We start from the raw sequence: 57,671 nt of genomic DNA on the forward strand, positions 1-57,671 counted from the left end.
AACACACCGTGGCCCAGGTGCTGATAGAGGAAACCGGCAAATACGGTCATCACCGCAATACTGCCGCCCATCGCCACCGCTGAATAGACTGCCTGAAGACGAATAACGTCCCCACCCTCTCGCGCCGCGATATAGCGCATCGCCGCCAGATGGCAGACGGTGAAGGTTCCGCAGTGCAGAATTTGCGCCACAATCAGCCACGGCAGCTCCGTCGTCCAGCCCATAATGCCCCAGCGCGCTACGCCGCAAACGGCGGAAAGCAGCAGCAGGTCACGCGCCCCGAAACGACGGAACAGTTTTTGGCTCAGCGCGAAGATAATGACCTCCGCTACCACGCCGAGCGACCACAGGTAGCCTACCGCAGAAGCCGAGTAGCCCGCCCCCTGCCAGTAGATGGCGCTGAAGCCGTAATAGGCCGCATGCGCCCCCTGAAGCAGACAGACGCAGGCCAGGAAACGCCAGCTTTGCGCCACCAGCGAGCGCCAGGCGGGCCAGCCAGCGCTCTCCTGATGGCGGCTTTCGCCCTGCGGCATCACCGACGGACGCAGCAACATACCGAGCAGCATCGAGGCGATGCCGAGCGTTAACAGGGCCAGAATGGCGCGATAGTCATAGAGGCTGACCAGTTTCCCGACCAGCGCAGAGCCAATCACGAAGGCAATCGATCCCCACAGGCGCACGCGTCCATAGTCCATGGTGATCTGCTTTTGCCAGGTGTTCGCCAGGGCATCCGTCAGCGGCACCAGCGGGGAGAAGAACAGATTAAAGCCAACCATCACCACCATCAGCCAGGCAAACTGGTGGCTGACCCAGAAGCAGGCCGCAAAGACCAGCGTCAGCAGGGCCAGAATTCGCACCGCTTTAATCAACAGAGAGGGATCGCTGACGCGGGGCGCTATCAGCAGGCTACCCAGGAAACGTGCCACCAGCCCCGTGCCCAGCAGGATGCCGATGGTCTCAGGCGTCAGACCAATTCCCTTGAGCCAGACGCTCCAGAAAGGCAAAAAAATACCGTAACTAAAGAAATAGGTGAAATAGCTGAGCGCCAGCCAGCGCGTGGAATGCAAGACCATGAATCCCTCCCGAAATGGAGGCGATAGTCTGGCGTTAATCCCTGACTTTAGCAAGTCGTTAGCGCGCTATAAATTAACTAAAAATTAACATCATCACCAGCCGTACAGCGTATGGCGAGAGCGGTAAAACTGTATTACGTTTATAAGACATCGCCTGAAGAGGTCGTTTGCCATGAACAGCTTACGTTATTTCGATTTCGGATCCTCTCGTTCTCTCCTGCTTTTAATTGCCCGCATTGCTATCGTGGTCCTGTTTATTATTTTCGGTTATCCCAAGCTGACGGGGTTTAGCGGCACCGTTCAGTACATGACGTCGCTCGGCGCCCCCATGCCCATGCTGGCCGCGATTATTGCGGTGGTAATGGAAATCCCCGCCGCGATTCTGATCGTTCTGGGCTTTTTTACCCGCCCCCTCGCGGTGATCTTTGTCTTCTATACGCTGGGAACGGCGGTGATTGGACACCACTACTGGGATATGACGGGCGATGCGGTCCTGCCAAATATGATTAACTTCTATAAAAATGTGAGTATCGCTGGCGCCTTTATTTTGCTGGCGATAACCGGGCCGGGGGCCATCTCCCTCGACCGACGTTAGCCCATAAAAAAAGGCCGCATGAGCGGCCTTTTTCAGTTCTGAAACGCAGAGAATTATGCGTACACCGGGAAGCGTGCGCAGATGTCCAGAACTTTACCTTTAACGCGCTCGATAACCGCGTCGTCATTGATGTTGTCCAGAACGTCACACATCCAGCCCGCCAGCTCTTTCACTTCCGCTTCTTTAAAGCCACGGCGAGTTACGGCCGGAGAACCGATACGGATACCGGAAGTCACGAACGGGCTCTTCGGATCGTTTGGCACGCTGTTTTTGTTCACGGTGATGTTGGCGCGGCCGAGGGCTGCGTCAGCTTCTTTACCGGTCAGGTTCTTATCGACCAAATCCAGCAGGAACAGGTGGTTTTCAGTCCCACCGGACACCACTTTGTAACCACGATTCAGGAACACTTCCACCATCGCTTTGGCGTTTTTAGCAACCTGCTGCTGGTAAACCTTGAACTCTGGCTCCATCGCTTCTTTCAGCGCGACGGCTTTCGCGGCGATAACGTGCATCAGCGGGCCGCCCTGGGCGCTTGGGAACACGGCGGAGTTCAGCTTTTTGTACAGCTCTTCGTCACCGCCTTTCGCCAGGATCAGGCCACCGCGTGGACCCGCCAGGGTTTTGTGGGTGGTGGTGGTCACAACGTGCGCATGTGGAACCGGGTTCGGGTAAACGCCAGCGGCAATCAGACCGGCAACGTGCGCCATGTCGACGAACAGGTACGCGCCGATGCTGTCAGCGATTTCACGCATTTTTGCCCAGTCAACGATGCCGGAGTAAGCAGAGAAGCCACCGATGATCATCTTCGGCTTGTGCTCTTTGGCCTGCTTCGCCATGTCTTCGTAGTCAATTTTACCGGACTCATCAATACCGTAAGGGATGATGTTGTACAGTTTGCCAGAGAAGTTAACCGGAGAGCCGTGAGTCAGGTGGCCGCCCTGCGCCAGGTTCATACCCAGAACGGTATCGCCCGGCTGCAACAGCGCGGTGTAAACAGCGAAGTTAGCCTGAGAGCCAGAGTGCGGCTGGACGTTCGCGTAGTCAGCGCCAAAGAGTTCTTTCGCACGGTCAATCGCCAGCTGCTCAACGATATCAACGTATTCGCAACCGCCGTAGTAGCGCTTGCCCGGATAACCTTCAGCATATTTGTTGGTCAGCTGAGAACCCTGCGCCTGCATCACGCGCGGGCTGGTGTAGTTTTCGGAGGCGATCAGTTCGATGTGCTCTTCCTGACGTACTTTTTCCTGCTCCATAGCCTGCCACAGTTCGGCATCATAATCGGCAATGTTCATTTCACGCTTTAACATCCGCATCTCCTGACTCAGCTAACAAGTAAATTTTTGGCCTGAAAAGGCAGTCCTGTTGGACGACGGGCAACAGTATAACTGAATAGTTCTTCGATAACAGGTCTTGACAAACGATTTTACGCAAACGTTTACCTCCACGCCACGCAAGGGTTTGAGCAATAAAGCTCTCGCCATTTTCAACGGATTTCTTTTCAGCTTTGTGATGCATATTTTTCACGATGCAAAGAACCATTTACATTGCAGGGGTATTTTTATAAGATGCATATAAAATACATCATTAAAGCAACATCAGAAGGAAGCTGCTATGCTCGACGCCCAAACCATCGCTACCGTGAAGGCCACAATCCCCCTGCTGGTTGAAACGGGTCCTAAACTGACCGCTCATTTCTACGATCGCATGTTCGCGCATAACCCGGAGCTCAAAGAGATTTTCAACATGAGCAACCAGCGTAACGGCGATCAGCGCGAAGCGCTGTTTAACGCTATTGCCGCCTATGCCAGCAACATCGAAAACCTGCCGGCTCTGCTGCCTGCGGTGGAAAAAATCGCCCAGAAGCACACCAGCTTCCAGATCAAACCTGAGCAGTACAACATCGTGGGCAGTCACCTGCTGGCAACCCTGGACGAAATGTTCAGCCCGGGCCAGGAAGTGCTGGATGCCTGGGGTAAGGCATACGGCGTGCTGGCAAACGTGTTCATCAACCGTGAAGCGCAGATCTACAGCGAAAACGCCAGCAAGAATGGCGGCTGGGAAGGCACGCGTGCTTTCCGCATCGTTGAGAAAACCCCGCGCAGCGCACTGATCACCAGCTTTGAGTTTGAGCCGGTAGACGGCCAGCCAGTTGCCGATTACCAGCCGGGGCAGTATCTGGGCGTCTGGCTGAAGCCTGAAGGCTTCCCGCACCAGGAGATTCGCCAGTACTCCCTGACCCGCAAGCCAGACGGCAAAGGCTATCGCATTGCGGTTAAACGTGAGGAAGGCGGTCAGGTATCCAGCTGGCTGCATAACGTCGCCAGCGTGGGTGATATCGTTCATCTGGCCGCGCCAGCGGGTGATTTCTTTATGGCGGTGGAAACGGGTACCCCGGTGACGCTGATTTCCGCAGGTGTTGGTCAAACGCCAATGCTGGCGATGCTGGATACGCTGGCAAAATCAAACCACAGCGCGCAGGTTAACTGGTTCCACGCGGCCGAAAACGGTGATGTGCACGCCTTTGCAGATGAAGTGAAAGCGCTCGGAGCGGGTCTGCCACACTTTACCGCGCATACCTGGTATCGTTTACCCACGGAAGCTGACCGCGCAGCGGCACGTTTTGACAGCGAAGGCCTGATGAATTTAGGGCAGCACGAAGGGGCGTTTAGCGCACCGGGGATGCAGTTCTACGTGTGTGGGCCGGTAGCGTTTATGCAGTATGCCGCGAAGCAGCTGGTAGACCTGGGCGTGAACAAAGACAACATTCATTACGAATGTTTCGGCCCGCATAAAGTGCTGTAATCGCCCGGCGGCGCTGCGCTTGCACGGACCTGCGAAGGGTTCTGTAGGCCGGGTAAGCGCAGCGCCACCCGGCAAGAACGTTAAATCGCCGCGTCGTCTTCTTCGCCGGTACGGATACGGATCACGCGCGCCACGTCAAAGACGAAGATTTTCCCGTCGCCAATTTTACCGGTCTGCGCCGTGCGGATGATGGTATCCACACAGGTCTCGACGATATCATCGCTCACCACGATCTCGATTTTCACTTTCGGCAGAAAGTCCACCATGTACTCTGCGCCACGGTATAGCTCGGTGTGGCCCTTCTGACGACCAAAACCTTTCACTTCAGTTACGGTCATTCCGGTGATGCCTACTTCTGCCAGCGCTTCACGTACATCATCCAGTTTGAAAGGTTTAATAATCGCATCAATTTTTTTCATGGTGGGTCCTTAAACTCTTGCCAGTAAGCAGCCTCGTAATCGGTTGCTCACAGTATCATATTCAGGCGAATTTTGCGGTATTACTCTTTAAAATCGTTCGCTTCCAGCTCGTGGCGTGAGAGCAATTTATAGAACTCGGTACGGTTACGCCCGGCCATGCGCGCCGCGTGGGTCACGTTGCCTTTGGTGATTTGCAGCAGCTTGCGCAGATAGTTCAGCTCGAACTGATTTCGCGCTTCCGCAAACGTCGGTAAGGCCGTGTTTTCCCCCTCGAGCGCCTGCTCCACCAGCGCATCGCTGATCACCGGCGATGACGTCAGCGCCACGCACTGCTCAATCACGTTCACCAGCTGGCGTACGTTACCCGGCCAGCTTGCGGTCATCAGGCGTTTCATCGCATCGGTGGAGAACGCGCGCACAAACGGTTTGTGGCGGTCAGCGGCCTGGCGCAAAAGGTGATTTGCCAGCAGCGGGATATCTTCCGCACGCTCGGCCAGCGCCGGGATTTTCAGGTTGACGACATTCAGTCGATAGTAGAGATCTTCGCGGAACTCGTTGCGCGCCATCACCTTGGGTAAATCACGGTGGGTGGCGGAAATAATACGCACGTTGATATCGATATCGCGGTTGCTGCCGAGCGGACGCACTTTCCGCTCCTGCAACACGCGCAGCAATTTGACCTGCAGCGGCGCGGGCATATCGCCAATTTCATCAAGGAACAGCGTGCCCCCCTCAGCCGCCTGGAACAGCCCTTCACGGCTGCTCACCGCGCCGGTAAAGGCGCCGCGGGCATGGCCGAAGAGCTCTGATTCGAGCAGCTGTTCCGGCAACGCGCCACAGTTAATGGCAATAAAAGCATTTTTACTGCGTGGGCTGGCGTTGTGGATCGCCTGGGCGAGGATCTCTTTCCCGGTCCCGCTCTGGCCGTTGATCAGCACGCTAACGTCGGATTGCGCCACCATCCGCGCCTGTTCCAGCAGGCGCAGCATCACAGGGCTACGCGTCACGATGGATTCACGCCAGGCGTCGTCGCCGGATGGCGCTGCGTGCTCAAGGGCGCTGTCGATCGCTTTATAGAGGGCGTCTTTATCCACCGGTTTGGTGAGGAAGCTGAATACCCCCTGCTGCGTCGCGGCCACCGCATCAGGAATAGATCCGTGAGCGGTGAGGATAATCACCGGCATCCCGGGCTGCTGCTTCTGGATCTCCGTGAACAATTGCAGGCCATCCATTTCATCCATGCGCAAATCGCTGATCACCAGATCGATTTTCTCACGGCTGAGCACTTTCAGCCCCTCCTGCCCACTTTCAGCGGTGACCACGCTGTAGCCTTCGCTGACCAGACGCATCCCCAGCAGCTTTAACAGCCCGGGATCGTCATCCACCAGTAACAGATGGGCAGGTTTACGGCTTGTCATGGCTTCACATCCTCTTGTTTCGGCGTCTCACTGTCTGGCGTCGTGGCAGAGTTGCCTTTCGACCCATCGGGCAGATAGCTGCCTGCCGGCTTACGCGTCGAGAGCTGTCTTTCGATATCGGTCAGATTTTCGAGCTTGCGGGTGGTGGTTTCCAGCTGCTCGCGCAGCGACTCCTGCTGCTGGCGAAGCGCATCAAGCTCGCTGTCGCTTGACTGCTGCAATTTGCTGTAGCGGAAACGCTCTTCAGACAGCTGTAATTGCAGGGTTTGTCCGTCCCGCCAGAGCTGATAGACCGGGCGCACCTGCGGGGGAATATTGATCACGTAAGTATCCAGCCGCGTCACGTTGGCACGGCGTTCGACAGGCGTGATTCTGGCATCCGCCATCACGATCCCGCGTTTAAATGCGTCCTGCCAGGTATCGTCCACCAGCATCGCCGCCTGGGCACGGGCCTCGGCGGGCGCCAGCCGCTGGGCGCAGTCTATTCCGCGCAGCCAGAACAGCGGATTGGATTCAACATCACGCCCCGACAGGCTCCAGATATCATCGCAACGTGTCGAAAGGAAATCAGCCAGCTGTTTTTGCGGCCATTTATCTTCCTGTTTGTGGCTAATTGCACTTTTCGGTGCATGGGTTACACAGCCTGCCAGCAGTAAGCAGGGCAGGCTGAGGCGCACATTTTTGCTGGAAAACACCGCGCGCAGTGCGCGGTAAAAGACGTGTGACATACTCACCAGGTTGTTATTCATTTCATTGATTTTTCCGGCTCAAGAGGCAGTTCGATACGAAAACAGACATCGGCGCGTTCATCACTCACGATGTTAAGCTCACCCTGCATGCGTCGTATGCAGTCGCGGGCAATACTCAGCCCCAGACCACTTCCTTTTACCGCACCTTTTCGCTGATGACTCCCCTGGAAGAAGGGTTCAAAGATCATCGTTTTTTCATCATCCGGAATCGGGCTTCCGGTATTCGCTACGTCAATAAATACCCGCGAACCGTTGTTATTGCTTCTGATATAAATGGTACCGGATTCAGTACCATAGTGCACCGCATTGGAATAAAGATTATCCAGTACGCTCATTAACAGCATCGGTTCTGCAAGACAGGCTGGCGCGTTGAGTTCCACCTGGGTATGCATCATTTTAGCTCTTGCTGGCAGGCTATGGGCGGAGATCACCATGTCCACCAGCGGTTCAATCTCAACGCTTTCAAGCACCACAGCACCATCCGCCAGCTTGCGGTTATAGTCCAGCAGTTGTTCAATAAGCTTTTGTAAATTGCGGCTGCTGGCATCCAGAATCGCCACGATCTCTTTTTGCTCAGGGGTTAACGGCCCCGCCACTTCGTCGGCCAGCAGTTCCGTACCTTCACGCATGCTGGCCAGCGGCGTTTTGAGTTCGTGTGAGATATGGCGCAGGAACTGGTGGCGCTGCGATTCCAGCCACGCCAGGCGCTCTGAAAGCCAGATGATGCGTTGACCGACCGAGCGCAGCTCGCGCGGGCCTTTAAAAACGACCGTATCCCCGAGAGATTTACCCTCCCCCAGGCGGTTAATCATCCGCTGGATCCCCTTCACGGGGCCGATGATCATGCGGGTAAAGAGCAGCACCAGCCCCAGGCTGACGAGGAACAGCACCAGCGCCTGCCAGCCGAAGAACTGGCCGCGCTCGGCAATCTCCTGCTGGAGCTGCTGACCACGGGAAAAGATAACCGTACGGGTGGACTGAACCATCTCCGTATTGGCGTTCGCGAAGGCTTCAAGTCGGGCGGCGGCGGCGGCATCAGGACCGCTGTTTTTGCACTGGAGCTGCGCCAGATCGTTCAGATCCTGACGCAGCGCCTGATAGAGTTTGTCATCTGGCAGCACCCCGGCGTGGGCGTCCAGCATTTCGCTGTAGCGTTTACGCTGGTTCTGATAGACCCTCTCCAGCGTGCGATCGTCAAGCACGCAGTACTGGCGATAGCTACGCTCCATCTCAAGCGCGGCGTTGGTCATCGCCTCGCTACGGCGAGCATCAATAAGCGTGGTGCGGTTAGTCAGGGCCGCCTGTGCACTTAACGCGTTCAGGCTTTGCCAGGCCTGCCAGGCCAGAACCAGCAAAGGTAGCAGGATCAGCAGGAAGGCCATCATAACGAGCTGTCGCAGGGAGCGAGGGAAAGCGGGCCAGCGTTTCAACACATTACTCTCTTCATCCGGGTTTGAGGAGAGCGTAACTGAGTCTGCCCTTCAGATACAACAAAGCCGGGTAAAAACCCGGCTTTGTCATGGAATAAGGCGGTGCCTAACTCGACGTTTCGCCCTGGCCTGATAAAGCATTGCAATAATCAGTAGTTGGACGGCAGGCACCTTTTTGTGCGTCATTCGAAGTTTATGTAGCACGTCCCGAAGGGGCTGACATAAGAAGGTGAATGAGCCACTGGTTACTATTATGCAACACGCGTGCCAGATTGCAAAAATTAATGCTATCCTTATGATTAGTAATATTTTTATTATCAAAACGTATTGATTGTTACGTGAATGATTTCCAGGCTAAGTGTCGCTATTAAGCAACACCTTAACGGGAACCTGTCCTGCCGCATATAAATCAACAGGTTAAATGTCTCCTTTTGGAGACACTCAGACCAGAGAGTTGTCGCGATTTTGCGACAGAGACAAAAAAGCCCGGTGGCGCTCGCGCTTACCGGGCCTACAGTCAGGGCGTTGAAACTTAACCTAGTTGTTTACGTGCGTTGCGGAAAATGCGCATCCACGGGCTGTCCTCGCCCCAGTTTTCCGGGTGCCAGGAGTTGCTCACGGTACGGAAGACACGCTCCGGGTGCGGCATCATAATCGTCACCCGACCGCTTTCGCTGGTGACCGCGGTAATGCCATTTGCCGAACCGTTCGGGTTAGCCGGATAGGTTTCGGTGACCTTGCCAAAGTTATCAACAAAGCGCAGCGCCACTAGTCCTTTGCTTTCAAGCTGAGCCAGGTGCGCCGCATCACGGACTTCAACCTGACCTTCACCGTGCGAAACCGCGATTGGCATCTGCGAACCGACCATCCCCTGCAACAGCAGGGACGGGCTTTGGGTTACTTCTACCAGGCTGAAGCGCGCTTCAAAGCGGTCAGACTGGTTACGCACAAAGCGCGGCCAGGCTTCGCTGCCCGGGATCAGCTCGCGCAGGTTAGACATCATCTGGCAGCCGTTACACACCCCCAGCGCCAGCGTCTGCGGACGATGGAAGAAGGTTTCAAACTCGTCACGTACGCGGCTGTTGAACAGGATGGACTTCGCCCAGCCTTCGCCCGCGCCCAGCACGTCACCGTAGGAGAACCCCCCGCAGGCTACCAGTGCCTGGAAATCATCCAGCCCGGTACGCCCTGCCAGCAGGTCGCTCATGTGGACGTCGATGGCGTCAAAGCCCGCCCGGTGGAAGGCCGCTGCCATCTCAACGTGGGAGTTAACGCCCTGTTCGCGCAGCACGGCCACTTTAGGACGCGCACCGGTCGCAATGTACGGCGCGGCAATGTCTTCGTTGATGTCGAAGGTGAGCTTCACGTTCAGGCCAGGATCGTTGTCGTTCGCCTTCGCGTTATGCTCCTGATCGGCACATTCCGGGTTGTCACGCAGGCGCTGCATCTGCCAGGTGGTTTCCGCCCACCACATACGCAACGTGGTGCGGCTTTCGCTGAACACCGGGTGGCCGTCGGCTTCAATCACGAAACGGTCGCCCTGCACCGCTTTACCGAGATAGTGCACGCAGTCTGCCAGACCGTGCTGCGCCAGAATCGCTTCCACCGCGTCGCGATCTGCGGCGCGTACCTGAATGACGGCACCCAGCTCTTCGTTAAACAGCACCGCCAGGCGGTCTTCACCAAGCGTTGCAATGTTTGCTTCAACGCCGCAGTGGCCGGTGAAGGCCATCTCTGCCAGCGTCACCAGCAGGCCGCCATCGGAACGATCATGGTAGGCAAGCAGCTTACGCTGCGCCACCAGCGCCTGAATTGCGTCGTAGAAGCCTTTCAACTGTGCGACGTCCCGCACGTCGGCTGGCTTTTCGCCGAGCTGGCGGTAAACCTGTGCCAGCGCGGTGGCACCCAGCGCGTTATGGCCTTTGCCGAGGTCAATCAGCAGCAGGGCGTTATCTTCAGTGGAAAGCTGCGGCGTAACGGTATGACGCACGTCTTCCACGCGCGCAAACGCGGTGATCACCAGCGACAGAGGCGAAGTCATCTCGCGCTGCTCGCTGCCTTCCTGCCAGCGGGTTTTCATCGACATGGAGTCTTTACCCACCGGAATGGTCAGGCCGAGCGCAGGACACAGCTCTTCACCCACCGCTTTTACCGCTTCGTACAGGCCCGCGTCTTCGCCAGGGTGACCGGCAGCGGCCATCCAGTTCGCGGAAAGTTTGATGCGTTTGATGTCGCCAATCTGCGTCGCGGCGATATTGGTCAGCGCTTCACCGACCGCCAGACGGGCAGAAGCGGCGAAGTCCAGCAGAGCCACCGGGGTGCGTTCACCCAGCGCCATCGCTTCGCCGTAGTAGCTGTCGAGGCTCGCGGTGGTCACGGCGCAGTTAGCGACCGGGATCTGCCACGGGCCGACCATCTGATCGCGTGACACCATACCGGTCACGGTACGGTCGCCGATGGTGACCAGGAAGGTTTTCTCCGCCACCGCAGGCAGGTGCAGCACGCGGTTAACCGCTTCCGCCACAATAATGCCCTGACGATCCAGCGCTTTACCCGCCGCTTTGCGGGTTGTAACGTCGCGGGTCATCTTCGGCGTTTTGCCGAGAAGCACGTCGAGCGGCAGATCGATCGGCTGGTTGTCGAAATGGGTATCACTGAGAGTCAGGTGCTGCTCTTCGGTCGCTTCACCGATGACGGCATACGGCGCGCGCTCGCGGCGGCACAGCTCGTCAAACAGCGGCAGCTGATCGGCAGCAACCGCCAGCACGTAGCGCTCCTGGGATTCGTTACACCAGATTTCCAGCGGGCTCATGCCTGGCTCATCGCTCAGGATATCGCGCAGGTTGAAGCGCCCGCCGCGACCGCCGTCGCTCACCAGTTCCGGCATGGCGTTAGAGAGTCCACCCGCGCCCACGTCGTGGATGAACAGAATCGGGTTGGCATCGCCGAGCTGCCAGCAGCGGTCGATCACTTCCTGACAGCGGCGCTCCATTTCCGGGTTGTCGCGCTGCACGGACGCGAAGTCGAGATCCGCATCAGACTGGCCGGAAGCCATAGACGAGGCTGCACCACCGCCCAGACCAATGTTCATGGCCGGGCCGCCGAGCACGATCAGCTTCGCGCCCACGACGATCTCACCTTTTTGCACGTGATCGGCGCGAATGTTGCCGATCCCGCCCGCCAGCATAATTGGTTTGTGGTAGCCGCGCAGCTCTTCGCCGTTGTGGCTGTCCACTTTCTCTTCGTAGGTACGGAAGTAACCGTTCAGCGCCGGACGACCAAATTCATTGTTGAACGCCGCGCCGCCCAGCGGGCCTTCGGTCATGATATCCAGCGCGGTCACAATGCGCTCTGGCTTGCCGAAATCTTCTTCCCACGGCTGTTCAAAGCCCGGGATACGCAGGTTGGAAACGGAGAAACCGACCAGACCCGCTTTTGGTTTCGCGCCGCGACCGGTCGCACCTTCGTCACGGATTTCACCGCCGGAGCCGGTCGCCGCACCCGGCCACGGAGAGATGGCCGTCGGGTGGTTGTGGGTTTCCACTTTCATCAGGATATGCGCAGGCTCCTGGTGGAAGTCATAGCGCCCTGCTTCGCGGTCGGCGAAGAAGCGGCCCACCTCGGAACCTTCCATCACCGCGGCGTTGTCTTTATAGGCAGACAGCACGTGGTCAGGGGTTTGCTCCATGGTGTTTTTGATCATTTTGAACAGCGACTTCGGCTGCTGTTCGCCGTCGATAATCCAGTCGGCGTTGAAAATTTTGTGGCGGCAGTGCTCGGAGTTGGCCTGCGCGAACATATACAGTTCGATGTCGTTCGGGTTGCGATTCAGCTTAACGAATGCATCCTGAAGGTAGTCGATTTCATCTTCTGCGAGCGCCAGACCAAGACGCAGGTTTGCGTCGATCAACGCCTGACGCCCCTGCCCCAGCAGATCCACGCTCTGTACCGGCGCAGGCTGATGGTGGGAGAACAGTTTCTGCGCATCATCCAGAGAGTCAAACACGCTCTCCATCATGCGGTCGTGCAGCTCCGCTGTGACGGCCTGCCACTGCGCGTCGCTCAGGGTTGACGCTTTCACATAGTACGCCACGCCGCGCTCCAGACGGTTAATCTGGCTCAGGCCGCAGTTGTGAGCGATGTCGGTGGCTTTGGAAGACCAGGGGGAGATGGTGCCAGGACGTGGCGTGGCGAGGATTAATTTGCCGGTCGGCGTATGGCTGCTCAGGCTTGGGCCATATTTAAGCAGACGTTCCAGTTGTACGCGCTCCTCTGCATTCAGGGGGGCATTCAGGTCAGCAAAATGGACATACTCAGCGTAAATATTGCTTACCGGAAGGTCGGCCGCCTGAAAACGTGCCAGCAGTTTATTAATACGGAAGGCAGACAGTGCAGGCGAACCACGCAGAATTTCCATCATAAGTCTCTCGTCTTCGAAGCGCCGGGGCGCTTACAGTGTGCGCAAGGGGGGAAAACGGGCGTCATTATAGAGAATCCTGAGCGCTGACGAAACCGTTTGCGTCGAAATAAAATCATCCTTTTTGTTTAACAATAGATGTGACCTGTCTCTCTAATTGGTTGCCAACTGGCGCTACTTTGCGCAAAATGCCGCTCAATCAATGGCAAACTCTACTCTTAACATGACTACAGCACACTGAGGCAACCGGCGTCGCAGAGAATTAACTAATTGAAAAAATTAAAGATTAATTATCTGCTCATCGGCATTGTTACGTTGCTGCTGGCAGTGGCCCTCTGGCCGTCTATCCCCTGGTTCGGCAAAGCCGAAAACCGTATCGCCGCCATTCAGGAGCGGGGGGAGTTGCGCGTCAGTACCCTCTCCTCTCCGCTTATATACGACGATATCAACGGTAAAACCATTGGTCTTGATTACGAACTGGCACAGCTGTTTGCGGACTATCTGGGCGTGAAGCTGAAAGTCACCGTGCGGCAGAACATCAACCAGCTGTTTGATGATTTAGACCATGACCGTGCCGATATTCTCGCCGCAGGTCTGGTGTACAACAGCGAACGCAGCAAAAATTATCAGCCGGGCCCGACCTATTACTCTGTGTCGCAGCAGGTGGTTTATCGTGTGGGTAGCTTGCGCCCGCGCTCACTGGCCGACATTACCGACCAGCAATTGACCATTGCGCCGGGCCATGTGGTGATTGACGATCTGCGGGCGTTGAAAGAGAAAAAATACCCGAACCTCAGCTGGACGGTCGATCCTAAACTCGGCACTACCGAATTGCTGGAGCAGGTAAAAGATAAAAAGCTGGCCTATACCATTGCTGATTCGGTGGCGATCAGCCTTTTCCAGCGCGTTCATCCTGAAATCGCCGTGGCGCTGGATGTGACCGATGAACAGCCGGTAACCTGGTTTACCCAGTTAGACGACGATCAAACCGTCTCTGCGGCTATGCTCGATTTCTTTAATTCCATCAATGAAGACGGCACCCTGGCGCGTCTGGAAGAGAAATATCTCGGTCACGGTGACGATTTTGATTACGTTGACACCCGCACCTTCCTGCGCGCGGTGGATAGCGTGCTGCCGGACCTGCAACCGCTGTTCGAGAAGTACGCTCAGGAGATTGACTGGAAGTTACTGGCGGCAATTTCCTACCAGGAATCGCACTGGGATGCTCAGGCCACCTCCCCCACGGGCGTTCGCGGGTTGATGATGCTGACCAAAAATACCGCGCAGAGCCTCGGCATTAGCGATCGAACCGATGCGGAACAGAGCATCAGCGGCGGCGCGCAATATTTACAGGATATGATGGCGAAAGTGCCGGAGACGGTTCCTGAAGGGGAGCGGATCTGGTTTGCGCTGGCCGCCTATAACATGGGTTATGCCCATATGCTCGACGCGCGGACGCTGACGGCAAAAACCAAAGGTAACCCGGACAGCTGGTCAGATGTAAAACAGCGCCTGCCGCTGCTTAGCCAGAAACAGTGGTACCAGAAGCTGACGTACGGCTATGCGCGCGGGCATGAAGCGTATGCCTACGTGGAAAATATTCGTAAGTATCAGATAAGCCTGGTGGGATATCTGCTGGAGAAAGAAAAAGAGGCGGCCGAGGCGCAACAGCTGGCTGAAAGCTATCCGGTGGTCGCACCGGACGAGCTTAATCACCCTGCGGTTTCAATTCTGCCTTTTGTTGCTTTTTCTGCTGCCGACGCATTCGAAAAAAGTCACTTAACAGACCCGAACATTCTGGTGCAAGTACCCCGCCGATAGTTTTCACCTGGTGGTTCATCCCCGGATGCCCAAGCACGTCCATCAGTGAACCAGCAGCGCCCGTTTTTTCATCCCGCGCACCAAACACCAGCGTACCGATTCGGCTGTGCACCATCGCCCCGGAGCACATCACGCACGGTTCAAGGGTGACGTACAGGGTGGTATCAAGCAGACGATAGTTTTGCAGCACCAGTCCGCCCTGACGCAGCGCCATAATTTCAGCATGCGCGGTAGGATCGTGACGGCCAATCGGACGGTTCCACCCTTCACCAATTACCTGATTGTTATGGACCAGCACCGCGCCCACGGGAACTTCGCCCTCTTCCCAGGCGCGCTGAGCCAGCGCCAGCGCGTGGCGCATCCAGTATTCATGATTGTGTTCAGGGTTGGACAAGGGCTGATACTCCAGTCGAAAAGCGGGCGGCATTATACACAGCCGGTACAGATAAGACTATTCGAGTTGCTGAAGTTCGCCCAGAGGGGTGACGCGCCAGCGGTGCTGGCAAAAATAGAGAAGCGGGTTGTCCTGCTTGCTGTCGCTGTAGCCGCTGTACAGACGCAGCGGCGTACCGATGCGTTTCTCCAGCTGCACCACTTTTTCATGTCCGAGGCAGCGCAGGGTAAGCACCCAGCCGCCGTAGCCGCGCGCGATCTGCGTGGCGATAAGGTTTACGCGCGGCAGCCAGGGCGTATCAAAATAGACCTGCTCTACCAGCGTCTGCGGGGAGCCGGTAATCAGCCAGATATCAGCATCGTTGGCGTCGAGATAGCTGGTCAGGCGCGCCTGGACCACGGGAAACGCGGCGACGTGCCCGCGAAACCAGTGGGCAAAATCCTGTTCAAGCTGCTTAAGACGCGCTTCGCTATGACCAAACGTGCATCCCCAGAGCAGCAGGCTCATCGGCCAGCGCGCTGAACGGCCTTTCACCAGTAGCGCGATGCCAATAACGGGTAACAGGGGCAATACCAGCAACGCGTTAAGGGGCTGGCGCCGCAGCAGATAGCGCATAAAGGTGCCGAACATATCCTGCTGATGCAGCGTTCCATCCAGATCAAAAAAGACAACGCGACGCTCGTGATTTGCCAAACCTTACTCCTCTGGGTCGTTGAATCCTAATAGCCAGGTAAACAGGAACCCGGCGATCACCGCTACCAGATAGCCTAACAGATAGAGCATCACTTTTCCGGTCACGATGGTTAATGCCAGCGGTAAACCGGAAATCCCGAAGGTGATAACGGTCGCCACTTTCCAGTAGCTAATCAACGCCCCGCCCACCGCGCCACCGAGACAGGCGGCCAGGAACGGCTTGCCCAGCGGCAGCGTAACGCCGAAAATCAGCGGCTCGCCGATACCGAGCAACCCGACCGGCAACGCCCCTTTAATGACCTTTTTCAGACGTGCGTTGCGGGTTTTCATCAGCACCGCGATGGCCGCGCCGACCTGCCCAACGCCCGCCATCGACAGGATCGGCAGCAGGGCGTTATAGCCGTGCGCCTGTACCAGTTCGACGTGAATCGGCACTAGCCCCTGATGCAGACCGGTCAGCACTAACGGCAGGAAGGTTCCGGACAGCACAGCCCCCACCAATAACCCACCGCGATCGATAGCCAGAGATGCGCCGTGGGCGATGGCTTCAGAGATGGCGCCGCCTAACGGTTGCAGCGCCACAATCGCCACGCTCCCGGTAATCAATGTGGTCAGCAGCGGGTTGAGGATCAGCTCAATCGAGCCTGGCAGCACCGCGCGCAGCTTTTTCTCGATCCAGCACATCAGAATGACCACCAGCAGCACGGCAATCACCCCGCCGCGGCCAGGCTGAAGCGCCTCGCCAAACAGCGTAATCTGCGCCAGTTGCGGGCTGGAGAGGATACCCGCCATAACGCCGCCCATCGCCAGCGAGCCGCCAAACACTTTGGCCGTGTTCACCCCCACCAGAATGTTCATGATGGCAAACACCGCGCTGCCGAAAATCGCCAGAATACCCAGCAGGTTCGGATACTGCGTGGCAAAATCCCCGACAATATCCGGACGCTTAAGAATATTGATAATCCCGGTGATCAGCCCCGACGCGATAAACGCCGGGATCAGCGGAATAAAGACGTTAGCCAGTTGGCGCAGCGCATCGCTCATAGGGGCTTTGTATTTGGCTTTCGCCTGCGCTTTGGTGCGTTCCGCATCGTCAAAGGCGGGAGCCGTTTCACCGACCGTCATCAGGGCGCGCATGGCATCAACCACCTGCGCCGCTTTGCCCGGACCGACAATCAACTGGTGCTGTTGCCCCTGCTTAACGTACCCGCTCACGCCGGGAAGCTGCTTAAGGCGCGTCAAATCAAGCTGTTCGTCGTTATGCACCTCGACGCGAACACGCGTCATACAGTTCTCAAGACGCTGAATATTTTTTTCCCCACCGATCCCGAGCAGGATGTCGCTGGCGAGCGCTGCTGTTTTGTCCATACACGCCTCTTATTGGTGTTCTAATGCCGCCCGTAAAAACCCGTGATGGGCTTCGAGTCTGGCTCTGGCCGCGGCTGCATCCAGCCCGGTTAATATCATCAGAATGGCGGGTTTTACATCGTGATCGGTCTGCTGAAGCACCTTTTCCGCCTCTTCACGACTGGCGCCTGTCGCTTCCATCACCATGCGACACGCTCTGTCCACCAGCTTGATGTTAGTGGCCTGCATATCCACCATCAGGTTTTGGTAGACCTTGCCAAATTTCACCATCGCGCCGGTGGAAATCATATTGAGCACCAGCTTCTGCGCGGTACCCGACTTCAGCCGTGTGGAACCGGTGAGCGCTTCCGGCCCGACGACCGGAGAGATGGCAATGGCGGCCACCTTCGCAATCGGCGAGCCCGGGTTACAGGAGATGGCCACTGTGGTGCACCCGGTCTGTCTGGCATATTCCAGTCCACCAATGACGTACGGCGTACGACCAGAAGCCGCCAGGCCGACCACCAGATCCTGCGCGGTCAGGTTCAGCGCCCTGAGATCATCTTCACCAAGCTGTTTATTGTCTTCTGCCCCTTCTACCGCTTTCAGCAGCGCGCCGGGGCCACCGGCAATCAGGCCAACGACCAGCCCGTGCGGAACGCCAAAAGTCGGCGGACATTCTGAGGCATCCAGCACACCGAGGCGCCCGCTGGTTCCCGCTCCCATATAAATAATGCGTCCTCCTGCTTTGAGAGCGTCGGCAGCGGCGTCTACGGCTTTTGCTACCTCAGGCAATGTCTCTTTGACTGCCAGCGCGACGAGGGTATCCTGTTGATTAAAGCGGTTTACCAGCTCCAGCGTGGACAGTGCATCAAGATCCATGGTTTGCGGGTTACGCGTTTCAGAAACAAGAGAGCCAAGATTCATGTTATTTACCTCTGGAATTTTTAATTCATAATAAACGCACTATAATGGAATATAAAATTCATTCAGGCGAGCAAAATTCGTATTTGCGCGGGTAATCACATTTTCGCCAGGAGACCGTATGAACTGTTTAATTCGTATTCGTCAGCGCTACGCAGGGTTTGCCCAGAGTGATAAAAAGCTGGCGGATTTTTTACTTTCTCAGCCCGATCGCGCGCGACACCTCAGCTCCCAGCAGCTGGCAGGCGAAGCCGGAGTGAGTCAGTCGAGCGTGGTGAAATTCGCCCAGAAAATAGGCTATAAGGGCTTTCCGGCGCTAAAGCTGGCGATCAGTGAAGCACTGGTGAGCAACCCGAATCCGCAGTCAATGCCGGTGCATAACCAGATCCGTGGCGACGATCCGATGCGTCTGGTGGGCGAAAAGCTGATCAAGGAGAACGTGGCGGCAATGCATGCCACGCTGGATGTGAACACGGAAGAGAAGCTGCTGGAAAGCGTAGCCATGCTTCGCGACGCGCGGCGCATTGTGTTGACCGGGATCGGCGCCTCCGGACTGGTTGCGCGTAACTTTGGCTGGAAGCTGACAAAAATCGGCTATAACGCCATCGTTGAACAGGATATGCACGCGCTGCTGGCGACCGTGCAGGCCATGGATCCTGACGATTTACTGCTGGCCATCTCCTATTCCGGCGAGCGACGTGAAATTAATATGGCCACTGACGAAGCCCTGCGCGTAGGGGGAAAAATTCTGGCGATTACCGGATTTAGCCCGAATGCGCTCCAGCAACGGGCAACCCGCTGCCTGTATACCATTGCCGAGGAACAGGCCACTCGCAGCGCGGCGATTTCGTCGACGAGTGCGCAGATGATGCTGACGGACCTGCTGTTTATGGCGCTGGTTCAGCAGGATCTGGAGCGTGCGCCAGAACGTATTCGGCACAGCGAAGAGCTGGTAAAAAAACTGGTTTGAACAACGAATGAGCGTATAATGCCCGCCCTGTTTGTGATGTTTCTGAGAATTTCCTGATGGCGCTGTTAATCACCAAAAAATGCATCAACTGCGATATGTGCGAACCCGAATGCCCGAACCAGGCGATTTCGATGGGCGACAGCATTTATGAGATTAACAGCGACCGCTGCACCGAATGCATCGGCCACTATGAAACGCCGACCTGCCAGAAGGTGTGTCCAATTCCCAATACGATCTTAAAAGATCCGGCACACGTCGAGAACGAAGAACAGTTGTGGGATAAGTTTGTCCTGATGCACCATGCGGACAAAATTTAACTCTCAATAATCACCGTCGCACAGGCATAGTGGCGTTCATCTGCAAGCGTTACGTGCATGTGCGCCACGCCCAGCTTTTCCGCCAGCTTAAGCGCCTCGCCCCATAAACGCAGACGTGGCTTACCCAGCTCATCGTTAAACACTTCAAACTGGTTAAACGCCAGGCCGTTACGAATGCCCGTGCCGAACGCTTTCGCCGCCGCCTCTTTTACCGCGAAGCGCTTTGCCAGAAAGCGCACCGGCTGTTGATGCGCCTCCCAGATAGCCCATTCGTTATCGCTCAGCACGCGTCTTGCGAGGCGATCGCCGCTGCGGGCGATCACCGCTTCAATGCGGGCTATTTCGACGATGTCGGTGCCTAAGCCCAGAATAGCCATTACTGACGCGCTTCCAGCATCAGGCGCTTCATCTCGGACACCGCCTCTTTCAGGCCACTCATCACCGCACGACCAATAATGGCGTGGCCAATGTTCAGCTCATGCATTTCCGGCAGGGCAGCAATGGCTTTTACGTTGTGATAGGTCAGGCCGTGACCGGCGTTCACCTTCAGTCCCAGGCTCGCGGCGTAGGTTGCCGCTTTGGCGATTCGCTCCAGCTCTTTCGCCTGCGCTGCGTCGTTTTCGGCATCGGCATAGCAGCCGGTGTGAATTTCAATATACGGCGCACCCACGTCGGCAGCGGCTTTAATCTGGGTGAAATCAGCGTCGATAAATAAAGATACCAGGATACCGGCATCCGCCAGGCGTTTGCAGGCATCGCGCATTTTGTCGAGCTGCCCGGCCACATCGAGACCGCCTTCGGTGGTCACTTCCTGACGCTTTTCCGGCACCAGGCAGCAGAAATGCGGTTTGGTCTCGCAGGCAATCGCCAGCATCTCTTCTGTCACCGCCATCTCGAGGTTCATGCGGGTATCCAGCGTCTGACGCAAGATGCGCACGTCGCGGTCAGTGATGTGGCGACGATCTTCACGCAGGTGGACGGTAATGCCGTCGGCGCCAGCCTGCTCAGCGATAAATGCCGCCTGAACCGGATCGGGATACGCGGTACCGCGTGCATTACGTAACGTGGCGATGTGATCGATATTGACGCCTAACAGTAATTCAGCCATGACAATCCTCGGTATTTTTGGTCATTTACCTTCTCCCTCTCCCTCCGGGAGAGGGCTGGGGTGAGGGGTAAAACATTAGCGTTTCGGCATAAACTGCCTGAATAATTCGCGGCTCTTTAAAGGTTTGCCCCCAAGATACGGCTTGAGCGCGATTCGGGTAAAGCGTTTTGCCGCACGCAGGGTGTCGGCGTCCGGGAACTCGCGTTCATACAGTGCTCTGAGCTGGCGCCCGGTAAAAGTGCTGTTATCGACGACGACACTGGCAATAAAGCCCTTTTCCTCACGATAGCGGTAGGTCATGGTGTCTTCTACCTCGTCTCCGCTTCCCGCACAGTGCAGAAAATCAACGCCGTAACCAAGGTGCCCGAGCAGCGCCAGTTCGAAACGACGCAGCACAGGCTCAGGGGTGCCGGTTGCGCCAGCAAGTGCCTGAATACAGTGCAGGTAATCAAAGAAAAGTTCAGAGAAGCGGGTCTCATGTTCAAGAACCCGTGAAATGAGTTCGTTGACATACAAACCGCTGTAGAGCGTGATACCAGAAAGAGGAAGCGCCAGGGAGACGGCTTCAGCACTGCGCAGGGTTTTGACTTCCCCTCGCCCGCCAAAGCGGACCAGCAGCGGGGTGAAAGGCTGCAAGGCACCTTTCAGATTAGAACGTCTGGAACGTGCGCCTTTGGCAACAAGGCGCACGCGACCGGACTCTTCCGTGAAGACGTCCAGCATCAGGCTGGTTTCGCTCCAGGGACGACTATGCAGGACAAAGGCGCGCTGCCATCCATCCATATGCTCGTCGTCTTAGGTTACTGATCTTCGCCGTAACCGAGGCTGCGCAGCGCACGCTCATCATCGGCCCAGCCAGATTTCACTTTCACCCACAGTTCCAGGTGAACCGGTGCTTCAAACATGTCCATCATGTCTTTACGGGCTTCGATTCCGATAGTTTTGATCTTGGCACCTTTATTGCCGATCACCATCTTCTTCTGCCCTTCTCGCTCAACGAGGATCAGACCGTTAATATCGTAGCCGCCACGCTCGTTGCTCTGGAAACGCTCGATCTCCACCGTCACAGAGTACGGCAGTTCAGCGCCCAGGAAACGCATCAGCTTCTCACGGATGATTTCAGACGCCATAAAACGCTGAGAGCGATCGGTGATGTAGTCTTCCGGGAAGTGATGAGTCGCTTCCGGCAGATGTTTACGCACGATGCCCGCGATGGTATCGACGTTCAGACCCGTTTCCGCAGACAGCGGGACGATGTCCAGGAAGTTCATCTGGCTGCCCAGCCATTGCAGATGCGGCAGCAGATCGGCTTTTTCCTGCACGTTGTCCACTTTATTGACCGCGAGGATCACCGGCGTTTTGCCGTCACGCAGCTTGTTCAGGACCATTTCGTCGTCCGGCGTCCAGCGGGTGCCTTCCACAACGAAAATCACCAGCTCTACGTCGCCAATGGAGCTGCTCGCCGCCTTGTTCATCAGACGGTTGATGGCACGCTTCTCTTCCATGTGCAGGCCCGGGGTATCGACGTAGATCGCCTGATAAGCGCCTTCAGTATGGATACCGACGATGCGGTGACGCGTGGTCTGCGCCTTACGCGAGGTAATGGAAATCTTCTGTCCAAGCAGATTATTCAACAGGGTGGATTTACCAACGTTCGGACGTCCGACGATGGCAATAAATCCGCAATACGTTTTTTCTTCGCTCATTCCAGCTCCAGCATTTTTAACGCCTGTTCGGCGGCAGCCTGTTCAGCCTTACGACGGCTTGAACCCGTGCCGACCACCGGTTCACTCAGGCCACTGACCTGGCAATGGATGGTAAATTCCTGATCGTGCGCTTCGCCACGTACCTGCACCACCAGATAGGATGGCAGCGGGAGGTGACGACCCTGCAAATATTCTTGCAGACGCGTTTTCGGATCTTTTTGTTTATCGCCCGGGCTGATTTCGTCCAGACGGGTCTGATACCAGTTCAGGATCATCTTTTCTACGGTCTGGATATCGCTGTCCAGGAACACGCCACCGATTAAAGCCTCGACCGTATCGGCAAGAATGGATTCACGTCGGAACCCACCACTTTTCAGCTCACCCGGCCCCAGACGCAGACACTCACCCAGCTCAAACTCGCGTGCGATTTCAGCGAGGGTGTTGCCGCGCACCAGCGTGGCGCGCATGCGGCTCATATCACCTTCGTCCACACGCGGAAAACGATGATAAAGCGCATTTGCAATCACGAAACTTAAAATAGAGTCGCCCAAAAACTCGAGACGCTCATTATGTTTGCTGCTGGCACTGCGATGGGTTAATGCCTGTTGCAACAACTCCTGATGATGAAAAGTGTAGCCCAGCTTCCGTTGAAGCCGATTAATTACGATGGGGTTCATGCGATACCAATAAATGAATGCGTCAAAAATGCAGCACACGAAACCGACCTGAGAAAACCAACGCGGTTTCGTGTGCCGTGGCACCCTTGCAGGGCCAACCTTAAACTTCGGGGGAATATTCTATACGCAACGACAGGGGATGTCGTTAGTTCAAAGAGATTTATCGCTGAAATAATTCACGTAGCGGTGAATAAAAGCCGCTACGTGTTATTTTTGACGAAAATTAATGAATTCCGCCAATACGATTCAGGCGAACGCCGGTCGGCCACTCGCCTTCCTGCTTCTCGAAACTCATCCAGATAGCGGTTGCTTTACCGACCAGATTCGCTTCCGGCACAAAGCCCCAGTAACGGCTGTCCGCAGAGTTATCGCGGTTGTCACCCATCATGAAGTAGTGTCCCGGCGGCACAATCCAGGTCGCCAGCTGCTGGCCTGGCTGCTGGTAGTACATTGCTAGCTGGTCCTGTGCGATTGGCACGGTCAGAATGCGGTGAGTGACATCGCCCAGCGTCTCTTTGCGTTCAACCAGACGAATACCGTTCTCTTTGGTTTCACCTTTTGGCACCTGGAAGAATCCGCTGGTCGCTTCACCGCCATTACGGCGGGCGAAGGTCTGCACAAAATCACTTGGCTCAACGTTGGAGTAAGTGACTGGCAGCGCATTTTCACATGCAGTTCCAGAGCTACAGCCTGGCTGAATCCTCACTTCCTTCGCTATCGGATCGTAGGTTACTTTATCGCCCGGCAGACCTACCGCGCGTTTAATATAATCCAGCCGTGGATCTTCCGGATATTTAAACACCACGATGTCGCCACGTTTCGGATGACCCGTTTCGATCAGCGTTTTCTGGTAGATCGGATCTTTGATGCCATAGGCAAACTTCTCAACCAGAATGAAATCACCGATCAGCAGCGTTGGCATCATCGATCCTGACGGGATCTGGAACGGTTCATAGATAAATGAACGCACCACCAGCACAATCGCCAGCACCGGGAAGACCGATGCCCCTGTTTCCAGCCAGCCCGGTTTTGGGCCGACTTTTTTCAGGGTTTTCGCGTCCAGCGTATCGCCCGTGGCTGCCTGCGCGGCAGCCTGACGTTCACGGCGTTTTGGGGCGAAGATAAACTTATCCAGGCACCATAACAGACCTGTTACCAGGGTAGCGATGACCAGGATCAGGGCAAACATGTTCGCCATGCCAACTCCTTAAGGTTATTTACCGTTTCCGTCTTTACCAACATGAAGGATGGCAAGGAATGCTTCCTGCGGCAGCTCAACGTTACCGACCTGCTTCATACGCTTCTTACCTTCTTTCTGCTTCTGCAACAGCTTTTTCTTACGGCTGACGTCGCCGCCGTAGCACTTAGCCAGAACGTTTTTACGCAGCTGCTTCACGGTTGAACGGGCAATGATGTGGTTACCAATGGCCGCCTGAATCGCAATGTCAAACTGCTGACGCGGGATCAGCTCTTTCATCTTCTCAACCAGCTCACGACCACGGTACGGTGCGTTATCGTTGTGGGTGATCAGCGCCAGGGCATCAACTCGCTCGCCGTTGATCAGCACGTCCACGCGAACCATGTTCGAGGCCTGGAAGCGTTTGAAGTTGTAGTCCAGTGACGCATAGCCACGGGAGGTAGACTTCAGACGGTCGAAGAAGTCGAGCACCACTTCCGCCATCGGAATTTCATAGGTCAGCGCCACCTGGTTACCGTGGTACACCATGTTGGTCTGCACGCCACGCTTCTCAATACACAGGGTGATCACGTTGCCGAGGAACTCCTGCGGCAGCAGCATGTGACACTCTGCGATAGGCTCGCGCAGTTCCTGAATATTATTCAGCGGCGGGAGCTTGGAAGGGCTGTCGACGTAGATGACCTCTTTCGACGTGGTTTCTACTTCGTAGACAACCGTCGGGGCGGTGGTGATCAGATCCAGATCGTATTCACGCTCCAGACGTTCCTGAATGATCTCCATGTGCAGCAGACCGAGGAAGCCACAGCGGAAGCCGAAGCCCAGCGCCGTTGAGCTTTCTGGCTCATAGAACAGGGAAGCATCGTTGAGGCTCAGCTTTCCGAGCGCATCGCGGAAGTTTTCGTAATCGTCGGAGCTGACCGGGAACAGACCCGCATAAACCTGCGGTTTCACCTTTTTGAAGCCTGGCAGCGCTTTATCTGCCGGGTTACGTGCGCCGGTCAGGGTATCGCCCACTGGCGCGCCGAGGATGTCTTTAATTGCACAGACCAGCCAACCCACTTCGCCGCATTTCAGTTCGGTACGGTCAACCTGTTTTGGCGTGAAGATGCCGAGGCGGTCAGCGTTGTAGACCTGCCCGGTGCTCATGACCTTGATTTTGTCGCCTTTACGCATGGTGCCGTTTTTAATACGCACCAGCGAGACAACGCCCAGGTAGTTATCAAACCAGGAGTCGATGATCAGCGCCTGGAGCGGCGCATCCGGGTCACCTTCCGGCGGCGGAATGTCACGCACCAGACGTTCCAGTACATCCGGAACACCTACGCCGGTTTTTGCCGAGCAGCGCACTGCATCGGTCGCATCGATACCGACGATGTCTTCAATTTCTTCCGCTACGCGCTCAGGATCGGCGGCTGGCAGGTCGATTTTATTCAGAACCGGCACCACTTCGAGATCCATTTCCATGGCGGTATAGCAGTTTGCCAGCGTCTGGGCCTCTACGCCCTGCCCGGCATCCACCACCAGCAGCGCGCCTTCGCAGGCCGCCAGCGAGCGTGACACTTCATAAGAGAAGTCAACGTGCCCTGGGGTGTCGATAAAGTTCAGCTGGTAGGTTTCACCATCGGAAGCCTTATAGTCGAGCGTCACGCTCTGGGCTTTAATGGTAATACCGCGTTCGCGTTCCAGGTCCATGGAGTCCAGAACCTGGGCTGCCATTTCACGATCAGACAGGCCACCGCAAATCTGGATAATACGGTCAGACAGCGTCGACTTACCGTGGTCAATGTGAGCAATGATCGAAAAGTTACGTATGTTCTTCATATAGTTAAATAATTATGCCTTACGAATTCCTGGAGGCCGCTGTTCTTAGCCTGACGTTTTTCAGTGCGAAAACGCAGCATTCTACACTACAACCTCGTCTGCTGGAAATGCACTTAGAGTCAGGTATAGCGCGAAGAGACGGCGTTTACTTTATTGCGATGTAAATAATAATAAAGCCCGGCAGATCACCGGGCCTCAGAAGAGAGCGTCTCAACACGAAGTTGGTCGGGTGCCAGTGCAACGCTGAGAATGACGGGCTGCCAGGCTTCCCGGGCGGTAAGCCTTGGGGAAACGCCTTTAGCAAGCCAGAACCCGCCCACACCGCCCAAGGCGGCACCGCACATGGCGGCCAAATCTGTGCCGAACAGCATCTGGAAAACCCCGCCCATCACGAAAAGTCCGGCGAGCGGAGAAAGGTAAACCAGTATGGCGGAAGTGAGCAGGCTGCCTTCAGCGATGCCGAGCTCCACTTTTTGCCCTGCCACCAGCGGCTGATCGCTCGACACAGCAATAGTGTGCGACGTTTGCGGCCCCAGCTTATTCAATACGCGGCTGCCGCAACCGGCTCGCGAAGCGCAGCTGCTGCATGATGCTTTAACGTCACAGCTGACAAGCGCTACGCCATCCTGCCAGGATACGACCGTCGCCCACTCTTTAATCATTGCGCAGCCCTGAATTTAATGCTGTCTGAAATACGTTTTGCTGTTGGCGGCGGTAATTCACCAACAATGGTAATTTCCGCATTATCGCGTACCGTCGTGCTAACCGTCCGGCGACCGGTACGGAGCATCTGTTCGGAACTGTTCGCCGTAGCGCGATTGATATTCACCGAGAAGCTAAATAGCCCATCGGAATAGAGGCGCGACTCAACCGGTGTTTCGATAGTCGGCAGCTGGCGACGGCTGCTGGATACTTCGCTGAATCCTTGCGGGATCCAGGAAGGTACCCAGTTGAAATTGACAGAATCGCCGGCAGGTACGGAAAGCAAAGGCGGCAGGCTGGCTTTGGCCAGATTCTGCATACTGTTGCCAACCTGACCGTTCACGTCGAAGGAGATCACGCGGAACTGCTCCAGCGTTTCACCGTCGCGATCGAGAAGATCAACGCGCATCGGCAGCTTCGTCTCTGCGTCAATCCAGACGATATAGCTGTAACGTGTCCCATCCCGCGCGACTACGCGGATCACTTCGCACAACCTGTCGGCAATACGCGTTCGCCCCACCGAGATAAAATCATAGTAGGGGGCGAGACGTTTAAAATCGGTGTAAATGAGCGATGGCAGGGAATCAACGATGTAGTCACCATTGAGCGTAAACGGCTCAAGGCCTGGCTCGAAATAGCTGATTTCGTTCCCACGCTGGACCACTTCCCGACGCGGGCCATCCATCTGTAAAAGCTGGGCGAGCGGCTGATTATCAAGGCGGGCGTGGCGATAGCGTAACGATTCGACACCCTGCTTATTGATGCTAATAAATGCCAACTCGTAATTGAGTGACTGGCTGGCCAGATTCATTTGCTGCAACAACGCCCCGGATGAAACATCAGCCGAGGCGTTAGCAGAGAAGAACAGGCTACCCGCCATCAAAGACATGGCGAACCAAAGTTGCTTCATTACTGCGATTGCGTTCCTAAAGTTTGGTTTCCTGGCACCTGCACAGCAGCCTGCTGGGTTTGGGCCTGCTCAAACTGAAGCTGCTCGGAGTGCAGACGACGCTGCAACTCGTAATCCTGCAACATCGCATTAATGCGACGACGCTGCTCCTGTACCTGCTGTTGCTGTCCGCCGCTTGCGGAGACATCTGCCGGTACGCCCAGGCTAACCGGACTGGCTTTACCCATCATCGGCAGCGTATTGAACACTGGCGCTTCAGGCTGCTGACTGGCTTCAGACTGGGTATTATAGTGCTGGACCCCAACGATAACTGCAAGCGATACACACGCAGCGACTCCCATCTGGGTGAGCTGGCTGGCCCATGGACGCACCTTGTGCCAGAACGGCATTTTCTGCCATTGGTGAGGTGCAGGCTGCGCTTCAGGAATAAGCGGCGTGGTCTGATGAACAGGTTCGTTCTCAATGGCCGCCATAACGCGTGCTGAGATATCGAAATGGAGAACATCGCTGGTATCACCCCGCAGAGTGTCGCGGATAAGATGATAGTTCTCCCAGGTCTGTTGCATTTCGGGAGAATGAGACAACTCATCGAGCAGCTCACTATCCAGCATTTCACCATCCATTAAAGCGGAAAGTTTTTCTTTCTGCATGCCTAATACCTTTTCCAGTATCCCGCTATCGTCAACGCCTGATAAGCGGTTGAACTTTATTATCAATGGCTTCTCGCGCACGGAAAATTCGTGAACGAACCGTGCCGACCGGACAATCCATGATGGCGGCTATCTCTTCATAGCTTAGGCCATCCAGCTCCCGTAACGTAATTGCCATGCGTAAATCTTCCGGGAGCGACTCGATCGTGCGAAAAACGATTTGTCTCAGTTCTTCTGACAACATTAAGTTCTCAGGGTTCGAAATTTCTTTCAGCGCGCCGCCACTTTCGAAGTTTTCTGCATCGATAGCGTCAACATCACTTGAAGGCGGACGACGCCCCTGAGCAACCAAATAATTCTTAGCCGTATTGACTGCAATACGATACAGCCAGGTATAAAAAGCACTATCCCCCCGGAATGAATCCAGCGCGCGATAGGCCTTAATAAAAGACTCTTGTACCACATCAGGAACATCGCCTGACGGTACATAGCGGGAAACCAGACTCGCTACCTTATGCTGGTAGCGCACCACCAGTAGGTTAAAAGCTTTCTGATCTCCCTTCTGGACCCGTTCAACCAGGACCTGGTCCGTTAACTGCTCGCTCATCCGAGGTAATGTCTCCCCAAACCAAATTCCACGCGTTATCGAAACGCCACTCTAACAACATTGCACTTTGAGCAAGCACCGAATTAGAGCGTCTGTTCTTCAATAAGTTCCGTAACGCCTTTGTTTTTGTTCATCGCGCCGCAGACCGTTCATTTTCTCTCATTATAAGTCTGTTCACGATACGCACCCGCTTTCTGACAAGAATCATTAACTTTATCGTCAGAAGAGTAACGCAACACAGGCTTTATTTCACCACAAAATCTGAAGCTAACGATCTGCTTCGCAAAATAATTCCATTCATTTAGCGATGATTTAACTTCCGGCCATCCGTTTAGTCATTGCAACACGCTTCAAAAAAAACGTGCGATAACTCGCATCACAATGCTATTCTGCCCAGACCATGTTTAGTAAATTAAACAAACATCATGAATACAACGCCTGAACTCCATTGTGATGTACTGATTATCGGCAGCGGTGCTGCTGGCCTCTCCCTCGCGCTGCGCCTGGCGGAACATCAGAACGTAATCGTGCTGAGTAAAGGGCCGATGAGCGAAAGTTCCACCTTCTATGCACAAGGCGGTATTGCCGCCGTGTTTGATGAAACGGACAGCATTGCCTCACACGTAGAAGACACTCTGATTGCCGGTGCCGGGATCGTGGATGAGCATGCCGCAGAGTTTGTCGCCAGCAATGCCCGCCACTGCGTGCAATGGCTTATCGACCAGGGCGTGCTGTTTGATACGCAGGTTCAGCCTAATGGTGAAGAGAGCTATCATCTGACCCGTGAAGGCGGGCACAGCCATCGCCGTATTCTGCACGCTGCTGATGCAACAGGAAAAGCGGTTGAAACCACATTGGTCAGCAAAGCCCTCAGCCATCCCAATATTCGGGTGCTGGAGCGCAGTAACGCCGTCGACCTGATTATTTCCGATAAAATTGGCCTGCCCGGCACGCGCCGTGTTGTCGGCGCATGGGTGTGGAATCGGAATAAAGAGAAGGTGGAAACCTGCCAGGCTAAAGCCGTTGTGCTGGCGACCGGCGGCGCCTCCAAGGTTTACCAGTACACGACTAACCCGGATATCGCCTCCGGAGACGGTATCGCTATGGCCTGGCGCGCAGGCTGCCGCGTAGCGAATATGGAGTTTAATCAGTTCCATCCTACCGCCCTGTTCCACCCGCAGGCACGTAACTTCCTGTTAACTGAAGCTTTGCGCGGCGAAGGCGCGTATCTCAAGCGACCGGACGGTTCCAGGTTTATGCCGGACTTCGACCCCCGAGGTGAACTTGCCCCGCGGGATATCGTGGCCCGCGCCATTGACCACGAGATGAAGCGGCTTGGCGTGGACTGTATGTATCTGGACATTAGCCATAAACCGGCAGACTTTATTCGCCAGCACTTCCCGATGATTTATGAAAAGCTGCGGAGTCTGGGTATCGATTTAACCCGCGATCCGGTGCCGATTGTGCCTGCCGCCCACTATACCTGTGGCGGGGTGATGGTTGACGATCATGGTTGTACCGACGTGGATGGTTTGTATGCGATCGGCGAGGTCAGCTACACCGGCCTGCATGGTGCGAATCGCATGGCATCAAACTCATTGCTGGAGTGTCTGGTGTATGGATGGTCGGCTGCGGAAGATATAACCAAACGCATGCCCTATGCACGTCCAACAACGCACCTGCCAGCATGGGATGAAAGTCGAGTAGAGAACCCGGACGAACTGGTGGTTATCCAGCATAACTGGCACGAGCTGCGGCTTCTCATGTGGGATTATGTCGGGATTGTACGCACAACGAAGCGTCTGGAACGCGCGTTACGCCGCATCATGATGTTGCAGCAGGAAATTGATGAATATTACGCCAACTTCCGCGTTTCCAATAATCTGCTGGAGCTGCGCAACCTTGTGCAGGTTGCCGAGCTGATTGTACGCTGTGCGATGATGCGCAAAGAGAGTCGTGGCCTGCATTATACGCTGGACTATCCCGACCCGCTGGAAACGTCCGGCCCGTCGGTGTTGACGCCGCAGGTTCACATAAACAGATAAAAGGCCTGGGTCAGGGCAGTGTAATCTTCGGAATAACGCTGGTCTGGCCCGCGAATAACCATCCTGTCGGTAAAGCACTCCCCCTCTTTCGGCGAGAGCGCCAGCAACACGCGGTGCGGTAAGCGACCTTCCGTATCCGAAATATCGGTACGAAGACGCAAACTCCAGCCGATATCCCGAGCGATCTCAATGAAGGTGTTACCCGTGCTTTCGGGCAAGACCACGCAGAAAAATCCCTCTTCCGAGATGAGTTCCGCCGCGCTGGTCAGTAGCGCCTTGTGATCGAGCGAGCCGGTGTAACGTGCCTGCTCGCGTTCCGGCGTTCCACACTCCACACCTGGCGTGAAATACGGCGGATTGCTGACGATCAAATCGTAACGCGCAGTCTGCTCCGGTGCCCAGGTCAGGACATCGGCACAATCCACCCTGATCCGTTCTGCCCACGGAGAATCGGCAGCGTTTTCGCTTGCCTGCTGGGCCGCCTGAGGATCAAGCTCAACGGCGTCGATAGTGACGTGTTCTTCTGTACGCTGCGCCAGCATCAGCGCCTGAAGTCCGCTGCCCGTACCAATATCCAGAATGCGTTTTACACCTGCGACAGGGGCCCATGCACCCAGTAAAATACCGTCTGTACCGACTTTCATTGCGCAACGATCGTGCGCCACAAAAAATTGTTTAAACGTAAAACCATCGCGGCGCAACTGCGCTTTGAGTTGAGACATGTCAGGGCAACCTTCTGTGTGAAACTGGAGTAGCATAGGGGAAAGCGAAGTGGTCGAAAAGCGATATCCATACAAACAGATGAAGATTACAGCCGTAACGTCTATAATCAGCGCCCCACACAGAGGTAGAACATGACTGTAACGACTTTTTCCGAACTTGAACTCGATGAAAGCCTGCTCAATGCTCTTGAGAGTAAAGGCTTTACACGCCCGACCGCCATTCAGGCCGCGGCCATTCCGCCTGCGCTTGAGGGCCGCGATGTGCTCGGTTCTGCGCCAACCGGCACGGGGAAGACAGCAGCCTACTTGCTGCCTGTGTTGCAGCATTTGCTCGATTTTCCGCGTAAAAAATCAGGGCCGCCGCGCATTTTGATCCTGACCCCGACCCGTGAACTGGCGATGCAGGTTGCCGAACACGCGCGTGAGCTGGCGGCGAACACCCATCTGGATATCGCGACCATCACCGGCGGCGTAGCGTATATGAACCACGCCGAAGTGTTCAGCGAAAACCAGGATATCGTTGTCGCGACGACAGGCCGTCTGCTGCAATACATAAAAGAAGAGAACTTCGACTGCCGGGCGGTGGAAACGCTGATTCTCGATGAAGCTGACCGCATGCTGGACATGGGCTTTGCCCAGGATATCGAACACATCGCGGGTGAAACGCGCTGGCGTAACCAGACAATGCTGTTCTCGGCAACCCTTGAAGGGGATGCCATTAAAGATTTCGCCGAACGTCTGCTGGAAGATCCGGTGGAAGTGTCCGCTACGCCATCGACGCGTGAGCGTAAGAAGATCCACCAGTGGTACTACCGCGCAGATAACCTTGAGCATAAAGTTGAGTTGCTGAAACATCTGCTGAAGCAGGAAGAAGCAACCCGTACCATCGTCTTCGTACGTAAACGCGAGCGCGTGCATGAGCTGGCAGAAATGCTCCGCAACGCTGGCATCAACAACTGCTATCTCGAAGGTGAAATGGCACAGGTTAAGCGTACCGAAGGGATTAAGCGCCTGACCGATGGTCGCGTGAATGTGCTGGTTGCAACCGACGTTGCCGCGCGCGGGATCGACATCCCGGACGTGAGCCATGTGATCAACTTTGATATGCCGCGCAGCGGTGATACTTACCTGCACCGTATTGGTCGTACCGGCCGTGCGGGCCGCAAAGGGATTGCTATTTCTCTGGTAGAAGCGCACGACCATCTGCTGCTCCAAAAAATTGGCCGCTACGTTGATGAGCCGCTAAAAGCTCGTGTGATTGACGAACTTCGTCCGACGACACGTGCGCCGAGTGAAAAAATGACGGGTAAACCGTCCAAGAAAGCGCTCGCGAAACGTGCTGAGAGAAAAGAGAAAGAAAAAGAGAAGCCGCGCGTGAAGCAGCGCCACCGCGATACCAAAAATATTGGTAAGCGCCGTAAGCCAAGTTCTGCTGCGCCAGAGACAAAAACTGAAGAGTAAAAAAAAGCCGGGACATTCCCGGCTTTTTATTCCACCCCCGAAGCTGAAACCTTACAGGCTTTCAGTAAAGGTACGGGCGATAACGTCGCGCTGCTGTTCCGGAGTCAGAGAGTTGAAACGCACCGCATAGCCAGACACACGGATGGTCAGCTGCGGGTATTTTTCTGGGTTCTCAACAGCATCCATCAGCGTTTCACGACGCAGGACGTTAACGTTCAGGTGCTGACCACCTTCCACGCGCACTTCTGGTTGCACTTGCATTGGAATTTCACGGTATTCAATTTCGCCCAGTTTGCTCACCGGAACGATTTCGTCTTCCGCAAAACCTGCTTTCGCTACTACACAGCGCGCTTCGTTTTTCTCGCTGTCCAGCAGCCAGAAAGAGTTCAGCAGATCGTCATTTGCAGCTTTAGTAATCTGGATACCTGTAATCATGTGTTGCCTCCCTTAGGCTACATTAACTGATGCTGGCCTTTTGCGGCCAATTGGTAAAACCATTGTTTGTTGTGTGTATATATAACATTCAGACCCGGGTGATTTATTGATTTAAATCAACAAAATCACTAACCACATAAAGAGTGTGGTCTGAATTTTTTGTTTTAGATCAATTTTAATGATTTACCAATTCAACTTGCCCTGCCTGGTTTTCAACATAAATTGAGACACTTAGCCGCTTTTCCGCGGGTAATTTTGCTCACCAGGCATTAGCAGGTAAGCTAGGCAGAGAATGAAATTCGCAGGAGAGCGAGATGACAACACCTTTAACCTGGCATGACGTGCTGGCAGAAGAGAAGCAGCAGCCCTATTTTATTAATACCCTCAGTACCGTTGCGGCTGAACGGCAGGCCGGCCAGACAATTTATCCACCGCAGAAAGATGTATTTAACGCCTTTCGCTACACCGAACTGAGCGACGTGAAGGTGGTTATACTGGGGCAGGATCCGTACCATGGTCCCGGGCAGGCTCACGGACTGGCATTTTCCGTGCGTCCGGGCGTGGCCATTCCCCCTTCTCTGCTGAATATGTATAAAGAGCTGGAAGGAACGATTCCGGGTTTCACCCGCCCTAATCACGGTTATCTGGAAAGCTGGGCGCGCCAGGGCGTGCTGTTGCTGAATACCGTATTAACCGTCCGGGCGGGTCAGGCACACTCCCACGCCAGTCTGGGATGGGAAACCTTTACCGATAAGGTTATCAGCCTGATCAATGAGCATCGTGAAGGCGTCGTGTTTTTACTCTGGGGTTCACATGCCCAAAAGAAAGGGGCGATTATCGATCGTCAGCGCCATCACGTACTGAAAGCACCGCACCCGTCGCCGCTGTCTGCGCATCGCGGTTTCTTTGGCAGTAACCATTTTGTTCTGACGAATGAGTGGCTGGAAAAGCGTGGCGAAAAGCCGATTGACTGGATGCCTGTGTTACCGGCAGAGAGTGAGTAGGGTTTGAATGTGCCGGGTCAGGCCCGGCACATATAAGGCTTATGCCTTGTTCTGACGCCACCATTCGGCCAGCAGCACGCCGGTCGCAACGGATACGTTCAGGCTTTCAACGTTGCCAGTGCCGTCGATAGAAACGCTCATGTCAGCGCTGGAGAGTGCCGCATCAGACAGACCATCGCGCTCCTGACCTAACACCAGCACCATTTTGCGCGGCAACGTCGCTTTAAACAGCGGCGTAGCGGCACGGCTTGAGGTGGTGACAATGGTGTAGCCCGCGTTACGGAATTGCTCAAGGGCCTCCAGCACGCTGTCGCCGGTGATCGGCTGAACATGCTCAGCACCGCCTTCCGCGGTACGGATTGCCGCACCGGATTCCAGCAGCGCGGCATCCTGCAACAGAACGCCTTTCACGCCAAAGTGCGCGCAGCTACGCATCATAGCGCCCAGGTTATGCGGGTTACCCACATCTTCCAGCGCCAGCACACAGTCATCGGCATCCGCCTGGCTGACCCACTGCTGCACGGTGGTGCCGTTACGTTTTTTGATCAGGAAGCAGACGCCGCCGTGGTGTTCAGTCCCGGACGCTTTTGTCAGCTCGGCATCGTCAACCACGTGGTAGGCTTTACGGTTCGCCGCCATCCAGCGCAGCGCTTCTTTAAAGCGCGGGGTCACGCTCTGGATAAACCATGCGCGAACGATACACTCCGGGCGGCTCTGGAACAGGGCCTGACAGGCGTTCTCGCCATATACACGGGTTTCTTCCGCACGCTGACGACGCAGCACTTCCGGATCGATAAAGCTTTTTCCGCTGATACCGCCGTGATCGGCTTTTTCGGTCGCCTCTTCACCGGGCGCGCGCGAAACGGTACGCCATGGCGATCCACCGTCGCGGACAAAATCATCGCGTTTGCGATCGTCACGCTTACGGTCATCACGTTTGCGGTCATCGCCGCGGTTATTTCTGTCATCGCGGGCGGGGCGACGGCCACCGTCTGCACGAGAAGACGCCGGACGCCCGCCACCTTTTCCGGTACGCGGATTTTGGGTGCGTTTATCAGAGTCATCATCACTGCGGACATACATCACTTTGACCTTGCCGCTTTTGTTTTTCATTTCGTCGTTCATGCTTTTCTCCACCAGCGCTGCGCGAAGCGCGCAGATTACCCGATGTGCAAGCTCATAGCCATAATTTCGTACAAAAGCCTGTGACTATTGTTCCCATTGAATAAAACGCGTTGTCGATTTATACAGGCTCACTGATAATATGTAACATATCAGAAACATTATCGGCGTTCTGCCGTTGTTCCACGGCTCTATCAGAGGTTAGTTATGAATACCGTATGTGCCAACTGTCAGGCTTTAAACCGCATTCCGGACGATCGGATGGATGACGGTGCGAAATGCGGGCGTTGTGGCCACGAATTATTTGATGGCGATGTCATTAACGCGACGGGTGCTACGCTGGACAAACTCCTCAAGGACGATCTGCCGGTTGTGGTCGATTTCTGGGCACCGTGGTGCGGCCCCTGCCGTAACTTTGCGCCCATCTTCGAAGACGTGGCTGAAGAGCGCAGCGGGAAAATGCGTTTTGTTAAAGTGAATACCGAAGCGGAACGTGAACTCAGCGCCCGTTTTCGCATTCGCAGCATTCCAACCATTATGATTTTCAAAAATGGGGAAGTGATCGACATGCTCAATGGTGCAGTACCGAAGGCACCTTTCGACAGCTGGTTAAACGAATCCCTGTAACATTCACGGGGCACATCTTGTGCCCCGTTCTCTCCTCTGCGAAAATGGGGTTTTTCCTGCCTTTTCGCCCATGACTGATAACGCTGTACTTCAATTACGCGCCGAGCGCCTTGCGCGCGCAACCCGCCCTTTTCTGGCCCGAGGCAACCGTATTCGCCGCTGCCAGCGCTGCCTTTTACCGCTGAAAGTGTGTCTGTGCGAAACGCTTACACCGAGCGAGGCGAAAAGCCGCTTTTGTCTGGTCATGTTCGATACCGAACCGATGAAGCCCAGCAACACGGGGCGTTTGATCGCCGATATTCTGCCCAATACCGCAGCGTTTCAGTGGTCGCGCACTGAGCCACCTCAGGCTCTGCTTGACCTGGTGGCAAACCCGGACTATCAGCCCATGGTCGTTTTCCCGGCATCATATGCAGGCGAACAACGCCAGGTGCTTACGGCGCCACCATCCGGTAAGCCGCCGCTGTTTATTATGCTCGACGGCACCTGGACCGAAGCAAGAAAGATGTTTCGCAAAAGCCCTTATCTTGATGCGCTGCCGGTGATTTCCGTCGATCTGTCGCGCGTTTCGGCCTATCGCTTACGAGAAGCGCATGCCGAGGGTCAATATTGCACCGCTGAAGTCGCCATTGCGCTACTGGATCTGGCGGGCGATACCCAGGCGGCCAGCGCATTAAGCTCCCATTTCTCCTGCTTTCGCGAACGTTATCTGGCAGGAAAAACCGTTCATAAGGGTAGCGTCACAGCAACAGAGACAGAAAGCGTTTAAAATCATCAGGTCGCTTGCATTCACAGGAGGCCTGCATGAGCCAGAGAGGGTTAGAAGCGCTACTCCGTCCGAAATCCATTGCCGTTATTGGCGCCTCGATGAAACCGGACCGCGCAGGGTATCTGATGATGCGTAACCTGCTGGCTGGCGGGTTTAACGGCCCGGTCATGCCCGTTACGCCCGCTTATAAAGCGGTACAGGGGGTGCTGGCGTGGCCGGACGTGCAAAGTTTACCGTTTGTTCCCGACCTCGCCGTGCTCTGTACGCATGCGAAACGAAACCTCGAATTGCTTGAGTCGCTCGGTCAGAAAGGCTGTAAAACCTGCATTATTCTTTCCTCGCCTCCTGAACAGCAGCCCGAACTGCTGGCCTGCGCCAGCCGCTACCAGATGCGCATTCTTGGTCCAAATAGCCTCGGTCTGCTTGCGCCCTGGCAAGGGCTGAATGCCAGTTTTTCCCCGGTTCCGATCCGTAAAGGCAAACTGGCCTTTATTTCACAGTCGGCAGCGGTATCCAATACCATCCTCGACTGGGCGCAGCAGCGTGAGATGGGCTTTTCCTATTTCATCGCCCTCGGCGACAGCCTGGACATTGACGTCGATGAGCTGCTGGATTTCCTGGCGCGTGACAGCAAAACCAGCGCTATCCTGCTCTACCTTGAACACCTGAGTGACGCCCGTCGTTTTGTGTCGGCGTCGCGTAGCGCATCGCGTAATAAACCGATTCTGGTCATCAAAAGCGGGCGCAGCCCCGCGGCTCAGCGCCTGCTGCAATCCCATTCCGGGATGGATCCCGCATGGGATGCAGCGATCCAGCGCGCCGGTTTACTGCGGGTACAGGATACGCACGAGCTTTTTTCCGCCGTCGAAACGTTGAGCCACATGCGTCCCCTGCGCGGTGAAAAGCTGATGATTGTCAGCAACGGAGCCGCTCCCGCCGCCCTGGCGCTGGACGAGCTCTGGCTACGCAACGGCAAGCTGGCCACGCTGGGTGAAGAGACGCTCCAGCGCCTGCGGGACGCGTTACCGGGAAGCGTTGTTCCCGATAATCCCCTCGATTTGCGCGATGATGCCAGCAGCGATCGTTACATTAAGGCGATCACGATTTTGCTGGATAGCCAGGACTTTGATGCGCTGATGATTATCCATTCGCCCAGCGCGGTTGCGCCAGGCAGCGAAAGTGCACGAACGCTGATTGAGGCTGTCCGAAACCATCCGCGCGGCAAATACGTCACCCTGCTGACCAACTGGTGCGGCGAGTTCTCCTCGCAGGAAGCGCGACGTCTGTTTAGTGAAGCCGGGTTGCCAACCTACCGTACGCCAGAGGGCACCATAACCGCGTTTATGCATATGGTTGAGTACCGCCGCAACCAGAAGCAGCTGCGTGAAACGCCTGCCCTACCGGGCAACCTCACAGCAAATTCGGTGGACGTACACAGTTTATTGCAACAGGCCATCGAAGAGGGCGCCACTTCGCTTGATACGCATGAAGTGCAACCCATTCTTGGCAGCTATGGGATGCAAACACTGCCGACCTGGATTGCCGGTGACAGCGCTGAGGCGGTACATATCGCTGAGCAGATTGGCTATCCGGTCGCGCTGAAGCTGCGCTCCCCCGATATTCCGCACAAATCGGATGTTCAGGGCGTCATGCTGTATCTGCGCACCGCGACAGAAGTACAACAGGCCGCGGATGCCATTATCGATCGCGTTAAAATGACGTGGCCACAGGCCCGGATCCACGGCCTGCTGGTGCAGAGCATGGCTAACCGAGCAGGTGCTCAGGAGCTGCGCGTGGTCGTCGAACACGATCCGGTTTTTGGTCCACTTATTATGTTGGGTGAAGGCGGCGTTGAATGGCGGCCAGAAGAACAAGCGGCTGTCGCGCTTCCACCTCTAAACATGAACCTGGCGCGTTATTTGGTTATTCAGGCCATCAAAAGTAAAAAAATCCGCGGCAGAAGCGCTCTGAGGCCGCTTGATATCGCCGGGTTAAGCCAGTTTCTGGTGAAGGTCTCCAACCTCATTGTTGACTGTGCTGAGATCCAGCGCCTGGACATCCACCCGCTCCTCGCTTCCGGAAATGAATTCACTGCCCTCGACGTGACGCTGGAAATTGCGCCATTTGTCGGTGACCGGGAAAGCCGTCTCGCCATTCGTCCTTATCCTCTCCATCTGGAAGAGTGGGTGGAGATGAAAAATGGAGAGCGGGCACTGTTTCGCCCTATCCTGCCGGAAGACGAGCCGCTGCTGCGAGCGTTCATCTCGCAGGTGACGAAAGAAGATTTGTACTATCGCTATTTCAGCGAAATTAATGAATTTACCCACGACGATTTAGCCAATATGACCCAGATCGACTACGATCGAGAAATGGCGATTGTGGCGGTCCGCCGTTCCGCAGAGGGAGAGGAGATCCTCGGCGTGACGCGTGCCATTTCCGACCCGGATAACGTGGATGCGGAGTTTGCCGTACTGGTGCGTTCCGATCTTAAAGGTTTGGGTTTGGGCAGACGGCTGCTCGAAAAACTCATTGGTTATACGCGCGATCACGGATTGTCACGGCTCAATGGCATTACTATGCCAAATAATCGGGGTATGGTGACCCTGGCGCGGAAGCTCGGTTTTGACGTTGATATCCAGCTGGATGAAGGCATTGTCTCTTTGTCCCTCAGCCTGACTTCGACGGATAAACAAGAGTAAGCTGCTGGAAATGTTACCCACTTTTCCCGGCACTGGGGTATCATTGTCCGCTTATGTTGTTTGCCTGGTACAGACAACCCTTCAATGAACAGAGAAGAAACGCACTGTGATGTTGTCAAAATTTAAGCGTAATAAACATCAACAACACCTTGCTCAACTACCGAAGATTTCTCAGTCAGTTGATGATGTAGAGTTCTTTTATGCTCCCGCTCATTTCCGGGAGACGCTTCTTGAAAAGATTGCCAGCGCTACGCGACGTATTTGCATTGTGGCGCTCTATCTTGAACAAGATGAAGGTGGGCGTGCGATCCTGAACGCGCTCTATGAAGCGAAACGTCAGCGTCCGGAACTGGATGTTCGCGTGCTGGTTGACTGGCACCGTGCTCAGCGTGGCCGTATTGGTGCGGCTGCCTCGAATACCAATGCTGACTGGTATTGCCGCATGGCCCAGGAAAATCCGGGTATTGATATCCCGGTATATGGCGTACCGGTGAATACCCGTGAAGCGCTTGGCGTTCTTCATTTTAAAGGATTTATCATTGATGACAGCGTCCTTTATAGCGGCGCCAGTCTGAATGATGTGTATCTCCATCAGCTCGATAAATACCGTTACGATCGCTACCATCTTATCCGTAATCCGCAGATGACCGACATCATGTTCAACTGGGTTGATAAAAACCTGGTTCATGGCCGGGGTGTGCACCGTCTTGACGATCCTCATCGCCCGAAAAGCCCGGAAATCAAAAACGACGTTCGCTCCTTCCGCCAGGAGCTGCGCGATGCGATTTATCGTTTCCAGGGTGATGCCAATAATGAAGAACTATCCGTTACGCCTCTGGTAGGCCTGGGTAAATCCAGCCTCCTGAACAAGACTATCTTCCATTTGATGCCGTGCGCGGAGCATAAGCTCACCATCTGCACCCCGTACTTCAACCTTCCCGCCGTTCTGGTGCGTAATATCATTCAGCTGCTGCGTGATGGTAAAAAGGTGGAAATCATTGTCGGGGATAAAACGGCAAACGACTTTTTCATTCCGGAAGATCAGCCTTTCAAGATCATCGGCGCACTGCCTTATCTCTATGAGATTAACCTGCGCCGCTTTCTGAGCCGTTTACAGTACTATGTGAACACGGACCAGCTCGTCGTGCGCCTCTGGAAAGATGAAGATAACAGTTATCATCTCAAAGGAATGTGGGTTGATGACGAGTGGATTCTGCTGACCGGTAATAACCTGAACCCACGCGCCTGGCGTCTGGATTTGGAAAACGCCATTCTTATTCACGATCCTCAGCATGCGTTAGCCGCGAAACGCGATCGTGAGCTGGAGCTTATACGCACGCATACCACAGTGGTTCGTCATTATCGCGATCTGCAAAGCATCGCTGATTACCCGGTGAAAGTTCGCAAGCTGATTCGCCGTCTACGTCGGATCCGTATCGATCGCCTCATCAGCCGCATTCTGTAATACACGAGCCCTGTCATCGGCGGGGCTTTTTTTATGGAGCCTGTTAATGCGTACGCCTTGCCTGATAATCCCTCTTTTGCTGACAGGTTGCAGCCATATGGCTAATGATAACTGGTCGGGTCAGGATAAAGCTCAACACTTTCTGGCGTCTGCAATGTTGTCCGCTGCGGGCAATGAGTATGCGCTGCACCAGGGTTATAGCAGGGATCGAAGTGCCACAATAGGCCTGATGTTCTCCATCAGCCTGGGGGCATCAAAAGAACTTTGGGATAGCCGCCCCTCGGGAAGTGGCTGGAGCTGGAAAGATTTTGCCTGGGACGTAGCCGGGGCAACAACCGGCTACGCCGTCTGGCAGATGGCGCATTATTAAAGGCGGATACCTTTTCCTTTGCGATGCAGCATCAGCGAGACAATAAACGCCAGCGCCCCCATAACGGTGACATACCAGAAGAAGGTCGTTTCACTGCCCCATGACTTAAGGGATAACGCGACATACTCTGCCGAACCGCCGAACAGGGCGTTTGCAACCGCATAAGAGAGGCCTACGCCCAGCGCCCTCACCTGTGCGGGAAACATTTCCGCTTTCAAAATGCCACTGATTGCCGTGTAAAAACTGACAATAATGAGCGCCACCATGATTAAAGCGAAAGCGGCATACGGAGAGGTTGTATGCTGTAGCGCCGTCAAAAGCGGAACGGTACCCAGGGTGAGCATGCCGCCAAAGATCAGCATGGAGGTACGGCGACCAATTTTGTCCGACAGCGCGCCGACAATCGGCTGGATGAGCATAAAGACCAGTAACGCCACCGTCATGACGACACTCGCAACGTTTGCATGCATGCCCGTGGTGTTGACCAGATATTTTTGCATATAGGTGGTGAAGGTATAGAAGCTTAGCGAGCCTGCGGCGGTAAAGCCTAATACCATCAAAAATGCTTTGCGGTTACGCCACAGCCCTTTCATCGAACCAGCTTCTTTAAGCGCCCTGACCTCCTGTTGTGAGGTTTCATCAAGCTGACGGCGTAGCCACAGCGCCACAACCGCCAGGGCTGCCCCCAGGGCAAACGGAATGCGCCAGCCCCAGGCGCGTAAATCTTCATCGCTAAGGATTTGTTGAAGGATCACCACAACCAGTAACGCCAGTAGCTGTCCGCCAATGAGGGTTACATACTGGAATGATGCATAGAAACCTTTGCGCCCTTCAACCGCCACTTCGCTCATGTATGTCGCACTGGTGCCATATTCGCCACCGACCGATAGCCCCTGGAACAGACGTGCCAGCAACAACAACGCCGGTGCCCATGTTCCGATAGTCTCATAACCGGGCAGGCAGGCAATCACCAGCGAGCCGACGCACATCATGCATACAGAGATGAGCATGGATGTCTTGCGCCCTTTCCTGTCCGCGATCCTGCCGAATAGCCATCCACCGATAGGGCGCATCAGGAACCCGGCGGCAAAAACGCCTGCGGTTTGCAAAAGCTGAGTTGTGGTGTTCCCTGACGGGAAAAAGATATGCGCAAAGTAGAGTGAACAAAATGAATAGACGTAAAAGTCAAACCACTCTACAAGGTTTCCTGATGAGGCCCCAACGATTGCCCAAACCCGACGGCGAGTATCCTTACCTGCCAAATTGGTGTTATCCGTATCTGCACTGGCTACGGTTTCTGTCATTTTAATATCCCCTGTCTCACATTGCGGGCCTTTGCCCACAAACAGTAAAACCGGATTTAAAACGAATCGTTAGGTAAATAAAATGTTTCCAATATGTTTCATTGCGTTTTGTGAACTCGATCAGCTATCTAATTATTAGCGGACGCAGTAATTATCCCCAGGACTGCTGGTGGGCCTTTTTTCGCTGCAAGTAATCTTCGTCTGCACGAATTTTATCCCACCACTTTTTGAAGACTGCGGCTGCTTCTGCTTTTACTGGATCGTGATCGAGGGGTTTGACTTGTCGTTCCGCATCATACTTTTTACCGCCCTTATGATTCGCGTATCGCCGGGCGCGGGTATAGCCCATTTGTATGAATTTACGCGCCATATCCATGCCTACAAAATCGTTTTTACTGCGGTACTCTTCAAAGAGAGCGTATATCTCTTGTGCCGAACGCGCTGCGACTTCAGAATTTTTAAAACGCCAGTGTGGAAGGATTTCGCTTTTATAAGGCTCGACCATCAATACGCCCTGCTCACCCCGGCCAACCTGATACCGTTCGGGATGTTCGCGAAAATTTATATTTGCAAAATCTTGTTGGTAATCAAAAGGACGAGTCAAAGCGGCACCATTGTTAAAATCGTTTTAACAATTGTAGGCCGGATAAGGGGAAGCCGCCATCCGGCATGTTTTTCCGTGCACAAAGCAAAAAACCCCGCACCTTCCGGTACGGGGTTCTTTCTGTTTGATGCCTGGCAGTTCCCTACTCTCACATGGGGAGACCCCACACTACCATCGGCGCTACGGCGTTTCACTTCTGAGTTCGGCATGGGGTCAGGTGGGACCACCGCGCTAAAGCCGCCAGGCAAATTCTGTTAATCTGTATCAGGCTGAAAATCGTGTCTGTCTCTTCGCCAAAACAGCTTCGGCGTTGTAAGGTTAAGCCTCACGGTTCATTAGTATCGGTTAGCTCAACGCATCGCTGCGCTTACACACCCGACCTATCAACGTCGTAGTCTTCAACGTTCCTTCAGGAGACTTAAAGTCTCAGGGAGAACTCATCTCGGGGCAAGTTTCGTGCTTAGATGCTTTCAGCACTTATCTCTTCCGCATTTAGCTACCGGGCAGTGCCATTGGCATGACAACCCGAACACCAGTGATGCGTCCACTCCGGTCCTCTCGTACTAGGAGCAGCCCCCCTCAATTCTCCAGCGCCCACGGCAGATAGGGACCGAACTGTCTCACGACGTTCTAAACCCAGCTCGCGTACCACTTTAAATGGCGAACAGCCATACCCTTGGGACCTACTTCAGCCCCAGGATGTGATGAGCCGACATCGAGGTGCCAAACACCGCCGTCGATATGAACTCTTGGGCGGTATCAGCCTGTTATCCCCGGAGTACCTTTTATCCGTTGAGCGATGGCCCTTCCATTCAGAACCACCGGATCACTATGACCTGCTTTCGCACCTGCTCGCGCCGTCACGCTCGCAGTCAAGCTGGCTTATGCCATTGCACTAACCTCCTGATGTCCGACCAGGATTAGCCAACCTTCGTGCTCCTCCGTTACTCTTTGGGAGGAGACCGCCCCAGTCAAACTACCCACCAGACACTGTCCGCAACCCGGATTACGGGTCTACGTTAGAACACCAGCCATTAAAGGGTGGTATTTCAAGGTTGGCTCCACGCAGACTGGCGTCCACGCTTCAAAGCCTCCCACCTATCCTACACATCAAGGACCAGTGTTCAGTGTCAAGCTATAGTAAAGGTTCACGGGGTCTTTCCGTCTTGCCGCGGGTACACTGCATCTTCACAGCGAGTTCAATTTCACTGAGTCTCGGGTGGAGACAGCCTGGCCATCATTACGCCATTCGTGCAGGTCGGAACTTACCCGACAAGGAATTTCGCTACCTTAGGACCGTTATAGTTACGGCCGCCGTTTACCGGGGCTTCGATCAAGAGCTTCGCGTTGCCGCTAACCCCATCAATTAACCTTCCGGCACCGGGCAGGCGTCACACCGTATACGTCCACTTTCGTGTTTGCACAGTGCTGTGTTTTTAATAAACAGTTGCAGCCAGCTGGTATCTTCGACTGATTTCAGCTCCGTCCGCAGGGACTTCACCTACATATCAGCGTGCCTTCTCCCGAAGTTACGGCACCATTTTGCCTAGTTCCTTCACCCGAGTTCTCTCAAGCGCCTTGGTATTCTCTACCTGACCACCTGTGTCGGTTTGGGGTACGATTTCGTGTTACCTGATGCTTAGAGGCTTTTCCTGGAAGCAGGGCATTTATCACTTCAGCACCGTAGTGCCTCGTCATCACACCTCAGCGTTAATAAGGTACCGGATTTACCTGGAACCTCCGCCTACATGCTTAAACCGGGACAACCGTCGCCCGGCTGACATAGCCTTCTCCGTCCCCCCTTCGCAGTAACACCAAGTACAGGAATATTAACCTGTTTCCCATCGACTACGCCTTTCGGCCTCGCCTTAGGGGTCGACTCACCCTGCCCCGATTAACGTTGGACAGGAACCCTTGGTCTTCCGGCGAGCGGGCTTTTCACCCGCTTTATCGTTACTTATGTCAGCATTCGCACTTCTGATACCTCCAGCATGCCTCACAGCACACCTTCAACGGCTTACAGAACGCTCCCCTACCCAACAACACATAGTGTCGCTGCCGCAGCTTCGGTGCATGGTTTAGCCCCGTTACATCTTCCGCGCAGGCCGACTCGACCAGTGAGCTATTACGCTTTCTTTAAATGATGGCTGCTTCTAAGCCAACATCCTGGCTGTCTGTGCCTTCCCACATCGTTTCCCACTTAACCATGACTTTGGGACCTTAGCTGGCGGTCTGGGTTGTTTCCCTCTTCACGACGGACGTTAGCACCCGCCGTGTGTCTCCCGTGATAACATTCTTCGGTATTCGTAGTTTGCATCGGGTTGGTAAGCCGGGATGGCCCCCTAGCCGAAACAGTGCTCTACCCCCGAAGATGAATTCACGAGGCGCTACCTAAATAGCTTTCGGGGAGAACCAGCTATCTCCCGGTTTGATTGGCCTTTCACCCCCAGCCACAGGTCATCCGCTAATTTTTCAACATTAGTCGGTTCGGTCCTCCAGTTAGTGTTACCCAACCTTCAACCTGCCCATGGCTAGATCACCGGGTTTCGGGTCTATACCCTGCAACTTAACGCCCAGTTAAGACTCGGTTTCCCTTCGGCTCCCCTATACGGTTAACCTTGCTACAGAATATAAGTCGCTGACCCATTATACAAAAGGTACGCAGTCACCCCATAAAGAGGCTCCCACTGCTTGTACGTACACGGTTTCAGGTTCTTTTTCACTCCCCTCGCCGGGGTTCTTTTCGCCTTTCCCTCACGGTACTGGTTCACTATCGGTCAGTCAGGAGTATTTAGCCTTGGAGGATGGTCCCCCCATATTCAGACAGGATACCACGTGTCCCGCCCTACTCTTCGAGTTCACAGCAAGTGTGCTTTCGTGTACGGGACTATCACCCTGTACCGTCGGACTTTCCAGACCGTTCCACTAACACACAAGCTGATTCAGACTCCGGGCTGCTCCCCGTTCGCTCGCCGCTACTGGGGGAATCTCGGTTGATTTCTTTTCCTCGGGGTACTTAGATGTTTCAGTTCCCCCGGTTCGCCTCGTTAACCTATGTATTCAGTTAACGATAGTGCAACGAATTGCACTGGGTTTCCCCATTCGGACATCGCCGGGTCAAAGGTTCATATCACCTCGCCGGCGCTTTTCGCAGATTAGCACGTCCTTCATCGCCTCTGACTGCCAGGGCATCCACCGTGTACGCTTAGTCGCTTAACCTCACAACCCGAAGATGTTTCACTTCTGATTGCGAAAATTTGAGAGACTCGAACACACATGAGCTGTGTGTCGTTTCAATTTTCAGCTTGATCCAGATTTTTAAAGAGCAAATATCTCAAACATGACTCGCAAGTCAGTTTTGAGATATGACGGCAGGTGACTTTCACTCACGAACCAGCAAGTGGCGTCCCCTAGGGGATTCGAACCCCTGTTACCGCCGTGAAAGGGCGGTGTCCTGGGCCTCTAGACGAAGGGGACGTACAGTCTCAATCGCAAGACGCCTTGCTATTTACTTTTCATCAGACAATCTGTGTGAGCACTGCAAAGGCAGGTTCTTTAAGGTAAGGAGGTGATCCAACCGCAGGTTCCCCTACGGTTACCTTGTTACGACTTCACCCCAGTCATGAATCACAAAGTGGTAAGCGCCCTCCCGAAGGTTAAGCTACCTACTTCTTTTGCAACCCACTCCCATGGTGTGACGGGCGGTGTGTACAAGGCCCGGGAACGTATTCACCGTGGCATTCTGATCCACGATTACTAGCGATTCCGACTTCATGGAGTCGAGTTGCAGACTCCAATCCGGACTACGACGCACTTTATGAGGTCCGCTTGCTCTCGCGAGGTCGCTTCTCTTTGTATGCGCCATTGTAGCACGTGTGTAGCCCTACTCGTAAGGGCCATGATGACTTGACGTCATCCCCACCTTCCTCCAGTTTATCACTGGCAGTCTCCTTTGAGTTCCCGGCCTAACCGCTGGCAACAAAGGATAAGGGTTGCGCTCGTTGCGGGACTTAACCCAACATTTCACAACACGAGCTGACGACAGCCATGCAGCACCTGTCTCAGAGTTCCCGAAGGCACCAAAGCATCTCTGCTAAGTTCTCTGGATGTCAAGAGTAGGTAAGGTTCTTCGCGTTGCATCGAATTAAACCACATGCTCCACCGCTTGTGCGGGCCCCCGTCAATTCATTTGAGTTTTAACCTTGCGGCCGTACTCCCCAGGCGGTCGACTTAACGCGTTAGCTCCGGAAGCCACGCCTCAAGGGCACAACCTCCAAGTCGACATCGTTTACGGCGTGGACTACCAGGGTATCTAATCCTGTTTGCTCCCCACGCTTTCGCACCTGAGCGTCAGTCTTTGTCCAGGGGGCCGCCTTCGCCACCGGTATTCCTCCAGATCTCTACGCATTTCACCGCTACACCTGGAATTCTACCCCCCTCTACAAGACTCTAGCCTGCCAGTTTCGAATGCAGTTCCCAGGTTGAGCCCGGGGATTTCACATCCGACTTGACAGACCGCCTGCGTGCGCTTTACGCCCAGTAATTCCGATTAACGCTTGCACCCTCCGTATTACCGCGGCTGCTGGCACGGAGTTAGCCGGTGCTTCTTCTGCGGGTAACGTCAATCGACAGGGTTATTAACCCTGTCGCCTTCCTCCCCGCTGAAAGTACTTTACAACCCGAAGGCCTTCTTCATACACGCGGCATGGCTGCATCAGGCTTGCGCCCATTGTGCAATATTCCCCACTGCTGCCTCCCGTAGGAGTCTGGACCGTGTCTCAGTTCCAGTGTGGCTGGTCATCCTCTCAGACCAGCTAGGGATCGTCGCCTAGGTGAGCCGTTACCCCACCTACTAGCTAATCCCATCTGGGCACATCCGATGGCAAGAGGCCCGAAGGTCCCCCTCTTTGGTCTTGCGACGTTATGCGGTATTAGCTACCGTTTCCAGTAGTTATCCCCCTCCATCAGGCAGTTTCCCAGACATTACTCACCCGTCCGCCACTCGTCAGCAAAGCAGCAAGCTGCTTCCTGTTACCGTTCGACTTGCATGTGTTAGGCCTGCCGCCAGCGTTCAATCTGAGCCATGATCAAACTCTTCAATTTAAAAGTTTGATGCTCAATGAATTAAACTTCGTAATGAATTACGTGTTCACTCGTTGAGACTTGGTATTCATTTAGTGTCCGAGGACATTAAGAATCCATGTCACTTTGAGTGCCCACACAGATTGTCTGATAAATTGTTAAAGAGCAGTGCCGCTACGTTTTCGCTGCGGCGCGGGGTGTGCATATTACGCTTCCCCGCTTCAGAGTCAAGCGTTTATTTTGCTTTTCTCTGCTGACCCGGCGGCGTGCGTGCCGTTGTTCCGTGTCAGTGGAGGCGCATTATAGGGAGTTATTCTGAGGCTGCAAGTGCAAAGTGAAAATTATTTACTGACTGCTCACTTTCCAGGCAAAACACATCTCAGACCTTAATTCTTGCCTGGTTTTTAAACAAAAACGAGCCGCAAGCGGCCCGTTTTTGCGTTTTGTGACTTACTGCACTGCCACAATTCGGTCTTCATTGGCTTCCAGACGGATAACTTTGCCCGGAACCAGCTCCCCGGAAAGGATTTGCTGCGCCAGCGGGTTTTCGATCTGCTGCTGGATTGCACGTTTTAACGGACGCGCGCCATAAACAGGATCGTAACCATTCTCGCTCAGCAGTTTCAGCGCATCATCCGAGATGTGGATTTCATACCCACGCTCTTCCAGACGCTTGTACAGACGCTGCAACTGGATCTGCGCAATCGACGCAATGTGTTTCTCACCCAGCGGATGGAACACGACTACTTCATCAATACGGTTGATGAACTCCGGACGGAAGTTTTGGCTGACCACACCCAGCACCAGATCTTTCATATGGCTGTAATCCAGCTCACCGAAGCGTTCCTGAATCAAATCGGAACCCAGGTTCGAGGTCATGATCACCACCGTGTTACGGAAGTCGACCGTTCTTCCCTGCCCGTCCGTCAGACGCCCATCATCCAGCACCTGCAACAGAATGTTAAACACGTCAGGATGAGCCTTTTCCACTTCATCCAGCAGGATGACGGAATAAGGACGACGACGAACCGCTTCCGTCAGGTAACCGCCCTCTTCATAACCGACATATCCCGGAGGCGCACCGACCAGACGCGAGACGGAGTGTTTCTCCATAAACTCGGACATATCGATACGCACCATCGCGTCATCGCTGTCGAACATAAAGTTAGCCAGCGCTTTACACAGCTCGGTTTTACCGACACCGGTTGGCCCCAGGAAAAGGAACGAGCCGATTGGACGATTCGGATCGGACAGCCCCGCACGGCTACGACGAATGGCGTTAGATACCGCTTCGACCGCTTCGTTCTGTCCAATGACGCGCTGATGCAGATCCTGCTCCATACGCAGCAGTTTCTCACGTTCGCTTTCCATCATGCGAGCCACAGGAATACCCGTCCAGCGCGCCAGCACTTCGGCAATCTCGGCATCCGTCACTTTATTACGCAACAGACGCATGGTTTTGCCTTCCGACTGCGTGGCGATCTCAAGCTGTTTTTCCAGCTCAGGGATCTTGCCGTACTGTAGCTCGGACATCCGCGCCAGATCTCCTACGCGACGGGCCTGCTCAATGGCAATTTTCGCCTGCTCCAGCTCCGCCTTGATTGTCTGGGTGCCAGAGAGGGAGGCTTTCTCAGCTTTCCACTCTTCTTCCAGCTCAGAATACTGACGCTCTTTCTCGTCCAGTTCTTCGTTAAGCATATCGAGGCGTTTCTTACTCGCTTCGTCAGACTCTTTGTTCAGCGCCTGCTGTTCCAGCTTGAGCTGGATAATGCGGCGATCGAGTCGGTCCAGCTCTTCCGGTTTCGAGTCAATCTGCATACGGATGCTGGACGCCGCTTCATCGATAAGGTCGATGGCTTTATCCGGCAACTGACGGTCGGCAATGTAACGATGCGAAAGCGTCGCCGCCGCAACGATGGCCGGGTCAGTGATCTGCACGTGATGGTGCAGCTCATAACGCTCTTTCAGACCACGCAAAATGGCGATGGTATCTTCAACGCTTGGTTCAGCGACAAACACCTTCTGGAAGCGACGCTCCAGCGCGGCATCTTTTTCAATGTACTGACGATACTCGTCCAGCGTAGTGGCGCCGACGCAGTGAAGTTCACCACGTGCCAGCGCAGGTTTCAGCATGTTCCCGGCATCCATTGCGCCGTCAGCTTTACCCGCGCCCACCATGGTGTGCAGTTCGTCGATAAACAGGATGACGTTACCTTCCTGTTTCGCCAGATCGTTCAGCACGCCTTTCAGACGCTCTTCAAATTCACCGCGGTATTTCGCCCCGGCCACCAGCGCGCCCATATCCAGCGCCAGTACGCGACGGCCTTTCAGCCCTTCGGGCACTTCGCCATTAACGATACGCTGCGCCAGCCCTTCAACGATGGCGGTTTTACCGACGCCAGGCTCACCAATCAGCACCGGGTTGTTTTTGGTACGACGTTGCAGTACCTGGATAGTCCGACGAATTTCTTCGTCACGGCCGATTACCGGGTCAAGTTTGCCCTGCTCGGCACGTTCGGTCAGGTCGACCGTAAATTTCTTCAAAGCCTGACGTTGGTCTTCGGCTCCCTGGTCGTTCACGCTTTCACCTCCGCGCATTTTCTCAATCGCCTGGGTCACATTAGCGGTGGTTGCACCGGCGGATTTCAGCAGGTCGGTTAAGGTACCGCGTGATTCAAGCGCCGCCAGAACAAACAGCTCTGACGAAATAAAGTTGTCCCCACGTTTTTGCGCCAGCTTGTCGCAAAGGTTCAGTACACGCACCAGATCCTGTGACGGCTGTACGTCGCCACCGGTACCTTCTACCTGCGGTAAACGACTCAGCGCCTGATCGATGGCGGTGCGTAACTGGCCGGCATTAATGCCAGCGGACGTTAACAAAGGACGTACCGATCCCCCTTCCTGATTCAGCAAGGCGCTCATTAAATGAAGAGGTTCGATAAATTGGTTGTCGTGCCCCAGTGCGAGGGACTGGGCATCGGCGAGAGCAAGCTGGAATTTATTAGTAAGACGATCCAGACGCATAACTCCTCCCATAACAGGTCAAATTTGCTACTGGAGATTAAATGAGGTCATCCCTCAATTATTCAAGGTTAATAACCTGAATTATGTGAAAAGAAAACGGCGCGTACCGGATCGTCTTGATTCTTTAGGTTATATCAGCCAAATGAAACTTGCCATACGGCCTGTCGTCTTGTCACGGCGCCAGGAGAAAAAATCACCCTTTTCGGTGAATGTACAGCGATCTCCGCCAAAGATCTGGGTCACGCCGACATTATTAAGGCGCTGGCGGGCAAGCTGATAAATATCGGCCAGATATTTATCGCCGGACGCCACAAACGCATTAACCGCCTGAGGATCTTTTTCCATAAAAGCTTGCCGAACCTCAGGCCCCACTTCAAATGCCTGCGGGCCAATCGCCGGGCCAAGCCAGGCGATGAGATTTGCAGAATCGTCCTGGAAGCAGGCAACGGTCTCTTCCAGCACGCCTTCACACAAGCCACGCCAGCCCGCATGCGCTGCTGCAATCTCCGTACCGGCACGGTTACAAAACAACACCGGCAGGCAATCAGCGGTCATCACCGCGCAAACCGTTCCCGGCGTATTGCTGTACGAAGCATCGGCGCGTTTAGACGCATAGGGCTCACCCGTAAGCTTCAGCACCGCTTTACCGTGCACCTGCTCAAGCCAGACCGGTTTTGAAGGAAGGTTTCCCGCAGCAAAGAGGCGTTTACGGTTCTCTTCGACGTGCTCCAGGTTATCGCCACAGTGCGCACCGAGGTTCAAAGACGCCCACGCACCCTGGCTCACGCCACCGATACGGGTCGAGCTACAGGCGGCCACGCCTTCAGGCAGCGGCCACTCCGGGACAATCAGTTTGGTCATAACCAGTCCACGTGATCCTTATGTTCTTCGAAATCTGCGCGCATCGCGTCGATAAGTTCCACCATATCCTGTGGGATAGGCGCATGCCATTCCATCTGAATTCCGGTGATTGGGTGGTAAAGACGTAGCATCGTCGCATGCAGCGCCTGGCGATCGAATTTACGCAGCACGGAGATGAATTCATCCGATGCGCCCTTTGGTGGACGCGGACGACCGCCGTAAACAGGGTCACCCACCAGTGGATGGGTAATATGCGCCATGTGCACGCGGATCTGGTGAGTACGCCCGGTTTCCAGACGCAGACGCAGGCGTGTATGAATACGGAAATGTTCCATGATGCGGTAGTGGGTCACCGCCGGTTTACCCATCGGGTGCACGGACATATGCGTACGCTTGGTTGGATGACGACTAATCGGCTCTTCCACCGTGCCGCCAGAGGTCATATGACCAATGGCCACCGCTTCATACTCACGGGTGATTTCGCGCAGCTGCAAAGATTCCACCAGTCGAGTCTGGGCGGGGATCGTCTTCGCCACCACCATCAGACCCGTGGTGTCTTTATCCAGACGGTGAACGATACCGGCACGCGGTACGTCAGCTATCGGCGGGTAATAATGAAGGAGTGCGTTAAGTACCGTACCGTCAGGATTACCCGCGCCCGGATGGACGACAAAGTCACGCGGTTTGTTGATGACCAGAATATCGTCATCTTCGTAGACGATATCCAGCGGGATATCCTGCGGCTCGAAGCGGACTTCCTCTTCGATTTCAGCATTGATGGCGACAGCTTCCCCACCAAACACTTTCTCTTTTGGTTTGTCCCAGATCTTGCCGTTTACCAGCACGCGCTGGTCAAGGATCCATTCTTTTATACGTGAACGCGAATAATCAGGGAACAATTCGGCCAAAGCCTGATCTAAGCGTTGACCGAGCTGATTTTCGGAGACTGTTGCGGTGAGTTCTACTCGTTGTGCCATAAACTGCTTCTTCGTTTAACGTTGGGTTTTACGGCTTTGCCGTTTAATATAGTGTGCTATTGTAGCTGGTCTTAATCGGGAGCAGGAACTGAGTTTCTCCCGGACAAACATTTGAGGAAAGTCAAAACGTCATGACGCGCATGAAATATCTGGTGGCAGCGGCCACGTTGAGCCTGGCTTTGGTGGGCTGCTCCGGTTCGAATGAACAGGTCCCTGACAATCCGCCGAATGAAATCTATGCGACTGCACAACAAAAGTTGCAGGACGGTAACTGGAAACAGGCGATAACGCAACTGGAAGCGTTGGATAATCGCTATCCGTTTGGTCCGTATTCACAGCAGGTACAGTTAGATCTGATCTACGCCTACTATAAAAATGCCGATCTGCCGCTGGCTCAGGCAACGATCGATCGTTTCATGCGTCTGAACCCTACCCATCCTAACATCGATTACGTGATGTACATGCGCGGCCTGACTAACATGGCGCTGGATGACAGTGCATTGCAGGGCTTCTTCGGGGTGGATCGTTCTGACCGTGACCCGCAACATGCGCGTGATGCTTTCAATGACTTCTCCAAACTGGTGCGTAGCTACCCGAACAGCCAGTACATTACCGATGCCACTAAGCGTCTGGTGTTCCTGAAAGATCGTCTGGCGAAATACGAGTACTCCGTCGCGGAATACTACACTCGCCGTGGCGCATGGGTTGCCGTGGTTAACCGTGTAGAAGGCATGCTGCGTGATTATCCAGATACCCAGGCCACGCGTGATGGCCTGAAGCTGATGGAGAATGCGTATCGCCAGATGCAGATGACGGCTCAGGCTGACAAAGTGGCGAAAATCATCGCCGCGAACAGCAGCAACACCTGATACCGCTACAACGCATAACGGCAGCCCTCAGGCTGCCGTTTTTTTATTCTTTCAGACTTACGCTGAAGCGGTTTAGCTTCAACACATCCAGTCAACTATGACCGCAATTGCTGGCTTCGACAAGGTAAATCTCACCTCTTCCTGCCCTGCCTCACAAAAAAGATTCCCTGACAAAAACCGACAAAATAACGTGATCTAAATCACACATTTTGACATTAGGTCGGGTATGCTGGAATCACCAAGACGGAAAGACAAGAGGTAAAATTTATGACAATGAACATTACCAGTAAACAAATGGAAATTACTCCGGCAATCCGCCAGCACGTCGCAGACCGTCTCGCCAAACTGGATAAATGGCAAACACATTTGATTAATCCACATATCATCCTGTCCAAGGAGCCGCAGGGTTTCGTCGCTGATGCAACTATCAATACTCCAAACGGCCATCTGGTCGCCAGCGCTAAACACGAGGATATGTACACCGCAATTAACGATTTGATCAACAAGCTGGAACGGCAGCTCAATAAAGTGCAACACAAAGGTGAAGCCCGTCGCGCCACAACATCGGTGAAAGACGCCAGCTTCGCGGAAGAAGTTGAAGAAGAGTAATCCTTTAAATTGAGTGTACCGACAACGCGCCTTCGGGCGCGTTTTTTATTGACAGGATCAAAACAGTACAGGTACTTTAACCCTATCAATTTCAGGATGACCTAATGAAACAGACGCCGTTTTTCTTCGCATTCTTTTTTACCTTCCCCTGACCGGGAGGCGTTTCGTCGTGTGATAAAGAATGCGAAGACGAACAACAAGGCCTCCCACACCGGGAGGCCTTTTTTATTGATAACGATAAAATGAGACAGACAACACTATGACACCGGAAAACCCGCTCCTGGATTTACGCGTAAAAATCAGTGCACTCGACGAAAAGTTACTGGCCCTGCTGGCAGAACGCCGCGCGCTCGCCATTGAAGTTGGCAAAGCCAAGCTGGATTCTCATCGGCCAGTGCGCGATATCGATCGCGAGCGTGATTTACTGGAACGGTTGATACAGCTCGGCAAAGCGCATCATCTTGATGCCCACTACATCACCCGCCTGTTCCAGCTCATCATTGAAGATTCCGTTCTGACGCAACAGGCCCTGCTCCAGCAGCATCTGAACAAAACCAACCCGCACTCTGCTCGGATCGCTTTCCTCGGCCCGAAAGGTTCTTATTCTCACCTGGCGGCTCGCCAGTACGCAGCCCGTCATTTCGAAGAGTTCATTGAGAGCGGTTGTGCAAAATTTGCAGACATCTTCAACCAGGTCGAAACCGGCCAGGCAGATTACGCCGTGGTGCCTATTGAGAACACCAGTTCCGGCGCCATCAACGATGTTTACGATCTGCTCCAGCACACCAGCCTGTCGCTGGTCGGTGAGCTGACTATTCCTATCGATCACTGCGTGCTGGTCTCTGGCTCAACCGATCTGAGTCAGATCGAAACGGTGTACAGCCACCCGCAGCCGTTCCAGCAGTGCAGCCAGTTCCTGAACCGTTATCCGCACTGGAAAATTGAGTACACCGAAAGCACCTCGGCGGCGATGGAAAAAGTGGCGCAGGCAAACTCTCCTGCCGTCGCGGCACTCGGTAGCGAAGCGGGCGGCGCGCTGTATGGCTTACAGGTGCTGGAACGCAATCTGGCCAACCAGACGCAAAATATCACCCGTTTCGTGGTTCTTGCCCGCAAGGCCATCAACGTGTCGGACCAGGTCCCGGCGAAAACCACCCTGCTGATGGCGACCGGCCAGCAGGCGGGTGCGCTGGTTGAAGCGCTGCTGGTGCTGCGTAATCACAACCTGATCATGACGAAGCTGGAATCCCGCCCAATACATGGCAACCCGTGGGAAGAGATGTTCTATCTCGACGTTCAGGCCAACCTGGAGTCTGCATCCATGCAGAAAGCCCTGCGCGAACTGGGCGAGATCACACGCTCCATGAAAGTCCTGGGCTGCTATCCGAGCGAAAACGTGGTCCCGGTCGATCCGGCTTAATGTTCGATAAAGCGGCTTTTCTTCATCCCTGCCACATTTACAGGCAGGGTGAAGATGGCACCGGAAAGCGGGTATTTCGCCAGCTCCTCCGCCTCCATATTTTCCCGCGTGGTGGTGATAAACAGCGTTTTCATATCGTCGCCGCCAAAGCAGACCATTGTCGGGCAGCGTACCGGCAGCCGGTATTCTTCCAGCTGTTCGCCTTGCGGTGAAAACCGTGCGATACGCCAGCCGTCAAACAGTGCGCTCCAGTAGCAGCCTTCCTCATCCATTGCCGCTCCGTCGGGTATACCGTCTCCCTCACTAAAACGGCGAAACTCTTCGCGCTTACCGGGTTCCCCCTGCTCATCAAGCGGCGTACGGTAGATCACACCGTTCGGCGTATCAGAAGTAAACATCCACCGTTTGTCAGGGCTAAACGCTAAACCGTTATGCCCCTGAATATCGCACTGGATCACTTTCGGTGTCAGGTCGTTGTCGATACGCATCAACATGGCGCCGTTATAATCTCCCGGCCCCCAGAACGTGCCCGCATAAAACCGTCCCTGATGGTCGGTGCCTCCATCGTTAAAGCGTGCAAGCTGCGGGTTGGACGGGTTATCGCAAACCTTACGCTGGAGCAGGCCGTGTTTATCGGTCAGCCAGATGGCGTTTCGCATCGCGACGATAAATCCGCCGCGTTCACGCAGGGCAAAACACCCAACTTCTTCATGGAATGAGAGCACCGAGTGTTCCGCGGTGGGCAGATGGTACCGATGAATCTCCCCTTCCAGAATATCCGCCCAGTAGAGCGCCTTCTCTTCAGCACTCCACGTCGGGCATTCGGGCAGATGCCCGGTATAGTTCAACAGCAGCTGCGGTTCAGCCATGACAATTCCCCAAAATGAAAAAAGCCAGCATTGCTGGCTTTCAGTATATACATCATCAGATTACTGGCGACTGTCATTTGCCTGGCGCAACAGTGTGCGGCTTTCACTCTGGAATCGCGTGGCGTAATCACCGAACCAGTGCTCTACTTTACGGAAACTGTCGATAAACGCTTGTTTATCGCCGTGTTCCAGCAAGGTGATCGCTTCGCCAAAACGCTGATAGTAGCGCTTGATCAGCGCCAGGTTATTTTCAGACGACATGATGATGTCGGCGTAAAGCTGTGGATCCTGGGCAAACAGTCGCCCGACCATCGCCAGCTCCAGACGATAGATTGGCGAGGAAAGCGCCAGCAATTGTTCAAGCTGAACGTTCTCTTCCGCCAGGTGCAGACCATAGGCGAAGGTTGCAAAGTGGCGCAGCGCCTGAATAAAAGCCATGTTCTGATCGTGCTCAACCGCACTGATACGGTGCAAACGTGCCCCCCAGACCTGAATCTGTTCCAGGAACCACTGGTAGGCTTCCGGCTGCCGTCCGTCACAGTAAACCACTACCTGCTTCGCCAGGCTTCCGCTGTCCGGGCCAAA

General features: G+C 54.7%; 49 protein-coding genes, 1 tRNA gene, 3 rRNA genes and 1 other annotated feature (2 of these 54 running past the window's edge). Of the genes, 17 read left to right on the top strand and 36 right to left on the bottom strand.

The genetic code is table 11. The features are described from left to right. Positions 1 to 1,073: the 5' portion of a 3-phenylpropionate MFS transporter gene (locus BFV65_RS15260; protein ID WP_063149210.1), read on the bottom strand. Its footprint begins 67 nt before the window's first position; only the first 1,073 of its 1,140 coding nucleotides appear in the window; it begins with the start codon at positions 1,071 to 1,073; its stop codon lies off the left edge, out of view. 172 nt (positions 1,074 to 1,245) lie between these two features. Here BFV65_RS15260 and BFV65_RS15265 point away from each other — a divergent pair, with 172 nt between their 5' ends. Then, positions 1,246 to 1,668, top strand: a complete 423-nt coding sequence (locus BFV65_RS15265; protein WP_038416512.1) for a DoxX family protein — start codon at positions 1,246 to 1,248, stop codon at positions 1,666 to 1,668. A gap of 53 nt (positions 1,669 to 1,721) precedes the next feature. Here the strand turns inward: BFV65_RS15265 and glyA are convergent, their stop codons facing one another. Then, positions 1,722 to 2,975 carry a serine hydroxymethyltransferase gene (gene glyA, locus BFV65_RS15270; RefSeq protein ID WP_003860678.1) on the bottom strand — a complete coding sequence of 418 codons (1,254 nt, stop codon included), beginning with the start codon at positions 2,973 to 2,975 and terminating at the stop codon, positions 1,722 to 1,724. Positions 2,976 to 3,279: 304 nt separating this feature from the next. On the opposite strand from glyA, the gene hmpA reads away from it, so the two are divergent. Further along, positions 3,280 to 4,470 (top strand): NO-inducible flavohemoprotein, encoded by a 1,191-nt coding sequence (hmpA, locus tag BFV65_RS15280; RefSeq protein WP_069596823.1) that lies wholly within the window; start codon positions 3,280 to 3,282, stop codon positions 4,468 to 4,470. A gap of 80 nt (positions 4,471 to 4,550) precedes the next feature. Here hmpA and glnB read toward each other — a convergent pair whose 3' ends face one another. The 5 genes from glnB to purL all read right to left on the bottom strand — a co-directional run bounded on the left by glnB (position 4,551) and on the right by purL (position 12,906). Continuing rightward, positions 4,551 to 4,889 carry a nitrogen regulatory protein P-II gene (gene glnB, locus BFV65_RS15285; protein ID WP_032613150.1) on the bottom strand — a complete coding sequence of 113 codons (339 nt, stop codon included), beginning with the start codon at positions 4,887 to 4,889 and terminating at the stop codon, positions 4,551 to 4,553. 80 nt (positions 4,890 to 4,969) lie between these two features. Continuing rightward, positions 4,970 to 6,307, bottom strand: a complete 1,338-nt coding sequence (glrR, locus tag BFV65_RS15290; RefSeq protein ID WP_015572150.1) for a two-component system response regulator GlrR — start codon at positions 6,305 to 6,307, stop codon at positions 4,970 to 4,972. After that, a complete protein-coding gene (gene qseG, locus BFV65_RS15295; protein WP_032623754.1) occupies positions 6,304 to 7,056 on the bottom strand; it encodes a two-component system QseEF-associated lipoprotein QseG in 753 nt (250 codons plus the stop codon). The genes glrR and qseG overlap by 4 nt, the downstream gene beginning before the upstream one ends. Beyond that, positions 7,053 to 8,486 (bottom strand): two component system sensor histidine kinase QseE/GlrK, encoded by a 1,434-nt coding sequence (qseE, locus tag BFV65_RS15300; protein ID WP_032622390.1) that lies wholly within the window; start codon positions 8,484 to 8,486, stop codon positions 7,053 to 7,055. The genes qseG and qseE overlap by 4 nt, the downstream gene beginning before the upstream one ends. A 532-nt stretch (positions 8,487 to 9,018) precedes the next feature. Then, positions 9,019 to 12,906 (bottom strand): phosphoribosylformylglycinamidine synthase, encoded by a 3,888-nt coding sequence (purL, locus tag BFV65_RS15305; protein WP_069596824.1) that lies wholly within the window; start codon positions 12,904 to 12,906, stop codon positions 9,019 to 9,021. Between the two features lie 267 nt (positions 12,907 to 13,173). Between purL and mltF the strand changes: the two genes are divergently transcribed. Beyond that, on the top strand, positions 13,174 to 14,724 hold the full coding sequence (gene mltF / locus BFV65_RS15310; RefSeq protein ID WP_069596825.1) for a membrane-bound lytic murein transglycosylase MltF: 1,551 nt from the start codon (positions 13,174 to 13,176) through the stop codon (positions 14,722 to 14,724). Here mltF and tadA read toward each other — a convergent pair. From tadA to murQ, 4 genes are read right to left on the bottom strand one after another with little or no spacing between them, the layout of a single operon-like run. Beyond that, positions 14,612 to 15,151, bottom strand: coding sequence for a tRNA adenosine(34) deaminase TadA (gene tadA, locus BFV65_RS15315; protein WP_022651606.1), 540 nt, complete (start codon positions 15,149 to 15,151; stop codon positions 14,612 to 14,614). The genes mltF and tadA overlap by 113 nt on opposite strands. 24 nt (positions 15,152 to 15,175) lie before the next feature. Next, positions 15,176 to 15,811, bottom strand: a complete 636-nt coding sequence (yfhb, locus tag BFV65_RS15320) for a phosphatidylglycerophosphatase C (protein ID WP_023300730.1) — start codon at positions 15,809 to 15,811, stop codon at positions 15,176 to 15,178. A 3-nt stretch (positions 15,812 to 15,814) separates the two neighbouring features. Next, on the bottom strand, positions 15,815 to 17,179 hold the full coding sequence (locus tag BFV65_RS15325; RefSeq protein ID WP_069596826.1) for a PTS transporter subunit EIIC: 1,365 nt from the start codon (positions 17,177 to 17,179) through the stop codon (positions 15,815 to 15,817). A gap of 9 nt (positions 17,180 to 17,188) precedes the next feature. Then, positions 17,189 to 18,085, bottom strand: coding sequence for an N-acetylmuramic acid 6-phosphate etherase (gene murQ, locus BFV65_RS15330; protein WP_069596827.1), 897 nt, complete (start codon positions 18,083 to 18,085; stop codon positions 17,189 to 17,191). 118 nt (positions 18,086 to 18,203) lie between these two features. On the opposite strand from murQ, the gene BFV65_RS15335 reads away from it, so the two are divergent. After that, a complete protein-coding gene (locus tag BFV65_RS15335; RefSeq protein ID WP_023300733.1) occupies positions 18,204 to 19,052 on the top strand; it encodes a MurR/RpiR family transcriptional regulator in 849 nt (282 codons plus the stop codon). Positions 19,053 to 19,108: 56 nt separating this feature from the next. Beyond that, positions 19,109 to 19,369 (top strand): YfhL family 4Fe-4S dicluster ferredoxin, encoded by a 261-nt coding sequence (locus BFV65_RS15340; RefSeq protein WP_023300734.1) that lies wholly within the window; start codon positions 19,109 to 19,111, stop codon positions 19,367 to 19,369. Here the strand turns inward: BFV65_RS15340 and acpS are convergent. The 11 genes from acpS to rpoE all read right to left on the bottom strand — a co-directional run bounded on the left by acpS (position 19,366) and on the right by rpoE (position 28,748). Next, positions 19,366 to 19,746 carry a holo-ACP synthase gene (gene acpS / locus BFV65_RS15345; protein WP_015572144.1) on the bottom strand — a complete coding sequence of 127 codons (381 nt, stop codon included), beginning with the start codon at positions 19,744 to 19,746 and terminating at the stop codon, positions 19,366 to 19,368. The two genes, BFV65_RS15340 and acpS, sit on opposite strands and share 4 nt — an antisense overlap. After that, positions 19,746 to 20,477: a pyridoxine 5'-phosphate synthase gene (pdxJ, locus tag BFV65_RS15350; protein WP_015572143.1), complete on the bottom strand. Its 732-nt coding sequence runs from the start codon at positions 20,475 to 20,477 to the stop codon at positions 19,746 to 19,748. Before pdxJ ends, acpS begins: the two co-directional genes overlap by 1 nt. Before the next feature lie 75 nt (positions 20,478 to 20,552). Continuing rightward, positions 20,553 to 21,260 carry a DNA repair protein RecO gene (gene recO / locus BFV65_RS15355; RefSeq protein WP_015572142.1) on the bottom strand — a complete coding sequence of 236 codons (708 nt, stop codon included), beginning with the start codon at positions 21,258 to 21,260 and terminating at the stop codon, positions 20,553 to 20,555. 17 nt (positions 21,261 to 21,277) lie between these two features. Continuing rightward, on the bottom strand, positions 21,278 to 22,183 hold the full coding sequence (era, locus tag BFV65_RS15360) for a GTPase Era (protein WP_022649038.1): 906 nt from the start codon (positions 22,181 to 22,183) through the stop codon (positions 21,278 to 21,280). Beyond that, positions 22,180 to 22,860, bottom strand: a complete 681-nt coding sequence (rnc, locus tag BFV65_RS15365; protein ID WP_023300736.1) for a ribonuclease III — start codon at positions 22,858 to 22,860, stop codon at positions 22,180 to 22,182. Before rnc ends, era begins: the two co-directional genes overlap by 4 nt. A gap of 223 nt (positions 22,861 to 23,083) precedes the next feature. Continuing rightward, complete coding sequence (lepB, locus tag BFV65_RS15370; RefSeq protein WP_069596828.1) at positions 23,084 to 24,058, bottom strand: signal peptidase I; 975 nt, start codon at positions 24,056 to 24,058, stop codon at positions 23,084 to 23,086. 15 nt (positions 24,059 to 24,073) lie between these two features. Further along, positions 24,074 to 25,879 (bottom strand): translation elongation factor 4, encoded by a 1,806-nt coding sequence (lepA, locus tag BFV65_RS15375; RefSeq protein ID WP_022649041.1) that lies wholly within the window; start codon positions 25,877 to 25,879, stop codon positions 24,074 to 24,076. A 185-nt stretch (positions 25,880 to 26,064) separates the two neighbouring features. Further along, positions 26,065 to 26,541 (bottom strand): SoxR-reducing system protein RseC, encoded by a 477-nt coding sequence (rseC, locus tag BFV65_RS15380; protein ID WP_022649042.1) that lies wholly within the window; start codon positions 26,539 to 26,541, stop codon positions 26,065 to 26,067. Then, positions 26,538 to 27,491, bottom strand: a complete 954-nt coding sequence (gene rseB / locus BFV65_RS15385; RefSeq protein WP_022649043.1) for a sigma-E factor regulatory protein RseB — start codon at positions 27,489 to 27,491, stop codon at positions 26,538 to 26,540. Before rseB ends, rseC begins: the two co-directional genes overlap by 4 nt. Then, on the bottom strand, positions 27,491 to 28,141 hold the full coding sequence (rseA, locus tag BFV65_RS15390; protein WP_048966848.1) for an anti-sigma-E factor RseA: 651 nt from the start codon (positions 28,139 to 28,141) through the stop codon (positions 27,491 to 27,493). The genes rseB and rseA overlap by 1 nt, the downstream gene beginning before the upstream one ends. Positions 28,142 to 28,172: 31 nt before the next feature. Continuing rightward, positions 28,173 to 28,748 (bottom strand): RNA polymerase sigma factor RpoE, encoded by a 576-nt coding sequence (gene rpoE, locus BFV65_RS15395; protein ID WP_006176728.1) that lies wholly within the window; start codon positions 28,746 to 28,748, stop codon positions 28,173 to 28,175. 425 nt (positions 28,749 to 29,173) lie between these two features. Here rpoE and nadB point away from each other — a divergent pair, with 425 nt between their 5' ends. Further along, entirely contained in the window at positions 29,174 to 30,793 is a 1,620-nt protein-coding gene (gene nadB, locus BFV65_RS15400; RefSeq protein ID WP_063200998.1) for an L-aspartate oxidase, read from the top strand. Here nadB and trmN read toward each other — a convergent pair. Continuing rightward, on the bottom strand, positions 30,778 to 31,515 hold the full coding sequence (gene trmN, locus BFV65_RS15405) for a tRNA(1)(Val) (adenine(37)-N(6))-methyltransferase TrmN (RefSeq protein WP_022649046.1): 738 nt from the start codon (positions 31,513 to 31,515) through the stop codon (positions 30,778 to 30,780). The two genes, nadB and trmN, sit on opposite strands and share 16 nt — an antisense overlap. A 132-nt stretch (positions 31,516 to 31,647) precedes the next feature. Here trmN and srmB point away from each other — a divergent pair, with 132 nt between their 5' ends. Beyond that, positions 31,648 to 32,976, top strand: a complete 1,329-nt coding sequence (srmB, locus tag BFV65_RS15410) for an ATP-dependent RNA helicase SrmB (protein WP_022649047.1) — start codon at positions 31,648 to 31,650, stop codon at positions 32,974 to 32,976. A 51-nt stretch (positions 32,977 to 33,027) separates the two neighbouring features. On the opposite strand, the gene grcA is transcribed toward srmB, so the two are convergent. After that, complete coding sequence (gene grcA / locus BFV65_RS15415; protein ID WP_022649048.1) at positions 33,028 to 33,411, bottom strand: autonomous glycyl radical cofactor GrcA; 384 nt, start codon at positions 33,409 to 33,411, stop codon at positions 33,028 to 33,030. Between the two features lie 314 nt (positions 33,412 to 33,725). On the opposite strand from grcA, the gene ung reads away from it, so the two are divergent. Beyond that, complete coding sequence (ung, locus tag BFV65_RS15420) at positions 33,726 to 34,415, top strand: uracil-DNA glycosylase (RefSeq protein WP_003860729.1); 690 nt, start codon at positions 33,726 to 33,728, stop codon at positions 34,413 to 34,415. Positions 34,416 to 34,454: 39 nt separating this feature from the next. On the opposite strand, the gene BFV65_RS15425 is transcribed toward ung, so the two are convergent. After that, entirely contained in the window at positions 34,455 to 35,540 is a 1,086-nt protein-coding gene (locus tag BFV65_RS15425; RefSeq protein WP_023300740.1) for a tRNA/rRNA methyltransferase, read from the bottom strand. A gap of 204 nt (positions 35,541 to 35,744) precedes the next feature. On the opposite strand from BFV65_RS15425, the gene trxC reads away from it, so the two are divergent. The 5 genes from trxC to BFV65_RS15450 all read left to right on the top strand — a co-directional run bounded on the left by trxC (position 35,745) and on the right by BFV65_RS15450 (position 41,467). Further along, on the top strand, positions 35,745 to 36,164 hold the full coding sequence (gene trxC / locus BFV65_RS15430) for a thioredoxin TrxC (protein ID WP_003860733.1): 420 nt from the start codon (positions 35,745 to 35,747) through the stop codon (positions 36,162 to 36,164). A 70-nt stretch (positions 36,165 to 36,234) separates the two neighbouring features. Then, positions 36,235 to 36,933, top strand: coding sequence for a tRNA-uridine aminocarboxypropyltransferase (gene tapT, locus BFV65_RS15435; protein WP_023306729.1), 699 nt, complete (start codon positions 36,235 to 36,237; stop codon positions 36,931 to 36,933). A gap of 35 nt (positions 36,934 to 36,968) precedes the next feature. After that, positions 36,969 to 39,632 (top strand): bifunctional acetate--CoA ligase family protein/GNAT family N-acetyltransferase, encoded by a 2,664-nt coding sequence (locus BFV65_RS15440; RefSeq protein ID WP_048966850.1) that lies wholly within the window; start codon positions 36,969 to 36,971, stop codon positions 39,630 to 39,632. Positions 39,633 to 39,741: 109 nt separating this feature from the next. Continuing rightward, entirely contained in the window at positions 39,742 to 41,097 is a 1,356-nt protein-coding gene (gene pssA, locus BFV65_RS15445) for a CDP-diacylglycerol--serine O-phosphatidyltransferase (protein ID WP_069596829.1), read from the top strand. A 46-nt stretch (positions 41,098 to 41,143) separates the two neighbouring features. Beyond that, positions 41,144 to 41,467 carry a YfiM family lipoprotein gene (locus BFV65_RS15450; protein WP_046618949.1) on the top strand — a complete coding sequence of 108 codons (324 nt, stop codon included), beginning with the start codon at positions 41,144 to 41,146 and terminating at the stop codon, positions 41,465 to 41,467. Here BFV65_RS15450 and BFV65_RS15455 read toward each other — a convergent pair. The 9 genes from BFV65_RS15455 to rluD form a co-directional block, all read right to left on the bottom strand. Further along, the gene (locus BFV65_RS15455) at positions 41,464 to 42,771 is read right to left on the bottom strand and encodes an MFS family transporter (protein WP_069596830.1); all 1,308 of its coding nucleotides are present in this window, start codon (positions 42,769 to 42,771) and stop codon (positions 41,464 to 41,466) included. The two genes, BFV65_RS15450 and BFV65_RS15455, sit on opposite strands and share 4 nt — an antisense overlap. A 151-nt stretch (positions 42,772 to 42,922) precedes the next feature. Next, complete coding sequence (locus BFV65_RS15460; RefSeq protein WP_032622345.1) at positions 42,923 to 43,375, bottom strand: DUF4385 domain-containing protein; 453 nt, start codon at positions 43,373 to 43,375, stop codon at positions 42,923 to 42,925. Positions 43,376 to 43,504: 129 nt separating this feature from the next. Beyond that, positions 43,505 to 43,620, bottom strand: a 5S ribosomal RNA gene (gene rrf, locus BFV65_RS15465). Between the two features lie 69 nt (positions 43,621 to 43,689). Then, positions 43,690 to 46,594 (bottom strand): 23S ribosomal RNA (locus BFV65_RS15470). 182 nt (positions 46,595 to 46,776) lie between these two features. Further along, positions 46,777 to 46,852 (bottom strand) — tRNA-Glu (locus BFV65_RS15475). A gap of 84 nt (positions 46,853 to 46,936) precedes the next feature. Further along, positions 46,937 to 48,478 (bottom strand): 16S ribosomal RNA (locus tag BFV65_RS15480). Together the 16S, 23S and 5S rRNA genes with 1 tRNA gene alongside form the textbook arrangement of a ribosomal RNA operon. Positions 48,479 to 48,907: 429 nt before the next feature. Then, a complete protein-coding gene (gene clpB / locus BFV65_RS15485; RefSeq protein ID WP_045308384.1) occupies positions 48,908 to 51,481 on the bottom strand; it encodes an ATP-dependent chaperone ClpB in 2,574 nt (857 codons plus the stop codon). A gap of 129 nt (positions 51,482 to 51,610) precedes the next feature. Beyond that, positions 51,611 to 52,342, bottom strand: coding sequence for a purine nucleoside phosphorylase YfiH (gene yfiH / locus BFV65_RS15490; protein ID WP_023298396.1), 732 nt, complete (start codon positions 52,340 to 52,342; stop codon positions 51,611 to 51,613). Then, positions 52,339 to 53,319, bottom strand: a complete 981-nt coding sequence (gene rluD, locus BFV65_RS15495; protein ID WP_022649057.1) for a 23S rRNA pseudouridine(1911/1915/1917) synthase RluD — start codon at positions 53,317 to 53,319, stop codon at positions 52,339 to 52,341. Before rluD ends, yfiH begins: the two co-directional genes overlap by 4 nt. 131 nt (positions 53,320 to 53,450) lie before the next feature. On the opposite strand from rluD, the gene bamD reads away from it, so the two are divergent. From bamD to pheA, 4 genes are all read left to right on the top strand, one after another. Continuing rightward, a complete protein-coding gene (bamD, locus tag BFV65_RS15500) occupies positions 53,451 to 54,188 on the top strand; it encodes an outer membrane protein assembly factor BamD (RefSeq protein WP_003863164.1) in 738 nt (245 codons plus the stop codon). A 267-nt stretch (positions 54,189 to 54,455) separates the two neighbouring features. Next, positions 54,456 to 54,797, top strand: coding sequence for a ribosome-associated translation inhibitor RaiA (raiA, locus tag BFV65_RS15505; protein WP_006811628.1), 342 nt, complete (start codon positions 54,456 to 54,458; stop codon positions 54,795 to 54,797). Positions 54,798 to 54,900: 103 nt separating this feature from the next. Next, positions 54,901 to 55,026 (top strand) — a sequence feature (Phe leader region). Beyond that, positions 54,902 to 54,949 carry a pheA operon leader peptide PheL gene (gene pheL / locus BFV65_RS23205; protein WP_100229775.1) on the top strand — a complete coding sequence of 16 codons (48 nt, stop codon included), beginning with the start codon at positions 54,902 to 54,904 and terminating at the stop codon, positions 54,947 to 54,949. (Overlaps the previous feature by 48 nt.) A gap of 30 nt (positions 55,027 to 55,056) precedes the next feature. Beyond that, on the top strand, positions 55,057 to 56,217 hold the full coding sequence (gene pheA, locus BFV65_RS15510) for a bifunctional chorismate mutase/prephenate dehydratase (protein WP_023306733.1): 1,161 nt from the start codon (positions 55,057 to 55,059) through the stop codon (positions 56,215 to 56,217). Here pheA and BFV65_RS15515 read toward each other — a convergent pair. Continuing rightward, positions 56,214 to 57,086 (bottom strand): SMP-30/gluconolactonase/LRE family protein, encoded by an 873-nt coding sequence (locus BFV65_RS15515; RefSeq protein WP_022649059.1) that lies wholly within the window; start codon positions 57,084 to 57,086, stop codon positions 56,214 to 56,216. The genes pheA and BFV65_RS15515 overlap by 4 nt on opposite strands. A gap of 60 nt (positions 57,087 to 57,146) precedes the next feature. Continuing rightward, a protein-coding gene (gene tyrA / locus BFV65_RS15520; RefSeq protein WP_006811631.1) for a bifunctional chorismate mutase/prephenate dehydrogenase crosses the window boundary here: on the bottom strand, positions 57,147 to 57,671 show its 3' portion. 597 nt of this gene lie beyond the right edge of the window; the window shows 525 of its 1,122 coding nt (coding positions 598–1,122); its start codon lies beyond the right edge, outside the window — the gene reads right to left on this strand; the stop codon is at positions 57,147 to 57,149.

The sequence above is a fragment of the Enterobacter hormaechei subsp. hoffmannii genome (genome assembly GCF_001729745.1).
GTDB lineage: Bacteria > Pseudomonadota > Gammaproteobacteria > Enterobacterales > Enterobacteriaceae > Enterobacter > Enterobacter intestinihominis.

Coding starts and splice junctions, on each gene's coding strand:
- BFV65_RS15265 (WP_038416512.1), top strand. CDS start 1,246: ATGAACAGCTTACGTTATTTCGATTTCGGATCCTCTCGTTCTCTCCTG.
- glyA (WP_003860678.1), bottom strand. CDS start 2,975: ATGTTAAAGCGTGAAATGAACATTGCCGATTATGATGCCGAACTGTGG.
- hmpA (WP_069596823.1), top strand. CDS start 3,280: ATGCTCGACGCCCAAACCATCGCTACCGTGAAGGCCACAATCCCCCTG.
- glnB (WP_032613150.1), bottom strand. CDS start 4,889: ATGAAAAAAATTGATGCGATTATTAAACCTTTCAAACTGGATGATGTA.
- glrR (WP_015572150.1), bottom strand. CDS start 6,307: ATGACAAGCCGTAAACCTGCCCATCTGTTACTGGTGGATGACGATCCC.
- qseG (WP_032623754.1), bottom strand. CDS start 7,056: ATGAATAACAACCTGGTGAGTATGTCACACGTCTTTTACCGCGCACTG.
- purL (WP_069596824.1), bottom strand. CDS start 12,906: ATGATGGAAATTCTGCGTGGTTCGCCTGCACTGTCTGCCTTCCGTATT.
- tadA (WP_022651606.1), bottom strand. CDS start 15,151: ATGCCGCCCGCTTTTCGACTGGAGTATCAGCCCTTGTCCAACCCTGAA.
- BFV65_RS15325 (WP_069596826.1), bottom strand. CDS start 17,179: ATGGACAAAACAGCAGCGCTCGCCAGCGACATCCTGCTCGGGATCGGT.
- murQ (WP_069596827.1), bottom strand. CDS start 18,085: ATGAATCTTGGCTCTCTTGTTTCTGAAACGCGTAACCCGCAAACCATG.
- BFV65_RS15335 (WP_023300733.1), top strand. CDS start 18,204: ATGAACTGTTTAATTCGTATTCGTCAGCGCTACGCAGGGTTTGCCCAG.
- BFV65_RS15340 (WP_023300734.1), top strand. CDS start 19,109: ATGGCGCTGTTAATCACCAAAAAATGCATCAACTGCGATATGTGCGAA.
- acpS (WP_015572144.1), bottom strand. CDS start 19,746: ATGGCTATTCTGGGCTTAGGCACCGACATCGTCGAAATAGCCCGCATT.
- pdxJ (WP_015572143.1), bottom strand. CDS start 20,477: ATGGCTGAATTACTGTTAGGCGTCAATATCGATCACATCGCCACGTTA.
- recO (WP_015572142.1), bottom strand. CDS start 21,260: ATGGATGGATGGCAGCGCGCCTTTGTCCTGCATAGTCGTCCCTGGAGC.
- era (WP_022649038.1), bottom strand. CDS start 22,183: ATGAGCGAAGAAAAAACGTATTGCGGATTTATTGCCATCGTCGGACGT.
- rnc (WP_023300736.1), bottom strand. CDS start 22,860: ATGAACCCCATCGTAATTAATCGGCTTCAACGGAAGCTGGGCTACACT.
- lepB (WP_069596828.1), bottom strand. CDS start 24,058: ATGGCGAACATGTTTGCCCTGATCCTGGTCATCGCTACCCTGGTAACA.
- lepA (WP_022649041.1), bottom strand. CDS start 25,879: ATGAAGAACATACGTAACTTTTCGATCATTGCTCACATTGACCACGGT.
- rseC (WP_022649042.1), bottom strand. CDS start 26,541: ATGATTAAAGAGTGGGCGACGGTCGTATCCTGGCAGGATGGCGTAGCG.
- rseB (WP_022649043.1), bottom strand. CDS start 27,491: ATGAAGCAACTTTGGTTCGCCATGTCTTTGATGGCGGGTAGCCTGTTC.
- rseA (WP_048966848.1), bottom strand. CDS start 28,141: ATGCAGAAAGAAAAACTTTCCGCTTTAATGGATGGTGAAATGCTGGAT.
- rpoE (WP_006176728.1), bottom strand. CDS start 28,748: ATGAGCGAGCAGTTAACGGACCAGGTCCTGGTTGAACGGGTCCAGAAG.
- nadB (WP_063200998.1), top strand. CDS start 29,174: ATGAATACAACGCCTGAACTCCATTGTGATGTACTGATTATCGGCAGC.
- trmN (WP_022649046.1), bottom strand. CDS start 31,515: ATGTCTCAACTCAAAGCGCAGTTGCGCCGCGATGGTTTTACGTTTAAA.
- srmB (WP_022649047.1), top strand. CDS start 31,648: ATGACTGTAACGACTTTTTCCGAACTTGAACTCGATGAAAGCCTGCTC.
- grcA (WP_022649048.1), bottom strand. CDS start 33,411: ATGATTACAGGTATCCAGATTACTAAAGCTGCAAATGACGATCTGCTG.
- ung (WP_003860729.1), top strand. CDS start 33,726: ATGACAACACCTTTAACCTGGCATGACGTGCTGGCAGAAGAGAAGCAG.
- BFV65_RS15425 (WP_023300740.1), bottom strand. CDS start 35,540: ATGAACGACGAAATGAAAAACAAAAGCGGCAAGGTCAAAGTGATGTAT.
- trxC (WP_003860733.1), top strand. CDS start 35,745: ATGAATACCGTATGTGCCAACTGTCAGGCTTTAAACCGCATTCCGGAC.
- tapT (WP_023306729.1), top strand. CDS start 36,235: ATGACTGATAACGCTGTACTTCAATTACGCGCCGAGCGCCTTGCGCGC.
- BFV65_RS15440 (WP_048966850.1), top strand. CDS start 36,969: ATGAGCCAGAGAGGGTTAGAAGCGCTACTCCGTCCGAAATCCATTGCC.
- pssA (WP_069596829.1), top strand. CDS start 39,742: ATGTTGTCAAAATTTAAGCGTAATAAACATCAACAACACCTTGCTCAA.
- BFV65_RS15450 (WP_046618949.1), top strand. CDS start 41,144: ATGCGTACGCCTTGCCTGATAATCCCTCTTTTGCTGACAGGTTGCAGC.
- BFV65_RS15455 (WP_069596830.1), bottom strand. CDS start 42,771: ATGACAGAAACCGTAGCCAGTGCAGATACGGATAACACCAATTTGGCA.
- clpB (WP_045308384.1), bottom strand. CDS start 51,481: ATGCGTCTGGATCGTCTTACTAATAAATTCCAGCTTGCTCTCGCCGAT.
- yfiH (WP_023298396.1), bottom strand. CDS start 52,342: ATGACCAAACTGATTGTCCCGGAGTGGCCGCTGCCTGAAGGCGTGGCC.
- rluD (WP_022649057.1), bottom strand. CDS start 53,319: ATGGCACAACGAGTAGAACTCACCGCAACAGTCTCCGAAAATCAGCTC.
- bamD (WP_003863164.1), top strand. CDS start 53,451: ATGACGCGCATGAAATATCTGGTGGCAGCGGCCACGTTGAGCCTGGCT.
- raiA (WP_006811628.1), top strand. CDS start 54,456: ATGACAATGAACATTACCAGTAAACAAATGGAAATTACTCCGGCAATC.
- pheA (WP_023306733.1), top strand. CDS start 55,057: ATGACACCGGAAAACCCGCTCCTGGATTTACGCGTAAAAATCAGTGCA.
- BFV65_RS15515 (WP_022649059.1), bottom strand. CDS start 57,086: ATGGCTGAACCGCAGCTGCTGTTGAACTATACCGGGCATCTGCCCGAA.